At 70.5% G+C, this 53,108-nt stretch carries 51 protein-coding genes; 31 read left to right on the top strand and 20 right to left on the bottom strand.

The window, feature by feature from the left end:
• The first annotated feature begins 649 nt into the window (after nucleotides 1-649).
• Both purF and purM read left to right on the top strand, forming a co-directional pair.
• The gene (gene purF, locus AB0B96_RS37520; RefSeq protein ID WP_362906641.1) at nucleotides 650-2,095 is read left to right on the top strand and encodes an amidophosphoribosyltransferase; all 1,446 of its coding nucleotides are present in this window, start codon (nucleotides 650-652) and stop codon (nucleotides 2,093-2,095) included.
• A 28-nt stretch (nucleotides 2,096-2,123) separates the two neighbouring features.
• Entirely contained in the window at nucleotides 2,124-3,149 is a 1,026-nt protein-coding gene (gene purM / locus AB0B96_RS37525; RefSeq protein WP_362906643.1) for a phosphoribosylformylglycinamidine cyclo-ligase, read from the top strand.
• Between the two features lie 198 nt (nucleotides 3,150-3,347).
• On the opposite strand, the gene AB0B96_RS37530 is transcribed toward purM, so the two are convergent.
• Together AB0B96_RS37530 and AB0B96_RS37535 are read right to left on the bottom strand one after the other, a co-directional pair.
• Nucleotides 3,348-3,581 carry a DUF3073 domain-containing protein gene (locus AB0B96_RS37530; RefSeq protein ID WP_350941243.1) on the bottom strand — a complete coding sequence of 78 codons (234 nt, stop codon included), beginning with the start codon at nucleotides 3,579-3,581 and terminating at the stop codon, nucleotides 3,348-3,350.
• Nucleotides 3,582-3,730: 149 nt separating this feature from the next.
• A complete protein-coding gene (locus AB0B96_RS37535) occupies nucleotides 3,731-4,834 on the bottom strand; it encodes a Glu/Leu/Phe/Val dehydrogenase dimerization domain-containing protein (protein ID WP_362906646.1) in 1,104 nt (367 codons plus the stop codon).
• Nucleotides 4,835-5,014: 180 nt separating this feature from the next.
• Here AB0B96_RS37535 and AB0B96_RS37540 point away from each other — a divergent pair, with 180 nt between their 5' ends.
• Together AB0B96_RS37540 and bldC are read left to right on the top strand one after the other, a co-directional pair.
• Nucleotides 5,015-5,872, top strand: coding sequence for a hypothetical protein (locus AB0B96_RS37540; protein WP_362906648.1), 858 nt, complete (start codon nucleotides 5,015-5,017; stop codon nucleotides 5,870-5,872).
• A 318-nt stretch (nucleotides 5,873-6,190) separates the two neighbouring features.
• Nucleotides 6,191-6,394 (top strand): developmental transcriptional regulator BldC, encoded by a 204-nt coding sequence (gene bldC, locus AB0B96_RS37545; RefSeq protein WP_013133571.1) that lies wholly within the window; start codon nucleotides 6,191-6,193, stop codon nucleotides 6,392-6,394.
• 169 nt (nucleotides 6,395-6,563) lie between these two features.
• Here bldC and AB0B96_RS37550 read toward each other — a convergent pair whose 3' ends face one another.
• Nucleotides 6,564-7,289: a TetR/AcrR family transcriptional regulator gene (locus AB0B96_RS37550; RefSeq protein ID WP_362906650.1), complete on the bottom strand. Its 726-nt coding sequence runs from the start codon at nucleotides 7,287-7,289 to the stop codon at nucleotides 6,564-6,566.
• Nucleotides 7,290-7,529: 240 nt separating this feature from the next.
• Between AB0B96_RS37550 and AB0B96_RS37555 the strand changes: the two genes are divergently transcribed.
• The 3 genes from AB0B96_RS37555 to AB0B96_RS37565 all read left to right on the top strand — a co-directional run bounded on the left by AB0B96_RS37555 (nucleotide 7,530) and on the right by AB0B96_RS37565 (nucleotide 10,086).
• Entirely contained in the window at nucleotides 7,530-8,510 is a 981-nt protein-coding gene (locus AB0B96_RS37555) for a LacI family DNA-binding transcriptional regulator (RefSeq protein WP_350941250.1), read from the top strand.
• A 122-nt stretch (nucleotides 8,511-8,632) separates the two neighbouring features.
• Nucleotides 8,633-8,881, top strand: coding sequence for a hypothetical protein (locus tag AB0B96_RS37560; RefSeq protein WP_344978307.1), 249 nt, complete (start codon nucleotides 8,633-8,635; stop codon nucleotides 8,879-8,881).
• 287 nt (nucleotides 8,882-9,168) lie between these two features.
• Nucleotides 9,169-10,086 carry an N-acetylmuramoyl-L-alanine amidase gene (locus tag AB0B96_RS37565; protein WP_362906652.1) on the top strand — a complete coding sequence of 306 codons (918 nt, stop codon included), beginning with the start codon at nucleotides 9,169-9,171 and terminating at the stop codon, nucleotides 10,084-10,086.
• A 187-nt stretch (nucleotides 10,087-10,273) separates the two neighbouring features.
• Here AB0B96_RS37565 and AB0B96_RS37570 read toward each other — a convergent pair whose 3' ends face one another.
• Entirely contained in the window at nucleotides 10,274-11,815 is a 1,542-nt protein-coding gene (locus AB0B96_RS37570) for a N,N-dimethylformamidase beta subunit family domain-containing protein (RefSeq protein WP_362906654.1), read from the bottom strand.
• A 128-nt stretch (nucleotides 11,816-11,943) separates the two neighbouring features.
• Between AB0B96_RS37570 and AB0B96_RS37575 the strand changes: the two genes are divergently transcribed.
• Complete coding sequence (locus AB0B96_RS37575; protein WP_362906656.1) at nucleotides 11,944-13,587, top strand: beta-N-acetylhexosaminidase; 1,644 nt, start codon at nucleotides 11,944-11,946, stop codon at nucleotides 13,585-13,587.
• A gap of 53 nt (nucleotides 13,588-13,640) precedes the next feature.
• Here AB0B96_RS37575 and AB0B96_RS37580 read toward each other — a convergent pair whose 3' ends face one another.
• The 5 genes from AB0B96_RS37580 to AB0B96_RS37600 are packed head-to-tail and all read right to left on the bottom strand — an operon-like array spanning nucleotide 13,641 to nucleotide 16,569.
• Complete coding sequence (locus AB0B96_RS37580) at nucleotides 13,641-13,841, bottom strand: heavy-metal-associated domain-containing protein (protein WP_350941256.1); 201 nt, start codon at nucleotides 13,839-13,841, stop codon at nucleotides 13,641-13,643.
• Nucleotides 13,842-13,883: 42 nt separating this feature from the next.
• Entirely contained in the window at nucleotides 13,884-14,993 is a 1,110-nt protein-coding gene (locus AB0B96_RS37585) for a quinone-dependent dihydroorotate dehydrogenase (protein ID WP_362906658.1), read from the bottom strand.
• Between the two features lie 11 nt (nucleotides 14,994-15,004).
• Entirely contained in the window at nucleotides 15,005-15,349 is a 345-nt protein-coding gene (locus AB0B96_RS37590; protein ID WP_362906660.1) for an STAS domain-containing protein, read from the bottom strand.
• Nucleotides 15,346-16,053, bottom strand: a complete 708-nt coding sequence (locus AB0B96_RS37595) for a GAF and ANTAR domain-containing protein (RefSeq protein ID WP_350941261.1) — start codon at nucleotides 16,051-16,053, stop codon at nucleotides 15,346-15,348. The genes AB0B96_RS37590 and AB0B96_RS37595 overlap by 4 nt, the downstream gene beginning before the upstream one ends.
• A gap of 57 nt (nucleotides 16,054-16,110) precedes the next feature.
• Nucleotides 16,111-16,569, bottom strand: a complete 459-nt coding sequence (locus tag AB0B96_RS37600; protein ID WP_362906663.1) for a GAF domain-containing protein — start codon at nucleotides 16,567-16,569, stop codon at nucleotides 16,111-16,113.
• Between the two features lie 185 nt (nucleotides 16,570-16,754).
• Between AB0B96_RS37600 and AB0B96_RS37605 the strand changes: the two genes are divergently transcribed.
• From AB0B96_RS37605 to AB0B96_RS37620, 4 genes are all read left to right on the top strand, one after another.
• The gene (locus AB0B96_RS37605; protein WP_350941265.1) at nucleotides 16,755-17,138 is read left to right on the top strand and encodes a hypothetical protein; all 384 of its coding nucleotides are present in this window, start codon (nucleotides 16,755-16,757) and stop codon (nucleotides 17,136-17,138) included.
• 80 nt (nucleotides 17,139-17,218) lie between these two features.
• Nucleotides 17,219-17,998, top strand: coding sequence for a phosphatase PAP2 family protein (locus AB0B96_RS37610; RefSeq protein ID WP_350941266.1), 780 nt, complete (start codon nucleotides 17,219-17,221; stop codon nucleotides 17,996-17,998).
• A 40-nt stretch (nucleotides 17,999-18,038) separates the two neighbouring features.
• Nucleotides 18,039-18,704, top strand: coding sequence for a phosphatase PAP2 family protein (locus AB0B96_RS37615; protein WP_362906666.1), 666 nt, complete (start codon nucleotides 18,039-18,041; stop codon nucleotides 18,702-18,704).
• A gap of 290 nt (nucleotides 18,705-18,994) precedes the next feature.
• A complete protein-coding gene (locus AB0B96_RS37620; RefSeq protein ID WP_362906668.1) occupies nucleotides 18,995-19,255 on the top strand; it encodes a hypothetical protein in 261 nt (86 codons plus the stop codon).
• A 233-nt stretch (nucleotides 19,256-19,488) separates the two neighbouring features.
• Here the strand turns inward: AB0B96_RS37620 and AB0B96_RS37625 are convergent, their stop codons facing one another.
• Nucleotides 19,489-21,393 (bottom strand): glycoside hydrolase family 15 protein, encoded by a 1,905-nt coding sequence (locus AB0B96_RS37625; RefSeq protein ID WP_362906670.1) that lies wholly within the window; start codon nucleotides 21,391-21,393, stop codon nucleotides 19,489-19,491.
• A 259-nt stretch (nucleotides 21,394-21,652) separates the two neighbouring features.
• On the opposite strand from AB0B96_RS37625, the gene AB0B96_RS37630 reads away from it, so the two are divergent.
• On the top strand, nucleotides 21,653-22,615 hold the full coding sequence (locus tag AB0B96_RS37630; RefSeq protein WP_362906672.1) for a hypothetical protein: 963 nt from the start codon (nucleotides 21,653-21,655) through the stop codon (nucleotides 22,613-22,615).
• Between the two features lie 81 nt (nucleotides 22,616-22,696).
• Here the strand turns inward: AB0B96_RS37630 and AB0B96_RS37635 are convergent, their stop codons facing one another.
• A complete protein-coding gene (locus AB0B96_RS37635; RefSeq protein WP_362906674.1) occupies nucleotides 22,697-23,659 on the bottom strand; it encodes an AraC family transcriptional regulator in 963 nt (320 codons plus the stop codon).
• 80 nt (nucleotides 23,660-23,739) lie between these two features.
• On the opposite strand from AB0B96_RS37635, the gene AB0B96_RS37640 reads away from it, so the two are divergent.
• From AB0B96_RS37640 to AB0B96_RS37660, 5 genes are all read left to right on the top strand, one after another.
• Entirely contained in the window at nucleotides 23,740-24,261 is a 522-nt protein-coding gene (locus AB0B96_RS37640; RefSeq protein WP_362906676.1) for an anthrone oxygenase family protein, read from the top strand.
• Between the two features lie 331 nt (nucleotides 24,262-24,592).
• The gene (locus AB0B96_RS37645; protein WP_350941276.1) at nucleotides 24,593-25,279 is read left to right on the top strand and encodes a response regulator transcription factor; all 687 of its coding nucleotides are present in this window, start codon (nucleotides 24,593-24,595) and stop codon (nucleotides 25,277-25,279) included.
• On the top strand, nucleotides 25,276-26,994 hold the full coding sequence (locus AB0B96_RS37650; protein ID WP_362906678.1) for a HAMP domain-containing sensor histidine kinase: 1,719 nt from the start codon (nucleotides 25,276-25,278) through the stop codon (nucleotides 26,992-26,994). Before AB0B96_RS37645 ends, AB0B96_RS37650 begins: the two co-directional genes overlap by 4 nt.
• Before the next feature lie 209 nt (nucleotides 26,995-27,203).
• A complete protein-coding gene (locus AB0B96_RS37655; RefSeq protein WP_362906680.1) occupies nucleotides 27,204-28,343 on the top strand; it encodes a serine hydrolase in 1,140 nt (379 codons plus the stop codon).
• A gap of 236 nt (nucleotides 28,344-28,579) precedes the next feature.
• Nucleotides 28,580-29,875, top strand: a complete 1,296-nt coding sequence (locus AB0B96_RS37660; RefSeq protein WP_362906682.1) for a hypothetical protein — start codon at nucleotides 28,580-28,582, stop codon at nucleotides 29,873-29,875.
• Nucleotides 29,876-30,070: 195 nt separating this feature from the next.
• Here the strand turns inward: AB0B96_RS37660 and AB0B96_RS37665 are convergent, their stop codons facing one another.
• The 4 genes from AB0B96_RS37665 to AB0B96_RS37680 all read right to left on the bottom strand — a co-directional run bounded on the left by AB0B96_RS37665 (nucleotide 30,071) and on the right by AB0B96_RS37680 (nucleotide 34,745).
• On the bottom strand, nucleotides 30,071-31,102 hold the full coding sequence (locus tag AB0B96_RS37665) for an ABC transporter ATP-binding protein (RefSeq protein ID WP_350941283.1): 1,032 nt from the start codon (nucleotides 31,100-31,102) through the stop codon (nucleotides 30,071-30,073).
• Nucleotides 31,099-31,833 (bottom strand): ABC transporter permease, encoded by a 735-nt coding sequence (locus AB0B96_RS37670; RefSeq protein ID WP_362906725.1) that lies wholly within the window; start codon nucleotides 31,831-31,833, stop codon nucleotides 31,099-31,101. The genes AB0B96_RS37665 and AB0B96_RS37670 overlap by 4 nt, the downstream gene beginning before the upstream one ends.
• A gap of 226 nt (nucleotides 31,834-32,059) precedes the next feature.
• Nucleotides 32,060-32,467 carry a helix-turn-helix transcriptional regulator gene (locus tag AB0B96_RS37675; RefSeq protein ID WP_362906684.1) on the bottom strand — a complete coding sequence of 136 codons (408 nt, stop codon included), beginning with the start codon at nucleotides 32,465-32,467 and terminating at the stop codon, nucleotides 32,060-32,062.
• Between the two features lie 118 nt (nucleotides 32,468-32,585).
• Complete coding sequence (locus tag AB0B96_RS37680) at nucleotides 32,586-34,745, bottom strand: ATP-dependent RecD-like DNA helicase (protein ID WP_362906686.1); 2,160 nt, start codon at nucleotides 34,743-34,745, stop codon at nucleotides 32,586-32,588.
• Between the two features lie 622 nt (nucleotides 34,746-35,367).
• Between AB0B96_RS37680 and AB0B96_RS37685 the strand changes: the two genes are divergently transcribed.
• On the top strand, nucleotides 35,368-35,751 hold the full coding sequence (locus AB0B96_RS37685) for a hypothetical protein (RefSeq protein WP_362906688.1): 384 nt from the start codon (nucleotides 35,368-35,370) through the stop codon (nucleotides 35,749-35,751).
• A 157-nt stretch (nucleotides 35,752-35,908) separates the two neighbouring features.
• Nucleotides 35,909-36,379 carry a hypothetical protein gene (locus AB0B96_RS37690; protein WP_362906690.1) on the top strand — a complete coding sequence of 157 codons (471 nt, stop codon included), beginning with the start codon at nucleotides 35,909-35,911 and terminating at the stop codon, nucleotides 36,377-36,379.
• A 205-nt stretch (nucleotides 36,380-36,584) separates the two neighbouring features.
• On the opposite strand, the gene AB0B96_RS37695 is transcribed toward AB0B96_RS37690, so the two are convergent.
• Nucleotides 36,585-37,589, bottom strand: a complete 1,005-nt coding sequence (locus AB0B96_RS37695; protein WP_362906692.1) for a YafY family protein — start codon at nucleotides 37,587-37,589, stop codon at nucleotides 36,585-36,587.
• A 63-nt stretch (nucleotides 37,590-37,652) separates the two neighbouring features.
• On the opposite strand from AB0B96_RS37695, the gene AB0B96_RS37700 reads away from it, so the two are divergent.
• The 4 genes from AB0B96_RS37700 to AB0B96_RS37715 all read left to right on the top strand — a co-directional run bounded on the left by AB0B96_RS37700 (nucleotide 37,653) and on the right by AB0B96_RS37715 (nucleotide 41,517).
• A complete protein-coding gene (locus AB0B96_RS37700) occupies nucleotides 37,653-38,762 on the top strand; it encodes an epoxide hydrolase family protein (RefSeq protein WP_362906694.1) in 1,110 nt (369 codons plus the stop codon).
• A 400-nt stretch (nucleotides 38,763-39,162) separates the two neighbouring features.
• Nucleotides 39,163-40,086 carry a helix-turn-helix transcriptional regulator gene (locus tag AB0B96_RS37705; protein ID WP_362906696.1) on the top strand — a complete coding sequence of 308 codons (924 nt, stop codon included), beginning with the start codon at nucleotides 39,163-39,165 and terminating at the stop codon, nucleotides 40,084-40,086.
• Nucleotides 40,087-40,396: 310 nt separating this feature from the next.
• Nucleotides 40,397-41,368, top strand: a complete 972-nt coding sequence (locus AB0B96_RS37710) for a hypothetical protein (RefSeq protein WP_362906698.1) — start codon at nucleotides 40,397-40,399, stop codon at nucleotides 41,366-41,368.
• A 26-nt stretch (nucleotides 41,369-41,394) separates the two neighbouring features.
• Nucleotides 41,395-41,517 (top strand): hypothetical protein, encoded by a 123-nt coding sequence (locus AB0B96_RS37715; RefSeq protein ID WP_362906700.1) that lies wholly within the window; start codon nucleotides 41,395-41,397, stop codon nucleotides 41,515-41,517.
• 122 nt (nucleotides 41,518-41,639) lie between these two features.
• Here AB0B96_RS37715 and AB0B96_RS37720 read toward each other — a convergent pair whose 3' ends face one another.
• Nucleotides 41,640-42,545, bottom strand: a complete 906-nt coding sequence (locus AB0B96_RS37720; RefSeq protein ID WP_362906702.1) for an AraC family transcriptional regulator — start codon at nucleotides 42,543-42,545, stop codon at nucleotides 41,640-41,642.
• Between the two features lie 156 nt (nucleotides 42,546-42,701).
• Between AB0B96_RS37720 and AB0B96_RS37725 the strand changes: the two genes are divergently transcribed.
• The gene (locus AB0B96_RS37725) at nucleotides 42,702-43,007 is read left to right on the top strand and encodes an antibiotic biosynthesis monooxygenase (RefSeq protein ID WP_362906704.1); all 306 of its coding nucleotides are present in this window, start codon (nucleotides 42,702-42,704) and stop codon (nucleotides 43,005-43,007) included.
• Nucleotides 43,008-43,041: 34 nt separating this feature from the next.
• Entirely contained in the window at nucleotides 43,042-44,016 is a 975-nt protein-coding gene (locus tag AB0B96_RS37730; RefSeq protein WP_362906706.1) for an alpha/beta hydrolase, read from the top strand.
• 201 nt (nucleotides 44,017-44,217) lie between these two features.
• On the opposite strand, the gene AB0B96_RS37735 is transcribed toward AB0B96_RS37730, so the two are convergent.
• Complete coding sequence (locus AB0B96_RS37735; RefSeq protein WP_362906709.1) at nucleotides 44,218-44,688, bottom strand: MarR family transcriptional regulator; 471 nt, start codon at nucleotides 44,686-44,688, stop codon at nucleotides 44,218-44,220.
• Nucleotides 44,689-44,763: 75 nt separating this feature from the next.
• On the opposite strand from AB0B96_RS37735, the gene AB0B96_RS37740 reads away from it, so the two are divergent.
• The 5 genes from AB0B96_RS37740 (at nucleotide 44,764) to AB0B96_RS37760 (ending at nucleotide 51,239) form a co-directional block, all read left to right on the top strand.
• Nucleotides 44,764-46,860 carry an MMPL family transporter gene (locus AB0B96_RS37740; RefSeq protein ID WP_362906711.1) on the top strand — a complete coding sequence of 699 codons (2,097 nt, stop codon included), beginning with the start codon at nucleotides 44,764-44,766 and terminating at the stop codon, nucleotides 46,858-46,860.
• Nucleotides 46,861-47,124: 264 nt separating this feature from the next.
• Nucleotides 47,125-48,042 (top strand): ATP-binding cassette domain-containing protein, encoded by a 918-nt coding sequence (locus tag AB0B96_RS37745; protein WP_362906713.1) that lies wholly within the window; start codon nucleotides 47,125-47,127, stop codon nucleotides 48,040-48,042.
• The gene (locus AB0B96_RS37750; protein WP_362906715.1) at nucleotides 48,039-48,875 is read left to right on the top strand and encodes a hypothetical protein; all 837 of its coding nucleotides are present in this window, start codon (nucleotides 48,039-48,041) and stop codon (nucleotides 48,873-48,875) included. The genes AB0B96_RS37745 and AB0B96_RS37750 overlap by 4 nt, the downstream gene beginning before the upstream one ends.
• Nucleotides 48,876-48,924: 49 nt before the next feature.
• Entirely contained in the window at nucleotides 48,925-49,635 is a 711-nt protein-coding gene (locus tag AB0B96_RS37755) for a response regulator transcription factor (RefSeq protein WP_362906717.1), read from the top strand.
• Between the two features lie 89 nt (nucleotides 49,636-49,724).
• Entirely contained in the window at nucleotides 49,725-51,239 is a 1,515-nt protein-coding gene (locus AB0B96_RS37760) for a HAMP domain-containing sensor histidine kinase (RefSeq protein ID WP_362906719.1), read from the top strand.
• A gap of 93 nt (nucleotides 51,240-51,332) precedes the next feature.
• Here the strand turns inward: AB0B96_RS37760 and AB0B96_RS37765 are convergent, their stop codons facing one another.
• Together AB0B96_RS37765 and AB0B96_RS37770 are read right to left on the bottom strand one after the other, a co-directional pair.
• Nucleotides 51,333-52,313 (bottom strand): pyridoxal-phosphate dependent enzyme, encoded by a 981-nt coding sequence (locus AB0B96_RS37765; RefSeq protein WP_362906721.1) that lies wholly within the window; start codon nucleotides 52,311-52,313, stop codon nucleotides 51,333-51,335.
• Between the two features lie 276 nt (nucleotides 52,314-52,589).
• Nucleotides 52,590-53,108 (bottom strand): ricin-type beta-trefoil lectin domain protein (locus AB0B96_RS37770; protein ID WP_362906723.1); only part of this gene is annotated, 519 nt, incomplete at its 5' end.

Below are 53,108 nucleotides of genomic sequence, written 5' to 3' on the forward strand. Positions count from 1 at the left end.
GGGGTGGGGGCCGCTTCCCCGGGCGCCTTTGGGGCGCGTGCCGGGGGTTTCCGGGGGCCCCCCCCCCCCCCCGGGCGGGCCCCCCGGGGGGGGGGGGGGGGGGGGGGCCCCCCCCCCCCCCCAACCCCACACGGCCCCCTCGCCGGGCACCCCGCCCTGCGGCTCGGCCCTGCCGGGAATCTCCGTCCACCCGGTCGACGCAGTCCTGTCGGGAGGCTCGGCGGAACCGGAAGGCTCGGTCCACCCGGTGGACCCGCTCGCCGGGGCGGCGGGCTCCCGCCACGTGGGCGGTTCGTTCGAGGGAGGGACGGGCCACGCGCCCGGTTCCGGGGCGGCGGGCGCGTGCTCGGGCTCGCCGGGGACGGCCGCCTCCTCGGAGGTGTCCCGCGTTTCCTCCGCGCCGGACCCTTCCTGGTCGGAGCCGCTGTCCCGCGGCACTCGTCGCGGGCCGGGCTGGTTCGGGTCCACAGGGTCCACAGGTGTTGTCACGTCTCGTCTCCCGACGCTCGGGCAAGCCGGATATCTCACACTCCCCTGTCGACCGGCGACGAAACAGGCTGACACGGCAAAACACCGATGATCGTTCGGTCAGGGTGCGACATGCCACGGAACGGACCCTGGGTGCGAGCAGGGAAGAAGCCGACCTAGAATGAAGCATGTGCTGAAGGGCGACGGCCATCTGAGCCATGACCTCGACTCCCGCGACCGGCCTCCGAAGGACGCATGTGGCGTCTTCGGAGTGTGGGCCCCCGGGGAGGAAGTCTCCAAACTCACCTACTACGGGCTGTACGCGTTGCAGCACCGCGGCCAGGAGTCCGCGGGCATCGCGGTCAGCGAGGGCAGCAGGATCCTCGTCTACAAGGACATGGGCCTGGTGGCCCAGGTCTTCGACGAGTCCGTGCTCGGGACCCTCCGCGGCCATCTGGCGATCGGCCACTGCCGTTACTCGACCACCGGATCGAGCGTCTGGGAGAACGCGCAGCCGACGCTGAGCTCGACCGAGTCGGGCGGGCTCGCGCTCGCCCACAACGGCAACCTGATCAACACCCCGGAGCTGTCCAGGCGGCTCTCCCCCGGCTCCACCCGGGCGACGACCGACACCGAGGTGCTGGCCGCACTCCTGGCCCAGGACCGCGACCGGTCGATCGACGACGCGGCCGCCGAACTTCTTCCGCAGGTCAGGGGCGCCTACTCGCTCGTCTTCATGGACGAGAAGACTCTTTACGCGGCCCGTGACCCGCAGGGCGTCCGCCCGCTGGTCCTGGGACGCCTGGAGCGCGGCTGGGTGGTGGCCTCGGAGACCGCGGCGCTGGACATCGTGGGCGCCACGTTCGTCCGCGAGATCGAGCCGGGCGAGCTGATCACCATCGACGAGCGCGGTGTGCGCTCGCGCAGGTTCGCACTCGCCGAGCCCAAGGGCTGCCTGTTCGAGTACGTCTACCTCGCCCGCCCCGACACCACGATCGCCGGGCGCGGCGTGCAGACCACGCGCGTCGAGGTCGGCCGCGTGCTGGCCCGCGAGCACCCGATCGAGGCCGACCTGGTCATCCCGACGCCCGAGTCGGGCACCCCCGCCGCCGTCGGCTACGCCGAGGAGAGCGGGATCCCCTACGGTCAAGGTCTGGTCAAGAATTCCTACGTGGGCCGCACCTTCATCCAGCCGTCCCAGACGATCCGGCAGCTGGGCATCCGGCTGAAGCTCAACCCGCTGAAGGAGGTCGTCGCGGGCAAGCGCCTGGTGGTCGTGGACGACTCGATCGTGCGGGGCAACACGCAGCGGGCGATCGTGAAGATGCTGCGCGAGGCGGGTGCCACCGAGGTGCACGTCCGGATCTCCTCCCCGCCGGTCAGCTGGCCCTGCTTCTACGGCATCGACTTCGCCACCCGGGCCGAGCTGATCGCCGGTTCGCTCAGCGTGGAGGAGATCCGCGCCTCGCTCGGCGCCGACTCACTCGGATACATCTCGCTGGAGGGCCTGACCGCGGCCACCACGATCCCCGAGGACCGGCTCTGCCGCGCCTGCTTCGACGGTAAGTATCCGATCCCGATCGACCAGGACAACGTGGGCAAGTACGTGCTAGAGGCCAAGCGTTGAGCGGGCTCGGCACGCGAGGAGAGGGTTCATGACCAGCTACGCGGCCGCCGGAGTGGACATCGACGCGGGCGAGCGCGCCGTCGAGCTGATGAAGTCGAAGGTCGCGCGGGCGCGCAGACCGGAGGTCGTGGACGACGCCAGCGGCTTCGCCGGCCTCTTCGACGCCTCGGCCCTGCTCTCGTACAGACGACCGCTGCTCACCACGTCGACCGACGGTGTCGGCACCAAGGTCATGCTGGCCCAGCGGCTGGACAAGCACGACACGATCGGGATCGACCTGGTCGGCATGGTCGTCGACGACCTGGTGGTCTGCGGTGCCGAGCCGCTGTTCATGACCGACTACATCGCCTGCGGCAAGGTGGTCCCCGAGCGGATCGCCGAGATCGTGGGCGGCGTCGCCGAGGGCTGCCGCCTCGCGGGCTGCGCCCTCGTCGGCGGGGAGACCGCCGAGCACCCCGGTGCCATGGAGGCCGGCGAGTACGACCTCGCGGGCGCCGCCACCGGGGTGGTGGAGGCCGACAGGATGCTCGGCCGCGACAGGGTCCGCGCGGGCGACGTGGTCCTCGCGCTGGCGTCCTCGGGCGTGCACTCCAACGGATACTCGCTGGTCAGGCACATCATCGACCGGGCGGGGCTCTCGCTGGAGGCCGAGCTGCCCGAGCTGGGGCGGACGCTGGGCGAGGAGCTTCTGGAGCCGACCAGGATTTACTCCCTCGACTGCCTGGAGCTCGCCCGCGCGGTCGACGTCCACGCGTACGCCCACATCACGGGCGGCGGCCTCGCGGGCAACCTGTCCCGCTCGCTGCCTCCGGGGCTGGACGCGCTGCTCGACCGCTCGTCGTGGACCCCGCCGGCCGTCTTCGAGGTGCTCGCGGGGCACGGCGGGGTGGCCCAGGCCGACATGGACCGGACGTTCAACCTGGGCGTGGGCATGGCCGCGGTCGTCCCCGCCGAGGCCGTGGGGCCCGCCCTCGCGCTGCTCGGCGAGCGGAACCTCCCCGCCTGGGTGCTCGGTGAGATCGTCGAGGGCTCGGGCGAGGCGCGTTTCCGCTGATCGGCGCTTTTCTCCGGGAAACCCCCGTGCTGTCCTCCTCCCCTCGCGAAGGGGAGGAGGAACCGGATGGGAGGCGGGTACGGCGAAAGGCGCTCCGGACCCACCGGAGCGCCGCATATGGTCGACCCGCAGCGAGAAGAACACCCGGCGGCTTGTGTCCACCACCGGGTGCCCTGCTCACATCAACCTGAAATCCGCCTAGCGGCGGCCGGATTTCCCGTCGTCGCGGTCATCTCCGGAGCCGAAGTCATCGGCGTAATCGGCGTACCGATCCGCCAGCTCGTCGTAGGCGTCGTTGGAGTCGTCATTGTGGTTGGAGTCGTCTCTGACTCCGAGCTCGTCGCGCAGACGCTCAAGATCAGTGCCACCGCTGTTGTACTTCAGCTGGCGAGCAACCTTGACCTGCTTGGCCTTTGCTCGGCCGCGCCCCATTGGCTCGACCCCCTCGTGTGGGGTCGTGCCCGACCCCTCGTCGCTAACGCACCACGCACTGACGCCACCTGACTTAGGCGTCAGCTCTCGTTCGCCTACAACCGTACCCGTTTTACGCCCGGCTCGGTACGTCGTATGGGCGTGTGGGGCTAGCGGCCCAGCCAAATGCCCCTAATTCGCCCGACTTCCGACATTCTGCGCTCAGCCAGCCTATCGGCTGCGACAGCTGGGGGAACGCCTTCCTCCGCCGCACTGGAGAAGATCTTGAGAGTCGTGTCGTAGATCTGGGTGGCCTTTGCCCGCGCCCGCTCCATGTTGAACCCCCTGATCTCGTCCGCGACCTGGATCACACCGCCGGAGTTGACCACGTAGTCGGGCGCGTAGAGGATCCCGCGGTCGGCGAGCCGCTTCTCCACGCCGGGGTGGGCGAGCTGGTTGTTGGCCCCGCCGCAGACGATCGTGGCGCGCAGGCGGGCCACCGTCTCGTCGTCCAGTGCCCCGCCGAGGGCGCACGGCGCGTAGACGTCGATGTCGGCGGAGGTGATCTCCGACCGGTCGGCGACGACCTCGACCTGCGGGTGGATCCGCCGCAGCCGCTCCACCGCCTGTTCGCTCACGTCGCAGACCACGACCTCCGCGCCGTCCTCGATCAGGTGGCCGACCAGGCGGTGGCCGACCTTGCCCACGCCCTCCACGCCGACACGCCTGCCACGCAGCGAGGGCGTCCCGTACGCGTGCTCGGCGGCGGCGCGCATGCCCTGGAACACGCCGAGCGCGGTCAGGATCGACGAGTCGCCGGCCCCGCCGTTGGCCGGGGTGCGGCCGGTCACGTACGAGCACTCGCGGGCCACGACGTCCATGTCCTCGCTGTAGGTGCCGACGTCGCACGCCGTGTAGTAGCGGCCCCCGAGCGACTGGACGAACCTGCCGTAGGCGCGCAGCAGCGCCTCGCTCTTGTCCTTCGCCGGGTCACCGATGATGACGGCCTTGCCGCCACCGAGGTCGAGTCCCGCCAGGGCGTTCTTGTAGGCCATCGCCCGCGAGAGGTTGAGCACGTCCGCCAGCGCGGCCTGCTCGCTCTCGTAGGGGTAGAACCTGGTGCCGCCCAGACCGGGGCCCAGGGCGGTGTTGTGGATGGCGATGATCGCGTGGAGACCGCTTCGCTCGTCGGAGCAGAAAACGACCTGTTCGTGCCTCGCCTGGCCGGTTACCGGGCCCGCGTCCTTGTGGGACAGCCCGAAGACGTCGGTCACTGTGGTGACTCCCAGTCGTTCGTTACCGCCGCACCGTTGCGGCGGAGATCACCCTCAGCGTAACCACAAGTCCCCAACCGGGACGACGTGCACGAACGTCCCATCTCAGTGACCGAGACGACCCCCGCGGAAGCGGGCTCGCTACGGACAACGGTCGGTCCTTCGTGACACGATGCGGTCGTGCTGCCCTATGCCGCGTACCTCCGCGTCTACGAACCGCTGGTCGCGTTCGCCCCGGCGGAGCGCGTCTCGTGGTCCGCCTACTCCGAGACGACCGACCGACCGCGCCGAGCGAGCGCCCTGCACGCCGAACACGGCGAGGCGGTGCGGCGCCTCCTCGGGGTACCGCCTACCCCCGCACCCGCCCAGGAGAGCCCCAACGCCTATCTGAGGCGCGTGGAGGAGGTCCTGTACGTCTGCCCCTGGCAGAGCAGGCTGAGGTCGTGGCTCGCCTTCTCACGCTTTCGCGGGGCGACCCCGCCCAAGCTGATGGAGCGCTTCTTCCCGCCGGCCGTCGCGGAGCGGACGGCCGACGACTTCGACCGGTTCAAGCGCGGCACCGACTCCGCCGCGCTGCGCACGCACATCCGCGGCTCCACCTGGCACGTTCCGACCTCGTGGTTCGTCCCCTTCGACGGCAACGAGCGCTGGCTGGTGATCGACGGCGGCGAGGGGCAGGGCGGCACGACCACCACGCGCAACCTGATCTACGTCACCTCCATGGCCCACGCGAGGCGCCGCAGCGCCCGCGCCCTGCAGATCATCAAGAGGCAGGTGGGCGACGCCTCGGTCACGGCCGAGGTCGAGGACGTGGCACGCTGGCTGGAGGAGTTCCACCCGCACTCCCTGGTCGAGCTGGACTACGGCGGCATCGTCAACCTCATGGACGACGAGACACTCCAGGCCGACGAGTCCGTGGCGGAACTCACGGCGGCGCTGACAGGTCTGGAAAAAGGCGAGGAAGAACTGGCGTTCGCCATGTACCAGCGCGTCATCCTCCGCTGGCGATCAATACAACTTCTCGAATCAGCAAACTGAGTCGCAAATCATCCCTTCGACCTGCGTAAGTAGGTCCGTCGATGACCGGGGATGCACCTACGAACTGAGTAGTTTGCCGTTTTCACTGCGATACCACGAAACGTGTCGCTAGAATCACCGAGCGTGACAACAACACGTGCACAAGAGAGATGAGTCGCTCAAAGACTCGCCAATCGCTCTACGTGGCTGTATGGTCACATCGGGTGATGCCGCATATGGCCCAAACAGCCGCACGCAAGGGCCATAGGCGGACATCCGTGACAAGCGTCAAGTCGCAGGATCGCTGTCGCCGGTCCACATGGAGGAGAGGCCGCACAAATGTCAGCTCGTACACCCGAGGCAGAGCCGCTGCTCACCCCGGCGGAGGTCGCAACCATGTTCCGCGTCGATCCCAAGACCGTGACCCGGTGGGCGAAGGCGGGCAAGTTGACGTCCATCCGCACCCTGGGTGGACACCGCCGATACCGGGAGACCGAGGTTCGCGCGCTGCTCGCGGGGATTCCGCAGCAGCGCTCAGAGTAAGACGGGGGCCGTCACTGACCTAGGGGGATTGGTGCGCGCTCACCCTTTGAGCGTGTAGGCCACACGGGTTTGTGGGGAGCGGCGTCGCCCGCCCGGCGCCGCCCCAGCACGTGCTCCGCACGGCCGGGCACGTGCTCCTGAACGGCTCAGCGGTGCCCCAGGGGCTTCCTCAGCCGTCCGTCCCGGACCTCTCCAGGTCCACGGGACGACTCGCCTGTTCTCTGAACAGGTCGTCCAGCAACTCGCCGACGCGCGAATCGTGCTCGGCCGCCACGCCGAGCAGCGCCACCAACTGGCCGATCAGCATCCGCTCCAGCGTCGGCCGCTCGATGCCGCGGCGCTCCAGCCAGTCGAGGCCCGCGGTCTCGACGGAGGCGATCCACGAGCGCAGCGCGACCCGGAGCACGGGACCCGGCTCCTCGATCCGCATCTGCTTCATGATCAGCCTGAGCAGCCGGTGCCTGACCGAGTCGACGACCTCCCCGATCTCGCCGCTGCGGTTGGCGGGACCGCCCTTGAGCAGCGCGGCGAAGCCCGTCGCGTGCTCCTCGACGAAGTCGAAGTATCGGGTGAGCCCTCCGGCGAGCTCGTCCAGCGGGGTGCCCGCCCCCTGAGGCCTGAGCCTCGCCTCCAATTGGGCCGCGGCGCTTTTCAGCGCGGCGACGTAGAGCTCCTGCTTGCCACCGAAGTAGTGGTAGACCAGGGCCCGTGACGCGCCGGCCGCGGAGGCCACGTCGTCGATCGACACGTGCTCGGCGTCATGCCTGCTGAACAGCTCCAGCGCCGCCGCCATGAGCTCCTCGCGACGCCGGTCGACACTGAGCCTGCGCCGCGCCGGTCGCGTGTCCCCCGGCACGGTTTTCGCCCGTTCGGCGGCTCCGGATGTCGACCTCACATCGTGAAGACTATCGGAGCCGTTCCGCCCGGTCGCTTGGTCAAGATCGGAGTTCCCTTCCCTCCAACCCGTACCCCATTCGGAACTCGATCGTTTTGAGTGACAGGTGCCCATCCACCATCGCGGGGGAGAGCCATGTCAGGACCGTCAGTCAACACCACCGTCACACGAGCCCGCGGGTTCGCCGAGCCCGTCTTATCCGACGGGGGCGGGCCACGCCCGAGACCCACGATCCGCAACGTGGCAGAACGAGCCGGTGTCTCCAAATCACTGGTCTCGCTCGTCCTGCGCGGATCGCCCCACGTCAGCGAACATCGCAGGCAGGCCGTGCTCCAGGCGGCCAGAGACCTCGGCTACCGGCCCAACGCCGTCGCGCGCAGCCTGGTCGAGGGCCGTACCCACCTGGTCGGGGCACTCGTCGCCGACCTGCACAACCCGTTCTACGCGGAGTTCCTGGACGGCCTGCAGGAGAGCCTGCACGGCGACGGGCTGAGACTCCTCATCGGCAACAGCCAGTGGGACCCCGCCTTCGAGGACGAGGCGGTCGAGGCGTTCCTCGAACTTCGCGTCGACGGGCTCGTCCTGCTCGGCATCGCGCCCACCAGCGGGACGCTCATCGAGGCCACCGGCTACACGCCGACCGTGGTGGTGGGCGAGCGCGACATCGACCTCGGCGGCGTGGACATCGTCGTCGACGACGACCAGCTCGGTGCCCGCCTCGCCGTCGACCACCTCGTGGAGCTCGGTCACCGCAGGATCGCCCACATCGAGGCCGCGGGCATCTCCTCGGGGCGCTTCCGGTGCGAGGGTTACCTGGTCGCGATGCGCAGGCACTCCCTGGCGCCGTACATCATGGTCGAGGAGGGCGAGTCCAGCGAGGAGGGGGGCGCCAGGGCGGCGCACAGCCTGCTCACGCGCGACCCCCGGCCGACAGCGATCTTCGCCGCCAACGACCGGGTGGCGATGGGCGTGCTCTCCGCGGCCACCGAGCTGGGACTGCGGGTTCCCGAGGACCTGTCCGTGGTCGGGTACGACAACATCCACCGGGCGGGCACCCAGCCGATCTCGCTGACCACCGTGGACCAGCCCCGCCGCGCCATGGGACGCTCCGCCGCCGCGCTGCTGAACGACCGGATCGGAGACCCCGGCAAGGCCTCGCGTCTGCGTCAGGTCACGCCGCAGCTGGTCGTACGGAACAGCACGGGCCCCACCGAACGCTGAAGAGCCTGCCTGGAGCGTTACAGTCCGCCCAGGCAGGCTCCATGACCTCCTCAAATCCGGGTCAACATCGAGGGCGCCCGCGTGCCGCCGGTGTTGACTCTGGCCGAGACGAGGGGGTAGCGATGCGTGATCCGGAACTTGTGTCATGCGCCCAGCGGGCCGCGGCCGAGCTTGAGCGGGCATGGGCCCACTGGCGGGCCGCCCGGGGCCGCGGCGGCGACGCCGGAGCCGAGTCCGTGGCCAGTTACGTGGCTCATTCGATCGACCATCCGTGGGGACGGCCGCGTGTGGTCCTCGGGCTGGACGCCGAGGACGCCAGGGAGCTCGCCTCGCTCCTGCAGAAGCAGGAGGTCGGCGAGCACGTCTGGTGAGCCTGTCCCGGGACGGGAGAGTCCGGCTGAGGCCGGGTCCCGTGACGGGGAGGGTTCCCCGAAGCCGTGTCTCCTGGCGGGCCGGGTCCCGTAGCGGGCCGTGTCCTATGGCGGGCCGTGTCCCGTGACGGGAAGGCCCGCCTGAGGCGGGAACGTGTCACATCGCGTGACGGGCGTCGCGGGGCGGGAGAGCCCTGCTGAGGAGGGAGTGCGTCACGCCTCGTGACGGGCGAGCGCATATCGCGACATCGGCTGAGTCACACGTCCGAGCCACGTAAGTTGGATGATTGACGACTTCCTTGGGGGCGATGAGCGTGACCGGCAAAGCACTCGCGACGACCCTTGTCCTGTGCGGACTCGGCGCCGCCGCCTGCGGTGGCACCGCCACGGGCGCCGACCTCGCGCGAGAGCGCGGACCCGTCCCTCCCGCCGCCGCCGACACGGCCGCGGCACCGGCCGCCGACACCCTGAGCGGCCCGGCGACCGGCACGGCGAGCGATCCCACCGCGAGTCCCGCGGCGGGGCGGAGCGTCCAGAGCGACCGGCCGCTCAGCGGCAAGATCGTGGTCATCGACCCCGGCCACAACGGGCAGAACTACCGCCACCCCGCGGAGATCAACAAGAAGGTCAACGTTCTGACCCAGTGGAAGGCGTGCGACACCACGGGCACCGCCACCGCGAACGGCTACAGCGAGGCCGCCTTCACCTGGGACGTCTCGCAGCGCCTGGCCAAGATCCTGAAGAGCCGCGGCGCGACGGTGAAGCTGACCCGTGCCGACAACTCCGGCGTCGGGCCGTGCATCACCGAGCGAGCCGCGATCGGCAACGACGCAAAGGCGGACGCGGCGATCTCGGTCCACGCCGACGGGTCGAGCACCGCCAACCACGGCTTCCACGTGATCATGCCGGAGAAGATCGGCGGCCCGGTCGACCCGGTGGTCGGGGCCTCCAAGAAGCTCGGCCTGGACGTTCGCAACGCCTTCGCGCGCGGCACCGGGCTGTCGTACTCCACCTACATCGGCAAGAACGCCCTCGACTACCGCGACGACCTCGGCGGACTGAACCTCTCCACGGTTCCCAAGATCTTCATCGAGTCGGGCAACATGAAGAACCCCACCGAGGCGGCCAAGTTCCAGCAGGCGGCGTTCCGGCAGAAGATCGCGCTCTCTCTCGCGAACGGGCTCCAGCAGTACCTCAAGCGGTAGGCGAGGGCGAGCCCGAGGCACCTCGGGCGGGCTCCGGCGGTATCCCGTGGGCACGGAGAAGCCCCTCAGCGGCTTCCAGCGTTACCGCCGGGCCCCCCAGCCGCCGGAGGGAGTTCCGGCGGCGCGGAGACACGCTCAGCGGCTTACAGCGGCACCTCCGAGCCCATGCTCGGGGGGAGGGGGCACCTCAGCGGGGTCCTTCCAGACCCAGGGACCTCAGGTTGTCCCGGGCCGGGTGGCTGCGCGCGGCCGGGCCGGCCGCGAAGACCTTCAGGATGTTCCCCGTCGCCCTGCGGACGAAGGCCCCCGCCTCCCGCGTGACGCCGTGGCCGCAGCGGGCACCCCGCATCGCGCACACCCAGCGCATCGTGCCCGAGCTGAACACCCCGGCGCCGCTCGGCACGGTGTAGTAGGCGCTGTGCGCGACCGTGGCGCGACCTCCGCAGTCGACCGGGGAGACCGACAGGACCTCCATGGGGCGCGGTACGCCCGCGCCGACCCTGTCGGTCTCGACGCCGACCATCCCGGGGAAGACGGTGCCGCGCCGCACCCCGGTCCCCTTGAAGATCCAGTTGCCGGGGCGCCTGACCACGTAGGCGGACTCGGAGGGGAAGCAGTCGTACATCGGGCCGGTCAGCGAGCTCTCCGGCCTGGCGGTGGCCCGCCACAGGACCGTCCGGGCGTCCTCGGCGGCGTCCTTGTGGCAGACCACCAGGCGGCGAGGTCCCAGGCGCGTCGCGGCGAGGCGGATCCGCCAGTAGACCGCGTTGGCACCGAGGAAGGCGAGGTTGGTGCCGCGGTCGCGGGCGGCCTCGACGGTGCGGCGCATGCCCGGCGACCAGTACTCGTCGTGGCCCAGCGACACCAGCCCCCTGGCCCCGTCGAGGACGTGCGGGTCGCGGTCCAGGTCCAGGCTCGTGACGTAGGCGAGCGGAAGGCCGCGACGCTCGGCGAGCTCGATGGCGTCGCGTTCCATGTCCAGGAAGAGCCGCGCCCCCGATGTGTCGTACGGACGGTCGAAGCTGACCGCCCGGGACCTGTCCGCGAAGCCGCCGGGGCCGTGGTAGAGGCTGCGGCCGCCCCAGTCGTTGTACGCCTGCCAGGTGGTGACCGCGTTCACGACGACGAGGCGTCCCCCGGCGGAGGCGGACCTCACGGTGAGGGGGACGTAGCGCCGCCCCCCGGTGGCGGCGTCCAGCCTGATCAGGTAGGAGCCCTCCGGCCATCCCGAGGTGTCCACCTCGGGGCCGGGCTTCCAGTGGGCGGCGGTCACCGTTCCCGTGGCGGCGATCGTCCTGGGTGGCGCCTGCCTCCCGCCGGGCAGTCCGGCGGCCCGCCAGACCTGTCTCGCCCCGGCCCCGCCGTACCAGCCCATCCGGAAGGCCCTCGCGGTGTAGCGGTCGGCGGTGGTCGAGACGTACAGCCGGAAGCTCTCGCCGGGCAGCACGCTCACCCGGTCGGCGAAGCCCTCGATCTCGTGCTCGGCGCCGCGTCGGCGCACCCGCCACCCGGGATCGCCCTCCCTCGCGTTCTCCGCCACGGTGGTGTCGTCCCCCTCGGCGCTCCTCACCGCGGAGGAGGACACCGTGGGAGTGGGCGAGGACGAGGTCGAGGGGTTCTCGACGGTGACGGCGCACCCGGCGACCAGCATGATCGTCACCAGGATCGCCGACGGTGTGCGGGCCGGACGCCTGGAGACCCTGGAAGGTTGGAACATGAGCAGCAGCATGTCCGGGCGGAGAGTCTTCCCCGCTTCTCCCGCGCGGTACTTGGGCGGTTCTTGATCCCGTGTCCGGGCTCGCCGGCGTGAAAAGCCGGTCCCCCCGGCGATTCCGGCGATTTGGCATGATCTACAGCATGACTGACCTCCTGCCGTCCCCCTCCGCCTTCACACCTGCCGGCGGTGCCCTCGGCCTGCCCCACGGGGTCGTCGTCTCCGGCCCCGCCGAGCCGGTCGACGCCGTACGTCTCGCGCTCGCCGTCCTCGACCCGCGCCCGGGCGAGGCGGGAACGATCACGGTGGAGCCGGACGCCTCACTCGGCGCCGAGGCGTACGTCCTGGAGGTGACCGGCGAGGGCGTGCGGATCGCGGCCGGAGACCGCGCCGGCGCCTTCTACGCGGGCCAGACGCTGCGGCAGCTGCTGCCCTCGGCGGCGTTTCGCACGGTGGCCGGCGGCGGGGCGGACTGGAGCGTCCCCCTCGGCCGGGTGCGGGACGCGCCCCGGTTCTCCTGGCGCGGGGTGCACCTGGACGTGGCGCGGCACTTCATGCCCAAGCGCGAGGTGCTCAGGATGGTCGACCTCATGGCGGTCCACAAGCTGAACCGCCTGCACCTGCACCTGGTGGACGACCAGGGGTGGCGGGTCGAGAGCCGTCGGTATCCCCGGCTGCACGAGGTGGGCGCGCACCGCCCGCGTACGGTCACCAGCCACTACCGGGAGGATCTCGCCTTCGACGACGTACCGCACGGCGGCTACTACACGCTGGAGGACCTCGCGGAGATCGGCGCCTACGCGCGGGCCCGAGCCGTGACGGTCGTGCCCGAGATCGACGTGCCGGGACACGCCTCGGCGATCCTCGCCGCCTACCCCGGGTTCGACGCCCGCGCCACCGGCGGCCGGAGCCCCGAGCCCTTCACGGTGCTGGATCGCTGGGGCATCTCCCCCGCGATCCTGTCCCCCCTGCCGGAGACGATCGACTTCCTGACCGGCGTGATCGAGGAGATCACCGGGGCGCTGGGCGAGACCCCGTACGTCCACATCGGCGGGGACGAGTGCGTGCTCGACGACTGGGCCGGCTCCCCCGAGATCGTCGCCTTCCAGGCGGAGCTGGGGCTGGGGAGCCTGAGCGACCTGCACGCCTGGTTCCTGCGCCGGCTCGCGGACGAGCTGGCCGAACACGGCAGCAGGGCGGTGGTGTGGGACGAGGCGTTCGTGAGCGGCATGCTCAGGCCCGACACGATCGTGATGCCCTGGCGCGGCCCCGGGGTGGCGAGGCGCGCCGCCGCCGCCGGGCACGACGTGGTGCAGACCCCCGTCTTCCCCCTGTACTTCGACTACGCCGAGGCCTCCAGTGAGGAGGAGCCCCTCGCGATCGGCGACGCGATCACCGTCTCCGACGTCGCGGCCTACGCTCCGGCGCCGGAGTCGTGGACGGCCGAGGAGCGGGAACACGTGCTCGGGGCACAGTTCCAGCTGTGGAGCGAACGGCTGCCCGACGCACGGGCGGTGGACTACCGGGCCTGGCCCCGGGGGTGCGCGCTGGCCGAGATCGCCTGGTCGGGCTCGGCCGGGGCCGGGTTCGAGACCCGGCTGGAGGCGCACCTGACCCGCCTCGACGCGCTCGGTGTCGAGTATCGGCCGCTGACCGGCCCGCACCCCTGGCAGCGTGGGGGGACCGGCCGCCGACGCCACCGCCCGGGGGTCGTCAAGGTGGACGAGGCGATGAAACACCTGGAGGAGCTGACCCACGAGGCCGACTCGACCCGTCCCAGCATGTGACGGGCTTCCTGCCCTTGGCGAGCCCCAACGGGCGGGGCGTGGATTCCGGCCGGTCAGGAGACCTCGTAGCCCGCTTCCTTGACGGCGGCGCGGACGGCCGTGTCGTCGAAGGCGTCGCCGGAGACGTCGACCCGTCCGGTCTCAAGGTCGACGTCGACACCGGTGACACCCGGGACCTCGCCGACCTCCTCCTTGACCGAGCTCACGCAGTGACCACAGGTCATGCCGGTGACGGTGTATGTGATCGTGCTCATCGTGCCTCCAAAGCCGTGAGGTTACCCACCCAGGGTATAGCGTCAGGCCGTGGGGCTCCGGTCGGCGGTGCGGCCGATGATCTGGCGGAGGTCGACCACACCGTGACGGCGCAGGCGGCGAGAGAGGTCGCGGTTGACGTGATAGGCCCAGAGGGGCCCCTCGTAGATCAGCGCGCTGTATCCCTGGACGAGCGTGGCCCCGGCGAGCAGGCGCTCCCAGACGTCGTCCACGTCCTCGACACCGCCGACGGAGACGAGCACCAGGCGGTCGCCCACCCTGGCGCGCAGCCTGCGCAGCACCTCCAGCGACCTGGCCTTCAGCGGACGCCCCGACAGGCCGCCGCTCTCGCGGCTGTGGTCACGGCCCGAGGGCTCCGCGACGGCCAGCGTCTGCCTGCCGATCGTGGTGTTGGTGGCGATGATGCCGTCGAGCCCGAGCTCCAGGGCGAGGTCGGCGACCGCGTCCACGTCGGCGTCCGCCAGGTCGGGGGCGATCTTGACCAGCAGCGGGGTGCGCTTGGGCGTGGCGTCGGCCACCTCCTTCACCGCCCGCAGCAGCGGGCCCAGCAGCTCCACGGCCTGCAGGTCGCGCAGGCCGGGGGTGTTGGGCGAGCTGACGTTGACGACGAGGTAGTCGGCCAGGGGGGCGAGCTCCCTGGCACTGGCCACGTAGTCGGCGACGGCACCCGACTCGGGAACGACCTTGGTCTTGCCGATGTTGACGCCCACGATCGCGGGGACGCCCCTGGGCCTGGCCAGCAGCCTGGCCGCGGCGGACGCGCCCGCGTTGTTGAAGCCCATCCGGTTGACGATCGCCCGGTTTCTCACGAGGCGGAACAGGCGGGGCCTGGCGTTGCCCGGCTGGGCGTGGGCGGTGATCGTGCCGACCTCGACGTGGCCGAAGCCGAGCGCGGACACGGCCTCCACGCAGCCGGCGTCCTTGTCGAAGCCGGCCGCCAGCCCGAACGGGCCGGGGAAGTGCACGCCGAAGGCCTGCACGCGCAGCGCGGGGTCGCGTGGCGCGAGACGGCGGTGGACCAGCCGTCTGACCACGGGCGTCACCGAGAGGACGCGCAGGGCGCGCACCGTCAGATGGTGCGCGTCCTCCGGGTCGAGGCGGCTGAGGACCTGCGAGAAGACGAATCGATACATCACCGCTCAGGTTAGTGCCCCGGCGGGGTGCCGCTCGCGCCGACCGCGTCCCCGGGGTATCTGATCAGGAGGTATCGGTCGAATCCCAGCAACCGCAACAGGCGGAGCACAGGACCCGAGGGGCGGAGAACGATCATCTCGCGGCCCAGGCCGCGCATGTACTCGTCGGCCCGGAGCAGGGTCCGGGCACCCGCGCAGTCGATGAAGCCCACGTGGGCCAGGTCGCACTCCACCGTCTTCGCGGTGGTCGTGCCGAGGACACGTCGTAGTTCGACGCCTCCAACGGCGTCGAGATCACCGTGAACGGTGATCTCGACGCTGTTCTTCGAGGGCTCAGGCGACGTGAGCAGGATCACCGTATTTCGCCCGCCCCCTCACCGAGCACCTCGGCCGCCAGGTCGGCGACGCGGCGGCGGGAGTCACGGGCCTGCTTGCGCAGGCCGGTGAAAGCCTGGGTGGCGGTCAGATCGTGCTTTCCCATCAGATAGCCGATCGCCCGCTCGATGACCACGCGGTAGTCGAGGGCGTACTGGAGCTGGTCGGCCAGGGCGCTCTTCTCCTCGGCGGCCATCGCGACGGTGAGAAGCTGCTCGATCACATCCGCGTAGCCGTAAAGCGCCTGGACATCAGACTCGTCCCACTCGTACAACTTCGCCTGGTAGACGTTCAGCGTGCCCACGGGCTCGCCTCCAAGACGCACCGGCACCCCGGCCACCGCCCGCACCTCGGGGTGCAGCCGGTCGGCGAGCTTCGGCCAACGGGGGTCGACCCGCACATCACTTGAGGTCACCGCGCAATTCTGCTCATACGCGGAAACACATGGTCCCTGACCAAGATGGAGCTGCGCGCCTTCAAGACTGCGGCCCCGCTCATCGGTGGCCACCAAATAACGAAGATCTTTACCTTCTTCGGCAAACATCAAACCCGCACCCGCATATCCGAACAGCGAGTTCACCACATCCACGGCACGCTCCAACTGCTGAACTATGCCTGTGGTGGACGAGGTCGTCTGAAGCCTTCTCAGGCTCGCGACCAGCGCTTCCGGATCAATGTGAGTCATATGTGGAGCGCCTTTCAGCGTCGACCTGGTTACTTGACGTGCACACTACGACTTCCCTCAACGAGAAGATCTATGAGCCATGCTCTGGAGGACCATCACCATGAGCTCTCCGAGACGTTCTCCCGTACGGACTTTCGCGGGTTGCCATTCGTGGCTCGTCCGGTCGTAGAAATTCAGGGTGCCGATCAGCGTTTTCTCCGCCCGCAATGGCACGGAGAGCACCGCCCTGACCTCCGAGACCCGCGCGGCGACGCCGGGGAAGCCGAGGGGCCTGGCCGCCCGCAGGTCGTCGACCACGACGTCCTCGCCGCGGCTCAGGGTCTCGATGGCGGGCCCGGCGCCGATCTGCTCCTGGATCAGCTCCAGTTGCCGGCCCCGCTCGTCGGAGCCTCCGACCGCGCGCAACCGGTCGTGGTCGTCTATCAGCATGAGTGCGGCCCCGTCGGAGCCGAGAACGTCGGCGAGGGCGCTCAGGGTACGGTCGACGAGCTGAGTGAATTCAAGAACCTGGGTCATGGGCGAGCTTCCTCCACGTCGAGGTAGCTCCGCGGACACAGGGCGGAATGATCTGCGAAACAAAGCCTAGTGCTGCCCGATGACTCCGGCCAAGCGGTTCCCCCTTTGGCCGTATGCAGGGGCCGGACATCACCGTCAATACATCGTTAAGCGTTCGGCAAACAACGATCGGCAGGGTTGGGCCTATGAACATCCTGTCACGTTCGGCCATCGCCCGACGACGGCGCACCCTGGCGAACCTCGTGCTCCGCGACCTCGCGGACACCGGTGACGTCACCCTCCCCGCCTGGTGGGAGGAGGAGATCCAGCGGGAGTTCGGCGGGCTGGGCGGGTTCCTGGCCGAGCTGAGCCGCCAGTGGTGGACGGCCTACGCCGCGCACCTGGACGCGCTGATCGAGCTGGGCCTCGACGACCCCTCCCAGGCGTGGGACGACGTCAGCGAGCAGATGCCGTGGCTGCGGGCCGTACTCGACGCCCACACCGACGACGCGGCACTCGCCGAGGCCGAGCGGCGGCACTGCGACGTCCTGCGCTGGACGACCCGGCGCGAACCCCGCCACGCGGCCTGAGGACCCCTCGGGCCCGGACGTTCACATGTCGTGCGGGGAATCGCGGGGAATATTCGCGGGGAATCGGGTAGCCATGAACGATGGTCAGATTTGTCGAAGGCAAGCCCTCGCCGCAGAGGAAACCCGGTAACCACGCTTCTGACCTGCGGCTGGGCGTGCGCCTGACGATGGCGCTCGTGGCAGTGGCGATCTTCACGGTGCCGTTCGTGGTGCTGCTGGTGCTCGTGAAGACCTCCTCCTCGCCGCTCAAGAGCCTCGACGAGAGCATCGCCCTGAGCCTGCACGCCCAGGCGCTGGCAAACCCCGGCTACACCACCTTCCTCAGCGTGGCCACCGAGGTGTTCGGCCCCTGGACGTGGCGTGTGCTGGTGGTGCTGGCCGCCGTCTGGCTCTGGCGCCGGGGCGCGCCGCGCCTGGGGATCTGGGCGGTCGCCACGATCACCTTCGGCGGCCTGCTGAACCTCGCCGTCAAGGAGATCGTCGACCGTGCCCGGCCCGACCTGCCGGATCCGGTGGCCTCGGCGCCCGGAGCCTCCTTCCCCTCCGGGCACGCGATGGGAGCGGCGCTGGGTACGTGCATCCTCGTGCTCCTCCTGCTGCCCTTCCTGCGGAGCACGGCCTCGCGGATCATCGCCTGGGTCGTCGCCGCGGCCATCATGGTGTTCGTCGCGTACAGCCGGATGGCGCTCGGCGTCCACTGGACCAGCGACGTGATCGCGGGGGTCGCACTGGGCGTGGTGGTCGTGGTGGGAGCGGCGGCGGGGTTCGAGGCCTGGCGCCGTGGAGAGGGCCGCAGACCCGCCGAACCACACGTGGAAGGCGTCGAACCCGAGGCGTTCCGGGAGACCCATTCGGGGTAGCTGGCGCGCCATGTCGAAAATGTCGGTGGATTTCAAAGGCGTGACACGTCTCATCCTGGCGCCGCTGGCCATCATGGCCGTGCTGACGATCGGCGTCGGCCTCCTCATCACCAAGGTCCTGCAGACGACGACCCTCATCGCGAACGACCAGGGGGTCAACGCACAGATGGCCGAGGGCCGCACGGCCCAGCTGAGCTCGATCACCGACGTGCTGTCGGGCCTGTCCGACACCCCGGTGATCATCACTGCCACCGCGCTGCTGGTCATCGGCTTCCGGCTCGCCTTCAAGCGCTGGAACGAGTCGATCTTCCTCGCGCTCGCGGTGTTCTCCCAGTCGGCGATCTTCCTGCTCGCGACCGTCTTCGCCGAGCGCAAGCGACCCGCCGTCGAGCACCTCGACCCCGCCCCGCCCACCTCCAGCTTCCCCTCCGGGCACACCAGCGCCGCGGTCGCCTTCTACTGCGGCGTCGCCCTGGTCCTGACCCTCCACACCCACCGTTTCAAGATCCTGAACGTGCTGTGGTGGGTGGTCGGCCTGGGCATTCCCCTGGGCATCGCCTACTCGCGCATGTATCGCGGCATGCACCACCTGAGCGACGTGAGCTGGGGTTTCCTGCTCGGCGCGGTCTGCATCGCGGTGGCCGCCAACGCGCTGCTGTTCCGGCCGGTGGTGCAGGAAAAAAAGAAAAAAGTTCTGAGCACGTAGCGATCCCCGGCCACGTCGGGGATCCGGGCGTCGCGAAGATCGCTGAAGCGTGGGCCGGCGGGGGTGAGAGAGGGACATTCCCACCCGCCGGACCGCTTCACATGAGACCGTTGTGAAGCAGCACCACCAAGGTTCACACCCGCTATCAGGTGTCACCAAAAGATCACTGCGCGCTACGAAGTAAGATGAAAACCTCGTTAGGGAGATTCAACTCCTCCCCTCGGGGCACGAGCAGCCAGCCGACCGGACCGAGGACGTTCGACGGCTACCCTCAAGGAAGGAAGCCGGCCATGGATCACCAGTCCGTCGTCTGCCAGAAATGCACAGGCGTTCTCCTCGCCACCGACTCCCGCACCTACACCGCACAGCGAGGACGCCTGATCCTGGCCAACGGCTACTGCACCTGTCCCGCCGAGCAGGCCCCCACCGAGCAGGCCGCGCCCCAGCAGCAGTCCCAGCCTCAGCCCGCCGCGGAGCAGCCCGCCACGCACCGGCAGCCCGCCCACCCTCAGCAGCAGCCCGCGAACCAGATCTCGATGGTGGGCGCCTAGCACCTTCTTCGAAAGGTCGCCCTTGGGAGGGGCGTCGGGGGCGTACGCGACGACGAAGCGGCGCTCAGCCGCTCAACCCCCAGGCCAGCACCACGGACAGACCGCTCGTCGCGAGCAGGCCGACGACCACCACTATGGCAATCACTCGACGGTTCATACCTGAGAGCCTAGCCAGGCATCCGGATGGTCCCGCACGTCAGCGCCCGGGTGGGGCACCAGGGGCGAGTACGGGATCATGACGGCCAGCTGGTCGGGGGCGTCCGCTCGCTCTCCGCGCGGATGATGTGGATCACCGCGTTGATGAGCGCCAGGTGGGTGAACGCCTGGGGGAAGTTGCCGAGGTGGCGCCCGGTCACCGGGTCGATCTCCTCGGCGTAGAGACCGAGGGCGCTGGCGAAGGAGAGGACCCTCTCGCACAGCCTGCGGGCCCGGGTGAGCTCCCCGATCTCCGTCAGCGCCGAGACGAGCCAGAACGAGCAGATCGCGAAGGTGCCCTCCTCCCCGCTCATGCCGTCGTCCGTGCTCTTCGTCTCGTAGCGCAGGACCAGCTCTTCGGCGGTCAGCTCGTCGGCGATGGCCAGCACGGTGGCGCGGACCCTGGGATCGTCGGGCGGCAGGAAGCGCACCAGCGGGATGAGCAGGAGCGACGCGTCGAGGGCGTCGGTGTCGTAGTGCTGCCTGAAGACCCCTCGCTCGCTGACGCCGTGGGCGCACACGTCGGCGTGGATCTCGTCGGCGACCGCCTGCCAGCGCTCGGCGAGTTCCGGCTCCTCCCTGAGCCTGGCGAGCCTCGCGCCCCTGTCGGTCGCCACCCAGCACATGACCTTCGAGGAGGTGAAGTGCTGTGGCTCGCCGCGTACCTCCCATATGCCGCGGTCGGGCTCCCGCCAGTGCCTGATGGCCGACTCGACCTGCCGCTTCAGGATGGGCCAGATCCGCTCGTCCAGGCGGTCCCGCGACCGGGTGTGGATGTAGAAGGAGTCGAGGACCGCGCCCCAGACGTCGTTCTGACGGTGCCGGTAGGCGGCGTTGCCGACCCTGACGGGCTTGGCGCCCTCGTAGCCGGACAGATGGTCGAGAATGTACTCCTCCAGCTCCAGTTCGCCGTCGATGCCGTACATGACCTGGAGTTCCTCGTCCCGTTCCGCCATATCGGCGATGAACCAGAAGAAGTCGTCGGCCTCCCAGTCGAAGCCCAGCGTGTACAGGCCCCAGAGGGCGAAGGTCGAGTCCCTGATCCAGGTGTAGCGGTAGTCCCAGTTGCGGTCGCCGCGCGGCGTCTCGGGCAGGGAGGTGGTCGCCGCCGCGATGAGGGCACCCGTGGGGGCGAAGGTGAGGCCCTTGAGGGTGAGGGCGCTGCGCTCCAGGTATCTCCGCCAGGGGTGGTCGGGGAAGGCGCCTCTGGCGAGCCAGTGCTGCCAGTGGTGGGCGGTCCACACGAGCCGGTGGTAGGCGTCCTCGAAGGTGTACGGCGGCTCGTGCATGGTCCACGACAGCGCGCAGAAGCGCGTGTCGCCCTCCTTGAGCAGGGTGCGCGCCATCGCACGTCCGCCCTCGAACCCCAGCCGCATGTCGGTGGTGAGCCGCAGCTCCAGGCTCTCCCCCTCCGCGGTCGCGACGCCCTGCTGGTAGCCCCTGTCGGTGTACGCCCAGTCGGCGGACTTGCGCCCGTAGTCGAAGATCGGCTCGCAGTCGAGCGTGACCTGCGCCTCCCCGCTGACGCACCGCACCGTGCGGAGCAGCACGTGGGAGGCGTCGTAGTCGGTCGGCGCCCTCCTGTGCGTGTGGGAGAGCTCCTCCTCCTCGTGGTGCCAGGGCCCCATGAGCAGCACGTCGCGCACGATGATCCAGCCGGTGGGGGTGCCCCAGCTCGTCTCCAGGACCATGGTGCCCGGCAGGTAGCGGCGCGCGGCGGGCACCCTCAGGTCGGCGGGGCCGAGCCGGAAGCCTCCCGCGCCCCGGTCGAGGAGTGCGGCGAAGACGCTGGGGGAGTCCATCCGTGGCAGGCAGAGCCACTCGATGTTCCCGCTCGGGGCGACCAGCGCGGTGGTCTCGCAGTCGGACAGGAACCCGTAGTCGGCGATGGGCGGGAAAGGGGAGGGACCGGGCAGCTGGTGCACGGGTGAGTTCCCTGTCATCAGTTCTCCTTGAGCCTGGAGACCTCCGCCTTCGAACGGAGAGGACCGTCAGGCGCCCTTCCTACCCCGCCTGCCGCTTTCAGGCACGTCTTTCACCCGGATATCCGCCGCTCAGGAAGCGATGGCTCGGTCCATCAATGATTCCCCGCGATGTCTCATAAGTCACATTATTCCCAGTCGTGTGTGAACTTTTCGGACATGCTGGTGTCGAATCTGCTATTAAGATGCCCGACCAAGGTTCACATCAGAGAGGGTCATCGTGGGGCGCGACGACATCCAGGGATCGTACGAAGAGGATCCTCGCGAGCAGACCGGTCCCCTCGGACCGGCCCAGCGGGAACCCGAACGCCCCGCCGGCGACGTGCTGTCGGACGGATGGAACGAGATCGACCTTCCGGACCCCGTACCGGGCGACGGATCTCAGGTGATCGTCCACGTGGACGGGTCCCGGGAGATCATCCGGACCGACGGCTCCCGGGAGATGGTCTATCTCGACGAGCGTCGCGAGACAGGGGACACCGACGTCACCTCCGACGGCCCCCTCTACCGCGACGAGGACGAGGAGACGCCGACGCGCGGTTTCCTGGGATCGGGCTGGCGGGAGGACCCCGACCCCTACGAGGATCGCCGCCGCAAAGGCAGGAGCAGGAGCAGAATCCTGCTCGCGGTCGTGGGTGGCGTCGTGGTCGCGGGAGTCGCGGGCGGCTGGATGCTCTCCGCCTCCGTGAACGGGCAGCCCGACACCAAGTGCTCACCCGGCGCGCGGTGCTCGGTGGCCGACATGCCGAAGCTGCCCTCCGAGACACCGGCCCCCGGGCCCGAGGAGACGACGGAACCATCGGAGGAGGCGCCCACGGCCGAGGAGCCGACGACCGCCCCCACCCGGGCACCCCGGGCCCAGGAGCCCTCCACCCGTCCGTCGCCGACCCGCAGCGCCCCGCCGAGGGAGACCCGCCCGACGCGGACCGCCGAGGAGAGCGAGCAGGAGGAGGCCTCCCGGGAGAACTCGACCCCGCGAGCGCGGATCACCTCGGAACCCGCCCCCTCGCAGACCGGCCAGACCCCCACCGAGAGCGCCGAACCGAGCCGGCAGCCGACGACGGCACCACCGACGCAGGACACCGGAACGAACGACAACTCGGGTGGCGGAGGCGGCGGTGGTGGAGGCGGCGGTGGAGGTGGAGGCGGTGGCGGCGGTCTGCTCGACTGGCTGTTCCGGTAGGCCGTCACACCGCCATGGCCGGAGAAACCAGATCCGGGTGAGCCGGATCCGGGGGAGCCGGTCATCGGGTCGTGCCCCCGGTCAACGTGCGGAGCCGGTCCGCCGGGAATTCCCGACCCCGGCCCGGTGCTCCTGAGGGCTGACGCCGCGTTCGCGCTTGAAGGCGACACTGAGCGCGAACGCGCTGCCGTACCCGACCTGCGTCGCCACCGCGCCGACGGTCGCGTCGGTCTCGCGCAGCAGGTCGGCGGCCATGGCGAGCCTCCAGCCCGTGAGGAACGTCATGGGCGGCTCGCCCACCAACTCGGTGAAGCGGCGAGCCAGGGCCGCGCGGGAGACACCGGCCCCGGCGGCGAGCGCGGCCACCGTCCAGGGGTGGGCCGGGTTGTTGTGCAGCATGCGGAGAGCCTTGCCCACCACGGGGTCGCCGTGGGCGCGATACCAGGCGGGCGCCCCGGCCTCGGGGCGGGAGAACCAGGCCCGCAGGACGGCGATGAGCAGCAGGTCGAGCAGCCGGTCGAGAACGGCCTCCTGGCCCGGATCGTCCTTGACGATCTCGTCGCCGAGCAGCGGGACGATCGGGCAGTCCCAGGCGTCCTCCCGAAGGACCAGCAGCGAGGGCAGCGCCTCCAGCAGACGGCTGCTGATCTCCCCGCGCATCTGGTAGGCACCGGTGAGGAGCACCGCTGACCCGTCGGGGCTGTTGCCCCAGGTGCGGATCCCCAGGTCCATCTCCTGAGCCAGGCTCCGCCCGTCGACGGTGGTGCAGTGCTGGCCCGGATGGATCACCACGTCGGGCGGTGTGGCCGGATCGCAGGCGACCGTGTAGGGGTCGGGGCCGAGGACGATCGCGACGTCCCCCGGCCCCAGACGCACCGGGTCGCCGTCGTCGGGGACCACCCACGCCTCACCCCGGACCACCGCCGTCAGGGCGAGCGGTGCCCGGTCCTGGACGCGCAGGGACCAGGGCGGGCTCAGGATCGAACGGAGCAGGAACGCTCCCCTGGCCCTCGGACCGTCCAGAAAGTCGGTGAGTGCGTCCACACCTTCACCGTAGACGCTGAAACATGGAAACGCGCTTCTCGACCATGGACCGTCTCAATCCACGCCGGTTCACTGGTCCCATGACTGCGATGTCGCTCTTCCGAGGCCCCGCGCTGGTCGCGGCGGCCATCACCATGGGACTCATGGCGGGTCTCTTCTACGCCTACACCTGCTCCGTCATGCCCGGCCTGGCCCGGACGGACGACCGGACCTTCGTGAGCGCGATGCAGCGGATCAACGTGGCGATCCTCAACGGCTGGTTCGCCGCCTGCTTCGGCGGCGCGCTGGTACTGACCGTCCTCGCCGCGGCGCTGCACCTCTCCCAGGACGCGCGGCCCGTGCTGCCCTGGATCGTGGCCGCGCTCGTCCTCTACGTGGTGACGCTCGCCGTCACGATGGGGATCAACGTGCCGCTGAACAACGCCCTCGACGCGGCCGGGGACCCCGACCGCGTCACCGACCTCGCGGCGGTGCGGACGAGGTTCGAGGCGGCCTGGGTGCGCTGGAACCTCGTCCGCACGCTGACGTGCGTGGCCGCCTTCGGCTGCCTCACCTGGGCTCTTGTCGTGTACGGGCGCACCGGGCTGCCGAACGGATCGTGACCGGGCGGGTCGGTCGGAGGAAGGCGTGGCCGGGCAGACAGCGGCTCGGGGGCACGACCGGGCAGATGGTGGCCCGGAGATGACCGGGCGGGTCGGTCGGAGGAAGGCGTGGCCAGGTAGACAACGGCTCGGGGGCACGACCGGGCGGTGGTGCCCCGGATTGTGACCGGGACCCGGTGGGGCTGCCCGGTCCGTGTGGACTTCTGCCAGGATGCCGTCTGTCGCCGCCTCCCGCCCCGGAGTGGATCGGCACACCCAGCGGATCGGCACCCCCGGGGAGGCCGGTTCTGCCCCCCGCATCCTGACCACTGACACGCACGGGAGCCCTTCGATGACCGGGTACCGGATCCTCGCCGTCGACGACGACCCCGCGATCCTGCGCTCGTTACGGCGCGGCCTGCGCCTGGAGGGCTTCGGCGTGGAGACCGCGGACTCCGGCGAGCGGGCCCTGGAACTGGCCGAAGGCACCGCGCCCGACGCGATCGTCCTCGATGTCTCGATGCCCGGACTGTCGGGCATCGAGGTGTGCGCCCGCCTGCGGGCACGCGGAACGGAGGTTCCGGTACTGATGCTGTCGGCGATGGACGAGGTCGCCGACCGGGTGGCGGGGCTGGCCGCGGGAGCCGACGACTACGTCGTCAAGCCTTTCGACCTCGGTGAACTGGTCCTACGGCTGCGTGCCCTGCTGCGCAGGGCCGGGCGGGCGGCCGGCGAGACGGTCCGGGTGGGCCCGCTCACGGTCGACCCGACCGCCCGCCGGGTCACCGTGAGCGGCAGGGAGGTCGAGCTGACCCGCCGGGAGTTCGACCTGCTGGAGGTACTCGCGTACAACGCGGGGGTCGTACTGTCCAGGTCGGTGCTGCTGGAACGGGTCTGGGGGTACGACTTCGAGGTGACCGGCAACGCCGTGGACACCTTCGTGAGCTACCTGCGGCGCAAGCTGGAGGCCGGGGGTGAGCCGCGCGTGGTGCACACGGTGCGCGGGGTCGGGTTCGTGGTGCGGGACGGGCACCGGTGAGGCTCTCCACCCGGTTCGCGGCCTGCCTGGCCACGCTCGTCCCGCTGCTGGTGCTGCTGGGCGGCCTGCTCGTACTGAACCTGGTCTCCCGCGACCTGCGCGCCGAGCGGGACGAGCAGATGGCGACGCGGGCGCACGCGCTGGCGCCGCTCGCCACCTCGTACTCCTGGCGCGTCCGCATGACCCCCCGCCTACCGCCGGACCTCATCGCGCAACGACTCGCCGGGGCCGCCGCCATGGGGGCCGGCAGCCCCGGCGGGATACGCGTCGAGATACCGGGGAGCACGTCGTTCGACATGGGAGAGGTACCGGCCACGACACCCGCCGTGGCCGGTGAGGGACCGGCCACCTTCGGCGAAGGCGCGCGGGAATGGCGATTCGTGGTGTCCGACCTGGGCCCGCGAGGGGGCGCGGGCCGCCTGTGGGTGTTCGAGTCCGAGGAGCACCTCGACCGGCGGCTCGGAGTGCTCCGCAGCCGGTTGGCGCTGGTCACCCTGATCTCGGCGGGGGTGGGCGTCGTCGCCGGTCTCGCTCTCGGCAGGTTCGCGGTGCGTCCCCTGGCGGTACTTCGCGGCCAGGCGCGGGGAATCGGCGCGTCCCCTGTGGGGGAGACACGACTGGAGACCGCCTCCGGGGTCACCGAGATCGACGAACTGGCCGGCGTGCTCAACGATCTGCTGGACCGGCGTGACGCGGCGGTGACGCGCACCGGCGAGGCGTTGGAGACCGCCCGCGCCTTCGCCGCCACCGTGGCGCACGAGCTGCGGACGCCGCTGACCAGCATGGGCACCAACCTGGAGTTGCTCGGCCACCCCGGACTGGATCCGGTGGAGCGCGCCGAGATCGTCGCCGATCTGAGTGCGGAACACGGCCGGACACAGCGGCTGATCACGATGCTGCGCCGGCTGGCGCGCGGCGAGCTGGTCGAGCCCGCGGCCTTCGCCGAGACCGATCTGGCGGAGATCACCGCCGTCGCCGTCGAGGAGGCGCGGCGCCGCCACCCGAGGGCCGCGATCGCCTTCTCCCCCACGGCCGACCTGCCGGTACGGGGATGGGCCGAAGGACTCCGGATGATCGTGGACAACCTCCTCGACAACGCCGCGATCCACGGCACGGATGCCCCGGACCACCCTGGCGGTAAGGACAGGGTGGTCCGTCCTGATGGCGCGGACAGCGCGGACGCCGTGAGCGGCCTGGACAGAGCGAACAACACAGACAGCACAGACCACACGGACAGCGGCATGGGCAGTACGAGTGCCAGGGACGGCACAGACCGTACGGACAGCGGCATGGGCGGCACGAGTGCCAGGGACGGCACCGAGGACACCGAGGACACCGAGGACACCGAGGACACCGAGGACACCGAGCGTGCCACGATCACGGTGACGCTGTCCGCCGACGGTACGGTCGCCGTACTCGCCGTTCAGGACGCGGGACCGGGGATACCGCTCGCCGAACGCGACTCCGTCTTCACCAGGTTCCACCGCCGACCCGGCAGCCCGGGTTCGGGCCTCGGTCTCACCCTCATCCGCCAGCAGGTGGCTCTGCACGGCGGCACGGTCACGGTGACCGACCCTGAACAGGGCCGCGGAACGCGCGTCGAGGTGCGGCTGCCCGCCTCGTCTCCCCTCTCCCCCCGCTCCCCGACGCGACCCGACGAGCGTCCTCCCGAGGTCGGCTCCTGGCTCACCGAGCCGCGCCGGTCCCCGCCGTAGACCCGCTGAATCTCCGCCGTGGACCGTGCGGGAGATTTGCTGGATCTCCGCGTAGTCCGTGCCGGAGATCCGCCGTGGGCATGCCGAAGTCCCGCAGTGGGGCTGCCGGAGATCCGCCGTGGGGCGTGCCAGAAATCTGCCAAGAAAGTGCGTCATGATCCCCGCCGTACGCGAGCGGCTCACCCCGCCACCGAACCCACGGGGGGAACATGAACATCCATCGCCTGCGAGTACCCGCGATCGCGACGGTCGCCGCACTCACGCTGATCGGCTCGGCGGCTCCGGCCGGAGCCCTGGCCATGACATCGGCCTCCCTCGCACCGGCCTCGTCGCCGTCCGCGCCGGTCGTCGCCGAGGCCGGTGCCTTCGACCTCGTACGACCATCGGCGAATCCGGTCAGACTGCGGAGCGACCCGAGAAAGCTCTCGGTGACCTACACCTACGAGGGCGACGAGCGCACCCTCGACGACTTCCTCGCGCGCACGAAGACCAACGGCTTCGTCGTCCTGGACGGCCAGAAGATCGTGGACGAGCGCTACGTCGAGGCCGACCGCAACACCCGGTTCCAGTCCTGGTCGATGGCGAAGTCCTTCACGTCGGCCGCGATCGGCATCGCCCTGCAGGAGGGCCACATCCGCTCGATCGACGACCAGGTCACCCGTTACCTTCCCGAACTGCGCGGCTCCGGCTACGACGGGGTGTCCATCCGCAACCTGCTGCGCATGTCGTCGGGGATCGCCTGGGACGAGCGCTCCGACATCCCCAAGGTACAGATGGCCGTGAAGCGGGGCCGGTCGGTCGAGAAGCTGGCGGCGCGGCAGGTGCGCGGCTGGAAGCCCGGCAGCAGGTTCGAGTACACCAGCATGAACTCCTTCGTGCTCGCCGACATCGTCAGCCGCGCCACGGGCACGCCGTACCACCGGTACGTGGAGAAGAAGATCTGGCAGCCCGCCGGCATGGAGTCCACGGCGCGTATCGAGAAGGACACCACCGGCGACAGCCTCGGCTACTGCTGCTACCACGCCACCGACCGCGACTTCGCCCGGTTCGGCCTGCTCTACCTGCGTGACGGCAAGGCGGCGGGGCGCCAGGTCGTGCCGAGCGCCTGGGTGAAGAAGTCGACCACGCCCTCCGCCTCCTTCAACGCCGGCTACGGGCTGCACTGGTGGCTCGGTGACGGCGACGAGGGCGACTTCATGGCCGCCGGGTTCGGCGGGCAGTACGTCTACGTCTCACCCAAGCACGGCGTGGTCGTCGTCAAGTCGACCGTCTCCACCTCGGCCCACGACCAGCGCGAGGCGCTGGTCGCGTTCCGCGCCGTGGCCGCCGAGGTGGCGAAGAGCCGCTGACGACGACCCACCCGCACGGGGACGGAAGCCGGATCGGCCGGGGGCCGACCGCGAGGACAGGCCGGGGGGCGGCGCGTCCTTCCTGCCTTCCGCCGGAGGCATCGGCATCGGAGCTCCGGGCCAAAGGTCCGGCATCAAGGTTCCGGAACCGGGCCTCCGACATCGGAGCTCAGGCATCAGGCTCCGGCATCCCCGTGCCGTCGAAAACACCTATCGCAAACAGGGGGACATCTCACATGACCAGCACGAAATCCGGCCCTCGGCGCTCTCCTCGCCTTCGAGGGCTGCTCGCAGCGTTGGGAGTCGGCGCGCTCATCGCCTCTCCGCTCCCACAGGCCGCCGCCGCGACCGCCGCACCGCCGGTGACACCGGACTGCTCCTGGAAACTCCGGGTGAGCGCGGACACCGTCAACGTCTTCTTCCCCGACACCGCGGCGTCGTACTGGGTGCTGCCGTTCACGGTTCAGGACCGTCTGCGGATCAAGCTCTCGGGTGAGTACGCGGACAGCCGGTACACCTCGTTCAACGTGTACAGGGACGGCGGAGGGTCGTTCACGTTCAACGGTGTCGGCTCGTCGCTGCCCGACCACCTCATCGACCCGGACCCGGGCAGTGTCAACCCGTGGCAGCAGCAGGCGGAGCCAGGCGGGCGTTACACGGTGACCGTGAGCTCCGACGCGGCTCCCGGCCAGGTCAACACGCTTCCCCTCGCTCCCGAGGGCACCGCGGAGGGCGCGGACGGCTACGTTCTGCTGAGGGCCTACCTGCCGGCCGACGGCGACTTCTCGCGGGTGCCGCTGCCGTCGGTCACCTTCGAACGCGACGGCGTCTCCACGCCGGTACCCCGGTGTGAGAGCACCGACACACCCACGCAGGCGCAGATGGAGGCGCTCGAAGGACTCCGCATGGACCCGCCGCTCGCCGAGCCGGAGCCGATGAGGTTCGCCCGCGTGAAACTCGACACGCGGCGCGTCGGCGGCTTCCCGAACGCGGACGCCGCCTACCTCAGCGCGACCGTCCCCCCACCGGCCGACCGCGAGGTCGTCGTCGTCCGGGGCAAGGCGCCGCGCGCCTCCGCCGGTTCCCACCCCTCGCCGTGGCCGGGGACGGACAAGGACGTGCGCTACTGGTCCATGTGCACGAACCTCACCTTCCCGCTGCTCCCCGTGGTGGTGAACAACCTGCCGAACGGGACGGTCAGCTACGGGTGCCGCAGCGACGACGAGACCGCGCTGGACTCCACCGGCCACTACACGTACGTGATCGGCAGGGAGTCGCAGCGCGCGGCGATCGAGAGGATTCCGGGGGTGACCTTCCTGCCGTTCTCCACGACGCAGCCGAGGGCCGCGCACACCGTCCTGCTCCGCAACATGGTGGTGGACGAGAACTTCGCCGAGGCCGTCCAGAACGTCCCCGAGGACGGTGACCCGGCCTCCGCCGCCGCCGTGATGGGCCCGTATCACCCGAAGGTCTCGGTCTGCTCGCTCGCCGACCTGGCCTCGGGCGGCCCGCAGAACTGCCCGCCGGTCTAGGCGTCCGCCGCCCGCCGGTCCAAGCGTCCGCCGGGGCGAGTCCCGTCAAGGGGGCGGGGATTCGCCCCGGCGGACAGGGTCGTGTACGGCGAGCACGGGCCGGTTCTTTCTCGCCTTCGCTCGCCGCGGCCCCACGCCCGCCCGGCCGTCCGGCTCTCGGCTACCCACCCGGCTCTCGGGCCGCACGGCTGCCGATCACGATGGGTAGGCGTGGGTCTCGGTGGCCTTGACCGACGCCCAGATCCGCTGCCCGGGGGTGAGGTCGAGATCCGCGACGGCGGCGGGGGTGACGTCCGCGGAGGCGGTGATGGGTCCCTCCAGGTGGATGCGGACGCATGAGCCGTGCCGTTCGATACCCTCGATCGTGGCTTCCCAGAGATTGCGCGGGGTGCCGTCGGGACGGGTCCGGTAGAGCGCGACCGCGCCGGGCCGGAAAGCGACGAACGCGGGGCCCTCCAGGTTCTCGGCGACGCTGAAACGCACCTCACCGACGGTGACCTGCCGTTCGGCGGCGAGTCCCCGATAGAGGTTGAGGCCGACCAGACGGGCGACGTAGTCGGTGCGCGGGCGGCGGGCGACCTCGGCGGGGGCGCCGCGCTGCACGACGGCGCCGTTCTCGATGACGACCAGCTGGTCGGCGAGCACCATGGCGTCCAGCGGATCGTGGGTGACCAGGACGGTCGCGCCCTCGAAGTCGGCCAGGTGGCGGCGGAGCCGGGAGCGGATCTCCAGGCGGGTGTGGGCGTCGAGGGCGGCCAGTGGTTCGTCCAGCAGCAGCAGGCGGGGGCCGACGGCGAGGGCACGGGCCAGTGCGACGCGCTGGGCCTGACCGCCCGACAGCTGCCGGGGTTTCGCCGCGGCGTACCCGGCCAGGCCGACGCGTTCCAGCCAGGCGGCGGCACCGCGCCGCGCCTCCGCTCTGGAGGCGCCGCGGCAACGAGGTCCGAAGGCGACGTTGTCCAGGACGGACAGGTGTGGGAAGAGCAGGTAGTCCTGGAAGACCATGCCGATCGGGCGACGTTCGGACGCCAGGGGGTGCAGCGCCTCACCGTCCAGGAGGATCCGCCCGCCGGACAGGGCGGTGAGCCCGGCCAGCGCGCGCAGCGCGGTGGTCTTGCCCGCGCCGTTGGGACCGAGCAGTGCGACGACCTGACCGGCCGCGACCTCCAGTTCGATGTCCAGGCGGAAGCGGGGCCGGGTGACGACGAGATGGGCGTCGAGGGTCACGGGCCGCTCACCCACCGGTCGCGCAGGCCGGCCAGGATGATCACCGAGACGGCGAGCAGGACGAGGCTGAGCACGATCGCGGCCTCGGGTTCGGTCTCCAGGGCGAGGTACACGGCCAGCGGCATGGTCTGGGTCTGGCCGGGGAAGTTGCCGGCGAAGGTGATGGTGGCCCCGAACTCGCCCAGCGCGCGGGCCCAGCACAGCACGGCTCCCGCGACGATGCCCGGGACGATCAGGGGCAGGGTGACACGGCGGAAGATCACCCAGCGGGAGGCGCCCAGCGTCGCGGCGGCCTCCTCGAACCGCAGGTCGGCGGCGCGCAGCGCACCCTCGACGCTGATGACCAGGAACGGCATGGCGACGAACGTCTCGGCGACGACGACCCCGGCCGTGGTGAACGGCAGGGTGATGCCGAAGGTGGAGTCCAGCCACTGACCGACCAGGCCGCGCCGTCCCAGGACGAGCAGCAGGGCGACCCCGCCGACCACCGGGGGCAGCACGAGGGGGACGGTGACCAGCGCCCGTACCAGGCGACGGCCGGGGAAGTCGACCCGGGCCAGCAGCCACGCCAGCGGCACGCCGAGCAGCAGGCACACCAGCGTGGCCACGGTCGCGCTCACCAGCGACAGGCGCAGTGCCTCCAGCACCTGCGGCTCGCCCAGCCTCTCCAGCAGGGTGGACCAGGGGGCGCGCGTCAGCAGCCCGACCAGCGGCAGCGTCAGGAAGACCATGCCCGCCACGGCCGGCAGCACCAGCACCCAGGGCAGACGGCCCGCCACCCCGCCGTCGCGCACCCCACCGCCCGCACCACCGTTGGCCGGACCGCCGCGTACCCCACCGGGGAGGTCTCCCGGCACGCCGCCGGACGGGCCGTTTGGAACGGCGCCGGCCGGGCCACCCGCTACCCCGTCGGCCGGGCCACCCGTTACGCCGCCGGACGGACCACTCACGGCGCCGTCAACTCGTCGTACGGGCGTGGTCGGCGATCTCCACGACCACGTTGGTGGACTTGATCACGGCGACGGCCGTCACCCCCACCGCCAGGCCCAGCTCGTCGGCGGCCTGGCGGCTCATCAACGACACCACCCGGTACGGTCCCGCGGCGATCTCCACCTGGGCCATCACCGCGTCCCTGATCACTTCGGTCACGATCCCGCGGAAGCGGTTTCTGGCCGAGGAGTGCCCCGTGCCCTCCTCGGACTCGATCCGGGCACGTGCGAACGCCGCCAGATCGACTCCCTCCACCATCCGGTGGCCGTGCTCGTCCCGCCGGGCCGCGAGCCGTCCGGCGTCCACCCACCGGCGGACGGTGTCGGGGCTCACTCCCAGCAGCGCGGCGGCCTCGCTGATCCGAAACGTCGTCACGAGCAATCACCATACCTTCGCATATTCCTACCTAGGACCCACTCCCCCATGGCATTAGCGCCGAGATTCGTCCTCCCGCCGTGGTGCGAGGCATCGGGCCGCGGCAGGCCCTCGAAGGTCAGTCGGGGGCGATCTCGTAGTGGAGGCCCGCGCCGAGGCTCAGCGTGAGCCTGCGGGCGAGCCCTGTGTTGCGGCGGTGGTCCAGCCGGTTGACGGCCATCTCCAGGGCCTTGCGCTCGCCGACGACGACCACCCACGACCGTGCCCGGGTGAGCAGGGTGTAGAGCAGCTTGCGGCGCAGCATGACGCCCCCGGACTCGGTGACGAGCGGCGCGACCACGAAGGGATACTCGCTGCCCTGGGAACGGTGGACGCTGATGGCGTACGTGTGGGTCAGCTCGTCGAGCTCGCCGAAGCCGTACTTCACGGTCTGCCCGTCGTCGGTGCGGATCTCGACGACCCTCTCCTCGGGGGTGATGGCGGTGACCGTACCGGTGTCGCCGTTGAAGACGCCCTTGTCGTAGTTGTTGCGGATCGGCATGACACGGTCACCGACCCGGAAGGCGGAGGCGCCCGACCAGTGTTCGGCGACCCCCTCACGAGCGGGGTTGAGCCGTTCCTGGATCATTCTGCCGAGTTCGGCCGTCCCCGTCAGGCCCCTGCGCATCGGGCACAGGACCTGGACCTGGTCCGGGCTCACCCCCTGCTTGCGGGGGATCGCCACCGTCGCCAGGTGCAGCACCCGCTCGGCGACCTGCTCGGGGTCGTCGACCTCCTCGAACCAGAAGCCTCCCCCGCCGGGAGTCGCGGGCACCTCACCCGCCCTCACCCGGCGGGCGGCCCGGATGATCCCGCTGCCCTCCGCCTGGCGGAAGACGCGGGTCAGGCGCATCCGCGCGATCGTCTCGACGCGCAGCAGGTCGGCGAGCACGCTGCCGGGGGCGATGCTGGGAAGCTGGTCGCTGTCGCCCACGATCAACAGGTGGCTGCCGGGCGATATGGCCGCGGTGAGGCGGGTGGCCAGGCTCAGGTCCAGCATGGACGCCTCGTCGACCACGATCAGGTCGGCCTGCGCGGGCGTCTGCTCGAACAGCGTGCCGCTGTCGGGATCCGGCTGGTGGGCCAGCATCCGGTGCACGGTCATGGCGGGCAGGCCGGTGAGTTCCGACAGGCGCTTGGCCGCCTTGCCGGTCGGCGCGGTGAGGGTCACCGTGCCGCCCATCGCCCGCACGGTCGCCGCGATGGTCTTGACGGTGTGGCTCTTCCCGCAGCCCGGACCGCCGGTGAGGATGGAGACGGTACTGGTGAGCGCCATGTTCACCGCCGCCCGCTGGTCCTCGTCCAGCCCGGGATCCTCCTGGAAGGTGCGCATGGGCAGTGTCGAGGGAGCCTCCCAGAGCCTGGTCAGCTGGTCGGCGAGCGTGATCTCACGGCTGTGGGTCTCCTTCAGATAGACCACGGCCGTCGCGTGGCCGTCGGGCGACGCCTCGACGACCACGCGTCGGTCGGCGACGAGTGCGTCGACCATCCGCGCGACGAGGTCGTGGTCCTGCTCGACGAGCTCCGCGGACTGGGCGATCAGCGCGATCAGGCGTACGTAGCAGTGTCCGTCGCGGCTCGCCGCCGTCTCCAGCCTGTCCAGGATCGCCGCCTTGACCCGCTGCGGGCTGTCCTCCGCGACCCCGGAGCGCAGCGCGATCCTGTCCGCCGTGGCGAAGGCGATGCCCCTCACCTTGCCGATGAGCCGGTACGGGTCGGAGGTGAGCACCTCTCCCGAGTCGGCCCCGAAGACCTGGTATATCTTCGCCGCGAGCAGCGGGCTGATCCCGAAACCCTGCAGGACCACCATGAGCTCGGCGATCGCCTTCTGCTCCTGCCAGGCGTCGGCGATCTGGGCCTGCCGGGCGGGGCCGATGTTGACGACCTCGGTGAGCCGTCCCGGCTCGGTGTCGATGACCGTCAGCGTCGCCTCGCCGAAGTGGCTCACGATGGCGTGGGCGAGCCTCGGCCCGATGCCGCGGATCAGGCCGGAGCCCAGATAGATGCGGATGGCCCGGACCGTGGCCGGAACCAGCCGCTCGCACGCGACGACCTCGAAGCGCCTGCCGTACCGCGGGTGGTCGCCCCAGTCACCGACGAGCCTGAGCGTCTCCCCCGGCTGGACCCCGCCAAGGGCCCGGCCGGAGGCGACGAAGCCGGGCATGCCCTCGGCGCTCATCCGCGCGATCGTGTACTCGTCCTCGCGGACGTACACCAGTTGCTCGACAGATGCCTCCACGGCAGAAAACAACCCCCGTACCGGCTCACCTCATCCTTCGCACATCAGACCAGCTCACCCGGTGTCCCCACAAGCCGTCGCCGCCCGCCCGCACCCCGGGCCGCCGTCGTGGCGGCCCGGGGCGACGACGGGCGGTGCCGGGCACGCCGGGACCGCTGGATGTGACGTACGAATCGTCGGCGCGGGCGAGCCACCGACGGCGGTGAGGGCCGGACCGCTACGCGCCAGGCTCACCTGGTGCCCGCCGGTGGAGGTGCCCCCCGAACGACCCGCGATCCGTCAGCCGCCGATGGCCCTGGGCCCCGGACCGGGAGGCATCGGTGCCGGATACGCCGGATACGGAGGCCGCCCCGGTCCGGGAGGCAGCGGAGCGGGGTACGGAGGCCGCACGCCCGGATACGGAGGCCGCGGATACGGAGGCCGTGGGTACGGATACGGGTACGGAGGCCGCGGATATGGATACGGAGGGCGCCAGCCCGGATACGGTGGCCGCCAGCCAGGATAGGGGGGACGCCAGCCCGGATACGGAGGCGGGTACCCGGTCGGGTAACCGGGGTAGCCACCTGGGTAACCCGTCACGGGCACGCAGTCGTACTGCGGGCACGGCGTGGTGAAGCACTGCTTGGGCGAGGGGACGCAGATGCGGCCCGGACCGCAGTTGATCCCCGCGCACGGCGATCCCGGAACGCACGTACCGGTCGTCTGCGCGGCGGCGACCGACCGGGCCGCCGAAGCGGCCGGCGCCACCTCCGCCCAGGCCCTGGTCGCGATGGCGGGTGATCCGGCCGCCGCGACCGCGACCAGGATCGGGATCAGTTTTCGAAGCATTTTTCCCCCAGATGTCATGATCGGTTATGACTCTCCGACGATGCTGACACCGGCCTTACCTGCTAACGGCAAACTGGATCCCAGCAAGTCGGATGGCTTGTCGGGAGTCGGATTTCGACGCTGTCGCACCGATGGAAATCCAGTGGTTTCACCCCTTTTCGCACTCGTCGATCCGTGAGGAGGTCCGCTCACAGGTCATGAACGGAAGCCGACGTAACCCCGAGCAGGCACCACGGGCGATCAGGCTTCCTCGGAAATCGGACGGCCCGCGACCCTTGACGTTAACTTGAAGCGGTGGAGTGATTACCCACAGTGATTACGGTGCATGAGGTCACATGCCAATCAACCCTCAGCACCAACGGGAGCACCCCATGCACACCCGCACCACTGCGACGGCGCTGGCCGCGTTCGGCCTTCTCGCCACCCTGACCACCGTCGGCGCCACCGCCACCACCGCCGTCGCCGCCACCGCCCCGGCCCCCTGCGCGCAGGAGCAGCTCGCGCTGATGAACGCCGAGGACGCCCTCACCGACGTCGACGCCCTACCGGAGGTCAAGGCCGCTCACGCCGCCCTGATGAAGGCCGGTGCCGCCGCGAACATCGACCAGCTCTCCCAGAAGGTGGCCCTGCAGCAGCTCGGGGTCAAGGCTCCGGCGCTGGACCCCGCCGCGAAGAAGATGGTGGAGGCATACAACGCCGCCGGAGCCAAGTACGTGCAGGTGCGCGACGCCGCGCTCATGAAGATCGCGCCGAAGCGTCAGGACTCCAGGAACACGCTCAAGAAGTGCCTCGTCGCCCACTCGTGAACCCGGCACTCGTGAACCCGACCGGGTGAGACGGACCGGAGTCCCCGAGGCCGCGACCGGGGCGACATGCCCCCGGCGATCGGGGACTCCGACCGGATCCGCGCGGAAGGCGGCGTTCGACGACGGCCCGACGACGACTCGACGCGGAAGGCCGCGCTCGACGACGACCACCCGGCGGTTTCCGAAGGCGGTTCCTTAAAAGACGTCACCCCTCCGCAAAAGACCTCACCCCTCCGCGCGGACCGGCGTGGACCGGTGTGGAGCGGGCGTAGCGGGCCGCGAGGGCCCGCATGTGCTCGACGAGCTCCGGGGGCTCGGTGACCTCGAAGTCCAGATCGAGCATGCCGAGATACACGGCGATCACGTGCAGGCTGTCCGCGCCGGTGTGCAGCACGCAGGTGTGCTCGTCCACGGCCTCCACCACGCCGACCGCGGGGTTGACGCGCTCGGTCACGACGTCGGCGGGCGCGTGGACGACGACCCGTGCCCGGTGGCGCCAGGCCGCCGCCGAGACTCCGCGCGCGACGTACGCGGCCGCGCCGCCCTCCGGCGGATCGCGGGGCGGAAAGCGCGGGCCGGTGGGGGTGCGCGGTTCGACGCGATCCATCCGGAAGGTGCGCCAGTCCTGACGGTCGACGTCCCAGGCGACGAGATACCAGCGGCGTCCCCACGCCACGAGCCGATGCGGTTCGACGATCCGTACACTGGCCGACCCGTCGTGGGCGCGGTAGTCGAACCGTACCCGTTCCCCGTCGCGGCAGGCGGCGGCGAGCACGGTCAGCACCTCGGGGTCGACCACCGGGCCCGGACTGTCCGCGGGCACGGGTTCGACGTAGGTCTGCAACGCGTTGACCCGGTGGCGCAACCGGGAGGGGAGCACCTGCTCAAGCTTGGCGAGGGCTCGCACCGACGTCTCCTCGATGCCGGCGACGGTGCCTCCGGCTGCGGTCCGCAGGCCGACCGCCACCGCGACCACCTCCTCGTCGTCGAGCAGGAGCGGCGGCATGACGGTTCCCGCGCCCAGGCGGTAGCCCCCGTCGGTGCCCCGCGTCGCGTTCACGGGATATCCGAGCTCGCGCAGCCGGTCGACGTCGCGGCGCACGGTCCGCTCGCTCACGCCCAGCCGATCGGCGAGGGTCGCGCCGGGCCAGTCCTTCCTGGCCTGCAACAACGACAGCAGGCGCAGCAACCGCGCCGAGGTTTCCAACATGTCCCCAACCCTGCCAGTACTTCAGGACAGAAGCTGACCGGAAGGGTCCGTAGTGTTCCGATCATGAGCGAAAACGCCGAGATCAAGCCCTTCCGCATCGACATCCCGCAGGCCAGGCTGGACGACCTCCACGATCGGCTCGACCGCACCCTCTGGCCCGACGAGCTGCCGGACGCCGGCTGGGACTACGGCGTCCCCGTGGAATACGTGCGGAACCTGGCCGAATACTGGCGCCACGAGTACGACTGGCGGGCCCACGAGGCCGAGATCAACCGGCACCCGCAGTTCACCACCGAGATCGACGGGCAGAACATCCACTTCCTGCACATCCGCTCGCGACACGAGAACGCCCTGCCGCTGATCCTCACGCACGGCTGGCCCGGCTCGATCGTGGAGTACCTGAAGCTCATCGAGCCGCTCACCGACCCCGAGGACCCGGCGCGGGCGTTCCACCTGGTCATCCCCTCGCTGCCCGGCTTCGGCCTCTCCGGCCCGACCAGGGAGAAGGGCTGGAACCGGTACCGCATCGCCGGGGCGTGGGCGGAGCTGATGCGGCGGCTGGGCTACGACCGCTACGGCGCCGTCGGCAACGACGGCGGCTCGCTCATCTCCCCCGAGGTCGGGCGGATCGACCCCGAACACGTCGTCGGCGTGCACGTCACCCAGCTCTTCTCCTTCCCCTCCGGCGATCCGGCCGAGTTCGAGAGGATCACCCCGGAGGACCAGAAGGCCCTGGAGGTGCTGCAGGAGTTCTACGACACCAAGATGTCGTTCAACACGCTGCACTCGCAGCAGCCGCAGACCCTGTCATACGCGATCTTCGACTCGCCCACCGGGCTGCTCGGCTGGAACTCGCAGTTGTTCGGCGACGGCGTCGACGCCGACTTCATCCTGACCAACACGATGCTCTACTGGCTGACCGGCACCGCGACGTCGGCCACCCGGCTCTACTACGAGGACGCGCGCGCCGAACACCCCACCGAGCCCACGAAGACGCCGACCGGCCTCGCGATGTTCGACGGTGACTTCGTGTCCATGCGCACGTTCGCCGAGCGCGACCACACGAACATCGTGCACTGGAAGTCGTACGACCGCGGCGGCCACTACGCCGCTCACATCGTGCCCGACGTGCTCGCCGAAGACCTGCGCACCTTCTACGACGGGCTGCGCTGATCCCCGTTCCGCCGCCGGCCGCTCGCCATGACGCCGCCGTCGCCGGCCGGTCCGCTCACGAAAGCCGGGGACGGCGGACCGGCGGGCGGACCGGCGGATGGACCGGCGAGGTGGTAGACGGCGTCCGGTGTCGCGTCGACCCAGCACCGCCGGGTGAAGGCGAAGGGAGTGAGATCGAGCCCGGCAAGCGGATTTCGCGGCTCTGAGGTGGCGCTCACGAACTCTCCTTGAGGTAACGGACCGGAAGCGACGTTCAAGGGCTCTCCTCGAAGCGGAGGACCGAATCGTCGATGGGGGACGCGCTCATCCTGGAGGCCGGGGTTCGGGTGAGCCAGACCCCGCCGATCCCTACCCCGGCGGGGTGAGGTACGGATCGCCGGCGGCGCGCATACTCGGTTGCATGAACAAGCACGGCCATCTCGCGGACTTCCTGCAGACACGCCGAGGCCAGTTGCGGCCGGAGGACGTCGGGCTGCGGACCTACGGCGAGCGGCGCCGGGTTCCCGGGCTGCGGCGGGAGGAACTCGCGATGCTCGCGGGCATCAGCGCGCCCTACTACACGCGCCTGGAGCAGGGCCAGTCACACAACGCCTCGCGCGAGGTGCTCGACGCCATAGCGAACGCCCTGCGGCTGGACGAGTCCGAGCGGGCCCATCTGCACGCCCTGGCCCGCGCACCGAGACGGGGCGGACTCTCGGGTCGGCCGCGTACCGAACGCATCACCCCGGCGACCGGCGCTCTGCTGACGGCCCTCGGGAGCACACCCGCCATCGTGATCGGCCGCCGCAGCGATGTCCTGGCCTGGAACCGCGAGGGCCACGGACTGTTCGCCGGCCATCTCGACCGGGACGGCCCGAACGTCCCTGGCCGGCGGCCGAACATGGCCAGGCTGGTGTTCCTCGACGCGCACACCCGTGACCTGTACGCCGACTGGCCCGCCAAGGCCAGGGCCGTGGTGGGCAACCTGCGCCTGACGGCCGGGAGACATCCGGACGATCCGCTGCTGGCCGAGTTGATCGGTGAGCTGACCATGCGCAGTCCTGAGTTCGCCGCGATGTGGGCCGACCACCGGGTCCTGGCCTGTGACGTCGCCGACTACGAGATGCGCCACCCCCTGGTCGGGACGTTGACGGTCACCCAGCAGACGCTGCAGAGCCCGCAGGGGAACGGTCCGGCCCTCGTGGTGGCCACAGCCGCCCCCGGCTCCCCCTCGGCGACGGCTCTGGCACTGCTCTCCCAGGCCATCGCACCGCGAGAAGCGTCGCAGGAGACAACACCGGAAGCGACCCGGCCTCGCCTCGGCGCGGAGACCCGTACCGTCTGACCCGAGCCCCTCCACCGGCCGAGGAGGCCGGGCGCGTCCGAGCACGTCCGGGCTCGTCTGGTCGCGGCGCGTGTCCACCACGCCCTCCCTCCACCGTGCCGCCCCGCCCTCCCCTCCACCGTGCCTCCCGTCGAGACCGGCCTCGCGCTCGACGACCCGGTGGCACGGTCTGTACCGCCTACCTGCCGCCCCCGTCTCCGGCCGCCCCATGCCCGCCGGTCGGCGGCAGGATCACGACCTCCCTCCGAACCCCCTCTCGACCACGGCACCGCGCCGCGGCTGCCGCATGCCGGAAAACAGTGAAGGAACCATGTCCAAGCGAAGCATCAAGATCACCATGTCGGCTCTTCTCATGGCCGCGGCCACCATGACCGCGACCGCGCCGGCCAACGCGACGTCTCCCAAAGGGCCACTGACGGACGTGCGGATCGCCACCCACTTCGACCTGTCGGCGGGCCAGATGCCGGAGAACATCGCGCTGCTGCCCGACGGCACGGCGAACATCACCTTCGCCGCCAGCCGCCAGGTGGCCCAGGTCACCCCCGGGGGCAAGACGCGCATCCTGGCGACACTGCCCGCGCCCGCCGACGGCGGGGTCAACACGCCGATTCTCGGCTTCCCGCTGGCCACCGGCATCGCCCACACCTCGGACGGCACCGTGTACGTGCTGTACGCGACCGGTACGGCCGACCTGACGGGGCTGTGGCGGCTGCGCCACGGCAAGGCCCCTCGGCGCATCGCCGCGCTGCCCGCGAACGGCCTGCCCAACGGGCTGGCACTGGACGGGAAGGGCGAGCGGCTCTACATCACCGACTCCGTGCTCGGCACCGTGTGGACCGTCCCCGTCACCGGCGGCACGCCCACCGCCTGGTCCACCGCTCCCGAACTCGCCTCCACCGGTTTCCTCGGGGCCAACGGCGCGAAGGTACGTGGCGGTGCCCTGTGGGTGACCAACCTCGACCGGGGCACTCTCCTGCGCATTCCGATCCGCCCCGGAAACCGGGCGGGAACGCCGCAGGTCAAGGCGTCCGGCCTGGTCGGTATCGACGATTTCACCTTCACCGGTCACGGCGACGAGATCCTCGCGGCTCTCAACGCCCCCAACACGGTCGTGCGCATCAAGTCCGACGGCACCAGCACCACCGTTCTGGACACCGGCGACGGACTTCAGAACCCCACCTCCGTCGCCCTGCGCGGCGATGACGTGTACGTCCTCAGCGCCGCCTACACCACGGCCACCGACCCCAACCTGCTGCGCGCACGCCTGCGCAAGCACCCGTAAACCCCGCCACGGTACGACTACAGGGCATGGCCACGGCCACCGTGACCATGCCCTACCTCCAAGGAAGTGTGACCCACCACGGTACGGATAACAGGGCACGCATCATGGACGACGTCACTCCCGGCGACATAGAGGCGCCCCAGGTCTAGGCGACGAACGGACCGGTCCCGTCATCGGCGGCCGGTCCTTCGTCATGCCCACGGCCGGCCGGCCCGCGGACGGCGGCTACCGATATGCGGGCCGGTGCTCGGCCTTCGGGCCAGGGAGCGCGTCAAGCGAGAGCCGGTGACAGGCGGGACGTCGAACCGCGCAGGCGGGCGGCGTCCTCGCTCGGCGGCACGCCGAACTGACGGCGGTACTCCCGGCTGAACTGCGACGGGCTGTCGTAACCGACGCTGTGACCGACGCCGGTGACGTCGTTGGGACGTATGGCGAGCAGGAGCCGGGCCTCCTGCAACCGGATCTGCTTCTGGAACTGGATGGGGCTCATCGCGGTGACCGCCTGGAAGTTGCGGTAGAAGGCGGACACGCTCATGCCCGCGAGTCGCGCCACCTCCTCGACGCGGAAGGGCCGCGCGTAGTGGTCGCGGATCCACCGGACGGCACGGGCGATGTGGGCGAGGCTGCTGTCGGCGAGTCCGAGCTGGCGTACGACGGCGCCCTGCTCGCCGGTGATGACCCGCCAGAGGATCTCCCGCTTGATCAGCGGTGCGAGCACCGCGATGTCGCGTGGCCGGTCGAGCAGACGCAGCAGCCTGACGACCGCGTCGACGAGCGCGTCGGGCGCGTCACTGACGGCCATGCCGGACGGGGCTGCGCCGCCGGCGGGCGGTAGGTCTCCGGGGGCGGCCTGCAGCAACAGCTCGGCGACGGTCGCCGGGTGCAGGACCAGGCCGAAGCCCATCGCCGGCCGCTCGGGGCTCGCCTCGGTGAAGTGGCCGGTGATCGGCATGTCGACCGAGGCGAGGAGATACTGCCCGGCGCGGTATTCGTACACGCGGTCGCCCAGCGCGATCCGTTTCGCGCCCTGCGCGATGAGCGCCAGCACCGTGCCCGACATCGAGGACGACGGCGGGCCCGATTGCTCGACCTTCGAGACCAGGACGCCTTCGATGGCGGTGGTCATGTCGGGCCGGGCGTGGCGGTCGAGCAGGGAACGCAGCTCGTCGAGGTCCATGCCCCGATTGAAGCACAAGCCGGATACTCCACAAAGCGAGAGTATTAGGCAAGGGCGAGAGAGCATCCTTCTAACGTTTTCCCTGGTAGCGCTGCTTTCATGGAGTTGTCAGCATCCCAGGAGCAAACACAGGCTCCAATAAAAAGGAGATCCCCCATGATCGTCGGCCACGGTTTCCATGCCACCATGACCGCGCAGCCGGGAAAGGGTGACGAACTGGTCGAGTTCCTGCTCAACGCGCCGTCCCTGCCCAACGAGGACTGCGTCGTCTTCCTGGTCGGCCGCTCGGCCGGTGACCCGGACACCGTCCACGTCACCGAAGGCTGGACCAGCCGGGAGACCCACGCCAGGTTCTTCGCGACCGAGGAGGCGCAGGCGCTGGTCGCGAAGCTCCAGTCACTGCTCGTCGGCGAGTCCCTCTACACCGACGAGGTGCCGGTCGGCGGCAAGGCCGCCTTCTGACCCCTCCGGCCGACCCCCGCGAAAGGAACTCACCATGACATCGGTACGCCCCGACCTCGACCCCGAACTGCGCGCGCTGCTCGCGGAGATGCCGCCCATGCCCCCGCTCAGCCCCGAGGTGCTCGCCCAGCTGCGCCAGTACCCGCAGACGCCGATCGACACCCTCCTCGAAGGCCGCGCCGTCGACCGGCGCGAGGTCACCGTCCCCACTCCGGACGGCACGATGCTCCCGCTGTCGATCATCAGTCCCGCCGGGACCGACCGCACCGCGGCGGCACCGTGCGTCTACTGGATCCACGGCGGCGGGATGATCATGGGGGATCGCTTCTCGCAGATCGACATCCCCCTCGACTGGATCGACCTGCTCGGCGCCGTCGTGATCTCCGTGGACTACCGGCTCGCGCCGGAGGCGACGGGCACGACCCTGGTCGAGGACTGCTACCAGGGCCTGCTCTGGATCGCCGAGAACGCCGAGGACCTGGGTATCGATCCCGCCCGCGTCGTCGTCGCGGGCGCCAGCGCCGGCGGGGGCCTCGCCGCCGGGGTCGCCCTGATGGCACGCGACCGCGGCGCCCCGGCGATCGCCGCCCAGGTGCTGATCTGCCCCATGCTCGACCACCGCAACGTCACCACCTCCAGCCGTCAGTACTCCGGCGGGCACGGTGTCTGGACCCGCGAGATGAACGAGTACGGGTGGCGGTCGGTTCTCGGCGACCTCACCGGCCAGGACGTGTCCGGCTACGTCTCACCCGCGATGGCCGACGACCTCTCGGGCCTGCCCACCACCTACATCGACGCCGGCACCGCCGAGGTCTTCCGCGACGAGGACGTCGACTACGCCACCAGGATCTGGGCGGCCGGAGGCCAGGCGGAACTCCACATCTGGGCGGGAGGCTTCCACGGCTTCGACGCGCTGTATCCGCAGGTACGCCTCTCGGCCGCGGCGCGCCGGACGCGCGACGACTGGCTCACCCGGGTCATGAGCCCGGACCATGCCCCGAAGGCATGACCTCGGGCCACGAGCCCAGGCCATGAGCCCGGATTCCGGCACGTGGGCGCCGCCCCGGCCGATGCCCTCCGTACAGGCACGACCTCGGGTCAGATGTCCGGAGGAACGGGGAGGAAACTCGCCGCCCGCACCCGCCTCCCACCACGAACGAGAAGACCGACGCCGTACGCAACCGCCAGGCCCGCGCGCTCGAAGAGCAGGTCAGTGAGAACCCGGCGCGGCTCGCAACACGTCGAGCTCCTCGTTCATCGCGTCAAGGAAGGCGGCCACGGTGCGCAGTTCCTCCGGACTGAAACGCCGCAGGACCTTGTCCGTGCTGTGGCCGAGCGGGCGGAAGAAGACCGCGGCGAACTCCTGCGCGGCGTCGAGGTAGTGCAGGTGAACCACGCGCCTGTCGTGCACGTCGCGAACCCTGCGGATGTGCCCGGCCCGTTCCAGCCTGTCGAGGCACGCGGTGACGGCCCCCGAGGTGAGGTTCAGCTGCTCCGCCAGCCGGCTCGGGGTGATCGGCGACGTAGCGTCGAAGATCTTCATCAGGGCCTGGACGTCGGTGGGGTGCAGCCCGTGCTGGTGGGCGAACTCGTGGGCGATGCGGTTGAACTCGGCGGTCATCCTTCGCAGTCGCATCGCGAAGGCCAGCCGGTCGATGCCCTCCCCGCTGTCGCCGTTCATGACGCCATGCTACATTACTTCAATTATTGAGATACTCGATGATTGAGTTATCGTACGTCATGGAAAGGTGATGTCATGGGGCGGCGACCGATCCGCTGGCTTGTGCCGGCGCTGCTGGTGCTGGTCTGGCTGGGCATCGGCGGAGGGCTGGGGCCGTTCGCCGGCAAGCTCACCGAGGTGTCCACCAACGACCAGGCCGCTTTCCTGCCCGAGAGCGCGGAGTCGACACGCGTCCTGGAGGCGCAGGAGAAGTTCCGTCAGGACGAGACGCAGCCGCTCATCGTGGTGTGGACCGCGAACGGCGGCGACATCACCCCCGAGCAGAACACCGCGGCGACCCAGGCGCTCGCCTCGCTGCGCGGCACGGACGGCGTCGTCGGGACGCCCACGCCCTCCATCCCCTCCGAGGACGGCCGGGCGCTGCAGGGCGTGGTCCAGCTCAGCCCCGACCTCGACACCTCGCTCAGAGAGGTCCTGGACCGGGTCGGCTCTGCGGTGGCGGTCGACGGCCTGCGGGCCCAGCTCGCGGGTCCCGTGGCGAGCCGGGCCGACCTGTCCGACGCCTTCGCCGGGATCGACGGCCTGCTTCTCGGGGTGGCGCTCACCACCGTTCTGATCATCCTGCTCGCGGTGTACCGCAGCGTTCTGCTACCTCTCGTCATCATCGGCGGCGCGATCTTCGCGCTCGGCCTGGCGTGCGCCGTGGTGTACTTCCTCGCCGACCGCGACATCGTCCGGGTCGACGGTCAGGTGCAGGGCATCCTGTTCATTCTGGTCATCGGCGCGGCCACCGACTACGCGTTGCTGCTCACCGCCCGCTTCAGCGAGGAACTGGCCGCGACCGGCGACCGCTTCGCCGCGGGCCGCGTCGCGCTGCGGCGCTCGTTCGAGCCGATCGTCGCCAGTGCCGCCACGGTGGCCCTCGCCCTGCTCGCGCTGCTGCTCAGCGGCCTGACCAACAACCGCGCGCTCGGCCCGGTGGGCGCCATCGGCATCGCGTGCGCCGCCCTCAGCGCGCTCACCTTCCTGCCGGCGGCCCTGATCCTGCTGGGCCGTGCCGCCCTGTGGCCGTCGAAGCCGCGTCCGGCCGACAGCACGGCACGCGGGATCTGGCACCGCGTGGCCGCCGTGGTCGACCGCCATCCGCGCCGGCTCTGGATCGCCACCATCCTGCCTCTCATCGCCCTCGCCCTCTTCGCGCCGCAGCTGAGCGCGAGGGGTGTGCCGCTGGACGAGACCTTCGTGAACGACGCGCCTTCGGTGGCGGCACAGGCGGCGCTGAGCGAGCACTTCCCCGGAGGCTCGGGGCAGCCCGCGGTCATCGTCGCCCCCTCGGAGCGTGCCGAGGCCGTGGAGGAGACGGCACGCGGTGTCGAAGGCGTGTCCGAGGCCGCGACGGTGCCCGAGAGCGGACGGCCGGGCGACGACACCCCCAAGATCGTCGACGGGCTCGTGCTGGTGGAGGCGACGTTGAACGACGCCCCGGACAGCGACGCCGCCCAGGACACGGTCAAGCGCCTGCGCGCCGCCTTCGCCGCCGAGAACGACGTCCTGATCGGTGGTTTCAGCGCCCAGCGGTACGACACGACGGAGACCGCGAAGAACGACACGCTGCTCATCATCCCGGTCGTCCTGGTGATCATTCTGCTCATCCTCGTCGTCCTGCTGCGCTCGCTGATGACACCCGTGCTCCTGGTGGCCACCGTCGCGCTGAACTTCCTCGCCACCCTCGGCGTCTCCACGCTGGTCTTCACGCACGTGTTCGGGTTCACCGACGGCGACGCGTCCGTGCCGCTGTACGGCTTCGTCTTCCTGGTCGCGCTGGGGGTGGACTACAACATCTTCCTCATGTCCAGGGTGCGCGAGGAGACCGTGCACCACGGGGCACGAGAGGGTCTGCTGCGCGGGCTCGTCACCACCGGCGGAGTGATCACTTCGGCGGGTGTCGTGCTCGCCGCCACCTTCGCCGCGCTCGTGGTGATCCCCCTCACCTTCCTTGTACAGCTCGCCTTCATCGTCGCCTTCGGCGTCCTGCTCGACACCCTGGTGGTGCGCTCCCTGCTCGTCCCCGCGCTGGTACGCGAGCTGGGCGCGCGGGCCTGGTGGCCCAGCCGCCTGGGAAAGGCCGACGCACCGCGGACGTCCCCGGAACTGACCGGGGCGTCACGGTGACCCCCGGACCGGCAGGCGACGGCACGTCCCGTCGTTTCGTGAGCCGGTGGTGAGCCTGCGGTAGCGGTGGAGGGCGGCGGCGACCGGGGAACCGCCGCCCTCCACCCGGTGTGAATATCCTGTGAGCTCCGACCCCGGCCCGCCCCGAGCACCGCCCGGGCACCACCCGAGCGCCACCTGGGCGGCCTCGCGGGCCGGAAAGCTCACAGGAGGCTCACAGATCCTCTCCGAGATCGCGCAGCCGACTGGTCCAGGCTCGGTCACATGATTGAGTTACGGAGGTTGACCAAGCACTACGGCCAGGTGGCGGCGGTGAGCGACCTGAGCTTCGATGTCAGGCCGGGTGTGGTCACCGGGTTCCTCGGCCCGAACGGCTCGGGCAAGACGACCACCATGCGGGCGATTCTCGGCCTCGACACGCCGACGAGCGGGACCGCGACGATCCGGGGGCGCCGCTACGCGGACCTTCCCGCACCGATGCACGAGGTGGGGGCGCTGCTGGACGCCCGCGCGGCACATCCGGGCAGGAGCGTGTTCAACCACCTGCTGTGCCTGGCCCAGAGCAACGGCATCGCGCGGAGCCGGGTCGAGGAGGTGCTCGGGCTCGTCGGCCTCCACGCGGCAGCCGGTCGGCGAGTGGGCGGGTTGTCCCTGGGGATGGGCCAGCGGCTCGGCATCGCCGTCGCCCTGCTGGGGGATCCGGAGGTGCTGATGTTCGACGAGCCGGTCAACGGGCTCGACCCCGAGGGCATCGTGTGGATCCGCACCCTCATGCGGGAACTCGCCGCCGAGGGCCGGACGGTTCTGGTGTCCAGCCACCTGATGAGCGAGATGGCGCTCACCGCCGATCATCTGATCGTCATCGGCCGCGGCCGGCTGATCGCCGACGCCGGGCTTGAGGCGTTCATGCGGTCGAACTCGCGAGGGACCGTCCTGGTGCGTACCCCCGACGCGGAGGAACTCGCCCACCGGCTGCGCGACGCCGGCGCGACCGTACGGCCGAGCACGGAAGGCGCCCTGGTGGTGACGGGAATGGAGGGCCCGGAGATCGGCAAGATCGCGATGGTTCACGGAGTGGTGCTGCACGAGCTCACGCCGCACCGGACCTCCCTGGAGGAGGCGTACATGGAGCTCACCCGTGACAGCGTGGAGTTCGGCTCCGTCGAGGGAGCCGGGCGATGACCGTGTCCTCCACCGGGTCCTCCACCGGGTCCTCCATCGAGACTTCCACCGGGTCCTCCACCGTGTTTTCCACCGTCCTGCGCTCGGAGTGGACCAAGTTCCGCACCATCCGCGCCACCGGGTACGTGCTGGCCGGCGCGTTCGTGACCGCGCTCTTCTACGGCTTCCTGTTCGGCACCGCGAACGGCAGAGCCTACCTGGGCGCCTCCGCCGAGGACCAGGCGTCCTTCGACCCCGTCGTGACCGCGTTCCGCGGCCTGTTCCTCGCGCAGCTGCTCGTCAGCGCGACGGGCGTGCTCGCCGTCACCTCCGAGTACGCCTCCGGAACGATGCGGACCAGCGCCACCGTCGTGCCGCGAAGGGGGCGTCTCCTCGCGGGCAAGGCCGCCCTCGTCGCCCTGATCCTGCTCCCCTGCGGGCCGCTCATCGCTCTCGGATCCTTCCTGATCAGCCAGGCGACGCTCACCGCCCAGGACGTTCCGAGCGTCACCCTCACGGATCCGGGCGTGCCGGGCGCGATCGTCGGCGCGGGCCTGTACCTGACGTTGATCGGCCTGTACGGCGTCGCGATGGGGTTCCTGATCCGCAGAACGGCGGGAGCGACCGCCCTCGGATCGTTCCTGCTGCTGCTACCGGCGATGGCGTCCCTCTTCCCCGACTGGCTGGCCAGGTGGGTCCTGACCTACTGGCCGACCGCCGCGGGCATGACCCTCTTCACCCCCAGCCCGGTCACCGACGCTCTCCCGCCCTCCCTGGGATTCACCGTGCTCGCCACGACCGTGCTCGCCCTGCTGCTCGCCGCGCTCACCCTGTTCCGCTCGCGGGACATCTGATAGACGAGGGGAGCACGTCCGGAAGATGCCGGCTGGTGAAAGAAGGCGAATGGACACGTACCGGCTGCTGGTGGTCGACGACGAGCCCACGGTCCGGGAGCTGCTGTCGGCCACCCTGCGCTTCGCCGGCTACACGGTCGGCGCCGCCGCCACCGGATCCGAGGCCCTGGAGTCCGCCCGGCACGAACCACCGGACCTGGTCCTCCTCGACGTGATGCTGCCCGACATGGATGGCTTCGAGGTGATCCGCCGTCTCAGGGAGCTTCCCAGGCCGCTGGGCGGCGGTCGGCCGGGCCAGATCCCCGTCCTCTTTCTCACCGCCCGCGACGCGGCGGAGGACAAGGTCAATGGATTGCGGCTGGGCGGTGACGACTACGTGACCAAGCCGTTCAACCTGGAGGAGCTGCTCGCCCGGATCGAGGCCGTCCTGCGCCGCACGGGACTTCTCCCCGACGACCGGACGTTGCGGGTGGGTGATCTGGAGGTCGATCCCGACGGCCGTCAGGTGCGGAAAGCCGGTCACACGGTACGCCTGTCGCCCACCGAGTTCCGGCTGCTGCACTATCTGATCCTGAACGCGGGCAGGGTCGTCTCCAAGGCCCAGATCCTGGAGCACGTCTGGCGGTACGACTTCGCGGGCGACTCCAGCATCGTCGACACCTACGTGAGCCACATCCGGCGCAAGATCGACACCGTCGAGCCCAAGCTCGTCCACACCATGCACGGCGTCGGATACGTACTGAGAAAACCCAGGTCATGATCGTGGGTGCGGCCGTACCCGCGGATTCCGGGAAACCGGGACGGCGGCCGAGGGGCCTTTCGCTCCGCGGCCGCCTCCTGCTGATCACGATGGCCCTGCTCACGACCGGCCTGGTGGTGAGCAGCATGGTCGCGATCGCCACCCTCCGCTCCCACCTGGTCAGCAGGCTGGACGAACAACTGCTACCGCTCGCGACGCTGTTCTCGCGCGTCCCCCCCGAGCTGGTTCGATCGCCCGTCTCCGCGGAGGGCACAGGGGCCCTCCGGATCCCGGGCATGGGTCTGGTCGACCAGGTGTACATCGCCTCCCTCTCCCCGGACGGTACGACCCTGCAGCGGAGAAACCTCTCGGCACGGGGAGAGAGGCAGAGCCCGCGGCTCCCAACACTCGACGCCGAGGCCGTCACCCGGCTCGGCGGGCACCCCTTCGACGCACCGGGGCAGGCGGGCTCGGCGGGCTGGCGGGTGATCGTGCTGCCACGGGCCTCGCCGCGGCTGCCTCCGGCGGGACCGGCGCCTTCCTCGGAGAACGGCGGCGTCGTCGTGGCCGCGTCGCTGAGCGGCGTGAACTCCACCCTCGTCCGGCTGAGCCTCGTCTGCCTGGTCACCGCGGTCGTCCTGCTGACCCTGCTCGCCGTCATCGGCTGGTTCGCCGTACGCCGAGGGCTGCGACCACTGCGCGGAATCGAGGAGACCGCGGCCGCCATCGCCATGGGCGACCTGTCGCGGAGGGTTCCCGAGCCCGCCGCGCCCGGCACGGAGGTGGGCCGTCTGTCGACCGCGCTCAACGGCATGCTCGGCCAGCTGGAGACGGCCTTCGCCGCCAGGGAGGAGTCGGAGGCCCGGCTGCGGCGCTTCGTGGCGGACGCCAGCCACGAACTGCGCACACCGTTGTTCGGGATCAAGGGCTTCTCCGAGCTGCACCGGATGGGCGGCCTGCCCGACGTCGACCGGACCATGAGCCGTATCGAGAGCGAGGCGGGACGTCTCGCCCGGCTGGTCGAGGACCTGCTCCTGCTGGCCCGGCTGGACGAGGGCGAGAGCGCCCTGCCGATGGACCTGGCGCTCATGGACCTCCGTACTCTCGCCGCCGACGCCCACCACGACCTGCGCACCCTGGACCCCACCCGCCAGGTGACCCTGACCGGCCCGGACGGCGGCCCTCCCACGCAGGCATCGGTCCACGGTGACGAGGCCAGGCTGCGGCAGGTGGTGACCAATCTCGTCGGCAACGCCGTCACCCACACCCCGTCGGGCACCCCGGTGCGGATCGGCGTCGGCACGGTCGGAGACGAGGCCGTGCTGGTGGTGGAGGACGCGGGTCCTGGAATGACCGCCGAGCAGGCGGCCCGGGTGTTCGACCGCTTCTATCGCGCGGACGGCTCGCGCAGCCGTACCCCGGACGGTGGAACGGGGTTGGGTCTGGCCATCGTCCGCTCCATAGTCACCGCCCACGGCGGCCACGTGGAACTCCGCACGGCCCCCGCCGAAGGCGCCACCTTCCGAGTGGTCCTTCCCGCCACTCCGGATCCCGCGTCCTCCCACACCGAAGGAACAGGATCCGTCGGTCGCGAAGAGCCCGATCAACCGACGCGAAGAGCCTGAGTGACCGAACCGTCCCGCTCCCGGACGGTGAAGTCGTGGCGGCCGGTCGCGCGGTTCCGCAGCGACGGCGAACCGGGGACGTACGAGCGGTCGTCACGATCCGCGGACGGGAGCCGCGCCGATCCAGCGGTGATAGGCGTTCATGTCGACATTGCCGCCGCACACGACGGTGACCACGTGGCGGCCCGCGAAACGGTCACGGTCTTCGAGGATCGCCGCGACGCCGAGCGCGGCCGACGGTTCGACGACGAGGCCGGCGTGGTCGAGGAGCATCCGCATACCGGCGATGATCGACGACTCCCGGACGAGGACGGCGTCGTCGGCGACGAGGAGAAGGTCGTCCAGGACCTCGGGGATGGGACGCCGACCGGCGACGCCGTCGGCGATGGTGTCGGTCGAGTCGGTGGTGACGACGCGGCGTTGGCGCCACGAGTGTGTCATCGCCGGTGCGCCCAGCGGCTGGACGCAGATCACCTCGACTCCGGGCGCGAGGGCTTTCAGCACATGCCCCACACCGGTCGCCATCGCCCCGCCGCCGAGGGCGATCAGGACGGCGTCGAACGACGGTGCGGTGTTCACCAGTTCCAGGCCGATGGTCGCCGCGCCCTCGCAGGTCTCGATGTCCAGGCTGTCCTCGACCAGCCGGATGCCGTCGTGGCGCGCGATGGCCACGGCCCGCTCACGCGCCGTGTCGAAGTCGCCGTCCACCAGTTCCAGTCTCGCGTCCAACGCGCGGATGCGATCAAGCTTGACCGCGGGCGCGAAACGGGAGGCCACGACGGTGACGTCGAGCCCTCTGCCGCGCCCGGACCAGGCGAGCGCCTGGCCGAGGTTGCCCGCGCTGGCGCACACCGCCGCCCGCGGTCCTTCGTCGGCGAGCCGGCTCGCGATCACCTCGGTGCCGCGGGCCTTGAAGCTGCGCACCGGGTTCGCCGTTTCCAGCTTGACGCTCACCGCGCACCTGAGGCCGGGCTCCAGCGCCTCGCAGCGGTACAGCGGGGTGTCGAGAAAAACCGGGTCGATCACATGGCGAGCCGCCCGGATCCGAGCGGTGTCGAGGCGGGTCTCCAGCACGACACGGCAGCGTAGTGCCACCGGCGCCGTTCCGTACACGGGCCGCCTCGGTGGCCGAGGTTCGTCCGTGTCGACCACGACGCACAGACCCGCACCGAGCAGGCGGGTCTCACCTCTCCGGACGTGAACGCCCTCCACGCGACACGGCGGACTCGGTGTCGTACCGAGCCCGCCGTGCCGATTTCATCGGGTCCTGGTCACGTGCCGTGACGCCGCTCCCCCGGTTCCGGGGAGCTCACGTGCCGGGTGGTGTCAGGGTCTCCTGAGCATCCCGTCCTAGCTGCTCCACCTCTGGGTGGACTGGCCGTTGCAGCTCGCGATGGTCACACCGGAGGTGTTGCCGGTGCCGGTGACGCTGAGGCACAGGTTGTTGGCGACGCTGGTGATGGTGCCGTTGGAGTTACGGTTCCACTGCTGGTTGTTGCCGCTGTGGCAGTCGTACAGCTGGACACGGGCGCCGGAGCCCGCACCGGTCGGGGAGTCCAGGCACTTGCCGAGGATCTGAAGCTGCCTGCCGGAGGTGTAGGTGAACTGCTGGTTGGGGTTGGTGTGGCAGTCGTAGATCTGCAGCTGGGTGCCGTTGGCGGTGGCGCTGTTCGGCGAGTCCACACACCTTCCCGCCGCCTCGTTACGCAGCCGGAACGAGGTACCCGGCGTGGGCGTGACCGTCGGGGTCACCGTCGGGGTGGGGTTCGGGTTCGGGCTCGCGGCGTTGAGCGCGTTCAGCACCGAGGTGTAGGCGGCCTTCTTGTTGCCGTTGCCGTCGAAGAGCAGCGGGCTGGTGTTGGCGCCCAG

It is taken from the genome of Streptosporangium sp. NPDC049046 (genome assembly GCF_040649155.1).
GTDB lineage: Bacteria > Actinomycetota > Actinomycetes > Streptosporangiales > Streptosporangiaceae > Streptosporangium.

Bases quoted from the DNA above. Each gene is read 5' to 3' on its own strand.
- AB0B96_RS37620 (WP_362906668.1), top strand. From the start codon at position 18,995: ATGGATCACCAGTCCGTCGTCTGCCAGAAATGCACAGGCGTTCTCCTC.
- AB0B96_RS37655 (WP_362906680.1), top strand. From the start codon at position 27,204: ATGAACATCCATCGCCTGCGAGTACCCGCGATCGCGACGGTCGCCGCA.
- AB0B96_RS37625 (WP_362906670.1), bottom strand. From the start codon at position 21,393: ATGACAGGGAACTCACCCGTGCACCAGCTGCCCGGTCCCTCCCCTTTC.
- AB0B96_RS37585 (WP_362906658.1), bottom strand. From the start codon at position 14,993: ATGTATCGATTCGTCTTCTCGCAGGTCCTCAGCCGCCTCGACCCGGAG.
- AB0B96_RS37660 (WP_362906682.1), top strand. From the start codon at position 28,580: ATGACCAGCACGAAATCCGGCCCTCGGCGCTCTCCTCGCCTTCGAGGG.
- AB0B96_RS37575 (WP_362906656.1), top strand. From the start codon at position 11,944: ATGACTGACCTCCTGCCGTCCCCCTCCGCCTTCACACCTGCCGGCGGT.
- AB0B96_RS37605 (WP_350941265.1), top strand. From the start codon at position 16,755: ATGAACATCCTGTCACGTTCGGCCATCGCCCGACGACGGCGCACCCTG.
- AB0B96_RS37730 (WP_362906706.1), top strand. From the start codon at position 43,042: ATGACATCGGTACGCCCCGACCTCGACCCCGAACTGCGCGCGCTGCTC.
- AB0B96_RS37670 (WP_362906725.1), bottom strand. From the start codon at position 31,833: ATGGTCTTCCTGACGCTGCCGCTGGTCGGGCTGCTGACGCGCGCCCCC.
- AB0B96_RS37720 (WP_362906702.1), bottom strand. From the start codon at position 42,545: ATGGACCTCGACGAGCTGCGTTCCCTGCTCGACCGCCACGCCCGGCCC.
- AB0B96_RS37705 (WP_362906696.1), top strand. From the start codon at position 39,163: ATGAACAAGCACGGCCATCTCGCGGACTTCCTGCAGACACGCCGAGGC.
- AB0B96_RS37570 (WP_362906654.1), bottom strand. From the start codon at position 11,815: ATGCTGCTGCTCATGTTCCAACCTTCCAGGGTCTCCAGGCGTCCGGCC.
- AB0B96_RS37610 (WP_350941266.1), top strand. From the start codon at position 17,219: ATGGTCAGATTTGTCGAAGGCAAGCCCTCGCCGCAGAGGAAACCCGGT.
- AB0B96_RS37595 (WP_350941261.1), bottom strand. From the start codon at position 16,053: ATGACTCACATTGATCCGGAAGCGCTGGTCGCGAGCCTGAGAAGGCTT.
- AB0B96_RS37695 (WP_362906692.1), bottom strand. From the start codon at position 37,589: ATGTTGGAAACCTCGGCGCGGTTGCTGCGCCTGCTGTCGTTGTTGCAG.
- AB0B96_RS37580 (WP_350941256.1), bottom strand. From the start codon at position 13,841: ATGAGCACGATCACATACACCGTCACCGGCATGACCTGTGGTCACTGC.
- purM (WP_362906643.1), top strand. From the start codon at position 2,124: ATGACCAGCTACGCGGCCGCCGGAGTGGACATCGACGCGGGCGAGCGC.
- AB0B96_RS37725 (WP_362906704.1), top strand. From the start codon at position 42,702: ATGATCGTCGGCCACGGTTTCCATGCCACCATGACCGCGCAGCCGGGA.
- AB0B96_RS37750 (WP_362906715.1), top strand. From the start codon at position 48,039: ATGACCGTGTCCTCCACCGGGTCCTCCACCGGGTCCTCCATCGAGACT.
- AB0B96_RS37600 (WP_362906663.1), bottom strand. From the start codon at position 16,569: ATGACCCAGGTTCTTGAATTCACTCAGCTCGTCGACCGTACCCTGAGC.
- AB0B96_RS37760 (WP_362906719.1), top strand. From the start codon at position 49,725: ATGGCCCTGCTCACGACCGGCCTGGTGGTGAGCAGCATGGTCGCGATC.
- AB0B96_RS37690 (WP_362906690.1), top strand. From the start codon at position 35,909: ATGCCAATCAACCCTCAGCACCAACGGGAGCACCCCATGCACACCCGC.
- AB0B96_RS37740 (WP_362906711.1), top strand. From the start codon at position 44,764: ATGGGGCGGCGACCGATCCGCTGGCTTGTGCCGGCGCTGCTGGTGCTG.
- AB0B96_RS37640 (WP_362906676.1), top strand. From the start codon at position 23,740: ATGACTGCGATGTCGCTCTTCCGAGGCCCCGCGCTGGTCGCGGCGGCC.
- purF (WP_362906641.1), top strand. From the start codon at position 650: ATGAAGCATGTGCTGAAGGGCGACGGCCATCTGAGCCATGACCTCGAC.
- AB0B96_RS37755 (WP_362906717.1), top strand. From the start codon at position 48,925: ATGGACACGTACCGGCTGCTGGTGGTCGACGACGAGCCCACGGTCCGG.
- AB0B96_RS37700 (WP_362906694.1), top strand. From the start codon at position 37,653: ATGAGCGAAAACGCCGAGATCAAGCCCTTCCGCATCGACATCCCGCAG.
- AB0B96_RS37715 (WP_362906700.1), top strand. From the start codon at position 41,395: ATGGCCACGGCCACCGTGACCATGCCCTACCTCCAAGGAAGTGTGACC.
- AB0B96_RS37710 (WP_362906698.1), top strand. From the start codon at position 40,397: ATGTCCAAGCGAAGCATCAAGATCACCATGTCGGCTCTTCTCATGGCC.
- AB0B96_RS37735 (WP_362906709.1), bottom strand. From the start codon at position 44,688: ATGAACGGCGACAGCGGGGAGGGCATCGACCGGCTGGCCTTCGCGATG.
- AB0B96_RS37560 (WP_344978307.1), top strand. From the start codon at position 8,633: ATGCGTGATCCGGAACTTGTGTCATGCGCCCAGCGGGCCGCGGCCGAG.
- bldC (WP_013133571.1), top strand. From the start codon at position 6,191: ATGTCAGCTCGTACACCCGAGGCAGAGCCGCTGCTCACCCCGGCGGAG.
- AB0B96_RS37530 (WP_350941243.1), bottom strand. From the start codon at position 3,581: ATGGGGCGCGGCCGAGCAAAGGCCAAGCAGGTCAAGGTTGCTCGCCAG.
- AB0B96_RS37745 (WP_362906713.1), top strand. From the start codon at position 47,125: ATGATTGAGTTACGGAGGTTGACCAAGCACTACGGCCAGGTGGCGGCG.
- AB0B96_RS37645 (WP_350941276.1), top strand. From the start codon at position 24,593: ATGACCGGGTACCGGATCCTCGCCGTCGACGACGACCCCGCGATCCTG.